This window comes from Arthrobacter sp. APC 3897 (assembly GCF_030407495.1).
Taxonomy (GTDB): domain Bacteria; phylum Actinomycetota; class Actinomycetes; order Actinomycetales; family Micrococcaceae; genus Arthrobacter_B.
Genome location: NZ_JASDDG010000029.1, coordinates 1 through 57,671, shown reverse-complemented (window position 1 = coordinate 57,671; position 57,671 = coordinate 1). Strand labels below are relative to the sequence as shown.

Genomic DNA, 57,671 nt, shown 5'->3' with positions numbered 1-57,671 from the left:
ATCAAGGCCAGCAAGCGGCCGGACCGGGGCCGGGAGTATGTTTCGTCGATCATGACCCTGAGCCTGCTCGGGCTGGGCGCCCTGGCCCTACTTGCAACGCTTGCCGCACCATGGATCCTGCCCCTGGTGACGCAGCTGGATGAAACCCAGCTTCCGCTGGCGACAACCTTTGCCTACTGGCTCTTTCCGCAAATCTTTTTCTACGGCGCGTATGCGGTCATCGGTCAGACACTCAACGCCAACGGCCGCTTCGGGGCCTATATGTGGGCTCCGGTCGTCAACAACGTGGTGGCCATCGCCGGCATCGTGCTGTTCATTGCGCTGATCGGACGGGAAGAAACCAACGCCTTCTCACCGGAGAACTGGACCACGCCAGCCACCGTCCTGCTGGCCGGCAGCACCACCCTCGGCATTATTGTCCAGGCCCTCGTCCTCCTGATTCCGCTGCGCAAACTAGGCCTTGGCCTGCGCCCCAACTTCCGGATGCGCGGCATCGGCCTGCGGCAGACCGGGAAAGTGGCCAAGTGGACCATCATCACAATGCTGGTGGGCAACGGCGCGTACCTCGTTTACACCAACATCGCCACCATCGCCACGGCCGCACGCCCGGCCTACGCAGCGATGAACCCGCCGGAGGTTATTGCCGGACACCTGAACCTTGAGACGGCGTCCATGTTTTACATGATCCCGCACTCCGTCATCACCCTCTCGCTGGCCACCGTGCTGTTCAACCAGATGTCCCACGCCTTCACCGAGAGGAACCTGCAAGCCGTTCGGGACACCGTGTCCTCCGGCCTGCGCGCCATCGGCGTGGCAACCGTCTTCTGTTCCGCCGTGCTGGTGGTGCTGGCCGGTCCCCTGAGCATGTGGTTCAGCGGCGGCTCCAATGCCTCCGCCGTGGTCCAGGCGCAGGTACTGGTGCTGCTGGCCATCAGTGCGCCTTTCCTCAGCGCAACGTTCCTCATGAACCGTGCCTTCTACGCCGACGAGGACGGCAAGACACCGATGATCATGCAGATCATCCTGTCCGTTTTCGGCATCGCGCTGGCGCTGGGTGCCGCGGCTCTTCCACCCAACCGGATTGTCTTCGGCCTGGCCATTGCGTATTCACTCGGCAACATTGCCGGCGTGGTGATCAGCCACATCTTCCTCACCCGGAAACTGGGCTATTACGGGGCCGGGAAGATCTTTGATGTCCACGTGCGGCTGACAGTCGCGGCCCTGGGAAGCGCGGTCCTGGGCTCAGCGGCGCTGGGGCTGCTGGGCGGCTATTCCGCGGACGGTTTTGTCTGGTCCTCCCTCACCGGTTCGCTGGTGGCACTGCTGGTCTGCGGGACACTGATGGCCGCGTCCTACTTCTTCATGCTGCGCATCCTGAAGGTGAAAGAGCTCGATGCCTTCCTTGCACCCCTGCTGGCCAAGGTGCGCCGCTAGGCCGGTATCCCGTGCCCGGGAACCGGCGTTGCCTTCCAAAGGATTTCCCGCCGCCCGCGGGTAGCATGGGTACAAAGTATGCGATGCAGTCTCGTCACGATTAACTCAGCAGGTCAGTCCGCAGCAAGAACGAACGCAGTAATCTGCCGTTTCCATGGGAGGAACACGTGCCACAGCCGGTAGACGTTGGCTCGACGCTGGGGGGCCGCTACAAAGTGACCGCCTGGGTCCTGGCCTCAGCAGAGAATGACCTGGTCCTCGACGGCGTGGACCAGGTGCTGAACCGTGCGGTAAGCATCCTCCTGGCTGCTCCCGAAAACACTTCCCAGGTCAGTGCCAGTGCCCGCGAAATAGCCACCGGTGAACGTGCCAGCAACGTGCAGGTCCTGGATCTGGGCGTGAGCGACGGCCGCACCTACCTGGTGACCAACAACGCAAACGCGGCCGACCTGCTGGATCTGGTCATAGAGCGGGACGCACCCTATGTGGAGCCCTTCTTCACCGATACCCTCGGGTCCGAAATTTTCGGCATGCCCCGTTCGCGGGAACCGGAGAACGAAGAAGATGAGAGGTACGCGGAGGAACCGGCGGAACGGGCGCCGCGCAAGCCGCTGATGTCCGGCCGCCCGCTGCCCAGGCTTCCCAAGTTTGGGCGCGGCGGGGGTGCGGCGGCGGGAACCGGGGCCATGGTCTCCGGCGCTGAAGAGGCCGCCGCACGCGACCTGGAGTTCGGCGAACCCGAGGACGCTCCCGCGGAGGCAGCCACCGGCGCAGCTACCCTGCCGCCGCCGCCTTCCGCCCGGCCCAGGCGCCCCCTCGTCGAGGAGCGCGGTGCGGCGCCGGCCACCGGCCAGACTCCCAAGGTTTCACGCTGGACGGAAACTGATTATTCGCAGGACACCGATAACGACGCCGACAACGATGACATCGTCGCGGCCCGTGTCTCGGAGAGTGACAGGCCGGCGCAGGATTCCGTCCGCCCGCCCTCCAGCTTCCCCAAGTCCGCTGTGGCGGCCTCAACCGCAGGAGCCGGCAGCGGTTTCGGTGAGGACTACCCGGAGGACGGCGGATATGACGAGGATGAGGAACCCTCGCCGCGCAGCAACCGCACCATGGGCCGGGTTCTGGTGGGCTCCATCCTGACCCTGGTGCTCCTTGTCGCCGTCATCCTATCCGTGACAACCCTCGGCGACCTCGGGAACGACGATCGGTCTGAAGCCGGCACCGGCACTGCGCCCTCATCCACCGCCGAGGCAGCGGCACCCGCACCGGAAGCGCCCGCCGAGGAGGAACCCGCGGCCCCGGCTCCGGTCCCTGCAGGGGTCAGCCGGCTGGTACCTGCAAATCCCGCTCTGGATGCTGAGAATGACGGCGCGCTGCCGCAGATCCTGGACGGCAATGCGGCCACCTACTGGTCCAGCTACGAATACGCCAATGACACCTTTGGCGGTTACGCACCGAACCTGGCTCTCGTCGTCGAGCTGGAAGAGGAATCATCGATCAGCAAGATCGACATCACCCAGCTCAACGGCACCGGCGGAAGCTTCTCCGTGCTGCTCAACGATTCCCCGACACTGGACGGCGCCGTCACAGTGGCAGAGACCGGTTTCACCGGCCCCACCACCAGCATCCAGGTGCCCAAGACAAACGGTGAAACGGCCACTGCCCAGTACGTGATCGTCAACTTCACGCAGCTGCCGCGGCTGAGCGGGCAGGCTGCCTATCCGTGGGGCCTGCGGATCGCCGAAATTGACGTGTCCTAACCCGCCGGGTCACTGATCGGGCCGGGAGGAACCACCGCCGGCCTCCCGAAGTGTGCGCAGTGCGCTCCCCGGAATAAGCTGGAGCCTGTAACAGTTGTGCCCAGTGATCCCGAAGTACGCACACGGAAATGTTTCATCAGCACTACTGCAGGATCGCTTGAGTTTTCAACAGGAAGAGGAACACCTAGCCGTGAGCATCGAAACCCCCGCAGCCGCCGACGGCGTGCGCGACGTCATCATTGTCGGTTCCGGTCCGTCCGGTTACACCGCCGCCGTTTACACGGCCCGCGCCAACCTCAAGCCGCTGCTGATCGCCAGCTCGGTCACTGCCGGCGGTGAGCTGATGAACACCACCGACGTGGAGAATTTCCCCGGCTTCCCCGAAGGCGTCATGGGCCCTGATCTGATGGCCCAGTTCGAAAAGCAGGCCGCGCGCTTTGGCACCGAGATCCTCTTCGAGGATGTCACCGCACTGGAGCTCGACGGAGACATCAAGAAGGTGACCATCGGTACCGGTGAAACCTTCCTGGCACGCGCTGTCATCATCTCCACCGGTTCCGCCTACCGCGAGCTGGGACTCGAAGACGAGAAGCGCCTGTCCGGCCGCGGCGTCAGCTGGTGTGCCACCTGTGACGGTTTCTTCTTCAAGGGCCAGGACATTGCCGTTATCGGCGGTGGCGATTCCGCCCTGGAAGAGGCTCTCTTCCTGACGAAGTTTGCCTCCAGCGTGACAGTGGTCCACCGCCGCTCCACCCTGCGAGCGTCCAAGATCATGCAGGACCGCGCCCTGTCCCACGAGAAGATCCGCTTTGTCTGGGATTCGGAAGTGGCGGGCATTTACGGTGAAGACAAGGTCACCGGGCTCCGTCTGCGCAGTACGGTAGACGGTTCGGAGTCCGACCTGGCCGTGACCGGCGTCTTCGTCGCGATCGGCAACGATCCGCGCACAGACCTGGTGAAGGACCAGCTGGAGCTGACCAGCGAAGGCACGATCGCCGTCGCCGGCCGCACCTCTAAGACCTCCCTCCCCGGCGTGTTCGCCGCCGGCGACGTTATCGATCCCACGTACCGCCAGGCGATCACCGCCTCGGGTTCGGGCTGCGTTGCCGCCATCGACGTCGAACACTACCTGGCCGATCTGGGAGATGCCGCGCAGACCGCCGCCGAGGTTCCCACCCCGCCGGCCGAAGCCGTCTCCGAACACGCCGCCCTCTAAGTTCAGAAAACTGTTAGGAGCAACACCATGAGCAACGCAAAAGATGTCACCGACGCTTCATTCGGAGCCGATGTCCTCACCGCAGACAAGCCTGTCATCGTTGATTTCTGGGCAGAGTGGTGCGGCCCGTGCCGCATGCTGTCCCCCATCCTCGACGACATTGCCGCGCAGTACGCGGACAAGGTGGACGTCGTGAAGGTGAACGTGGATGACAACCCCGCCATCGCCGCCAAGTACGGCATCACCTCCATTCCTGCTGTCTACGTCTTCCAGGGCGGTGAAGTGGCTGCCACGTCCATCGGCGCCAAGCCCAAGCAGGTCCTGGAGCAGGAATTCGCGGCCTTCCTGAAGTAAGTTCAGCCACCATGCACCCGGCAGGAGAACCCCTGCGGAGGATGGACGCCAGCCGGCGTGTCAGGGCGCTTCGAGAAGCGCTGCTGCACGCCGGCATCTCCATGTCTTACCTGGCTCCGGATTCCGTCAATAACCCCGACCTTTTCGACGATCATGTGGACGCCGCCGTCCGTTCCTTCCAGCAAAGCCGCGGGCTCATCGTGGACGGCGTGGCCGGCCCCGATACTCTGCGTGCCCTGACTGAGGCACAATTCCGTTTCGGGGACCGTGTTTTGGCGCTGGTCGAAGGCCAGCAGCCCATACGGGGCGATGACGTTGCAGAACTCCAGCGGCATCTCTCGCATTTGGGTTTCTACTACGGCCACATCGACGGCGAATTCAACGTCCGTACCCGTTACGCTGTCGCCGAGCTGCAGAACAACCTCGGCATTCCCGGCACCGGAGTCTGCGACCAGGACACTATTCGGTCCATGGCCCGGGTTAACCGCGCCATTACCCCTAGCCAGGCTTTTGCCCTGCGTGACTACGAGCGGTTGGACCATTCCACCGCCGCACTGCGCGGACGGCTGATCGCCCTCAGCACCGGAAGCTCGGAGCTGGCCTCGCCCCACGCCGTCGACCGGCTGACGTCCCGGCCGCTGACCGAGGCCATGGTGGCCGCCGACATCGGACAGCGTGTGGAGCGCATTCTGCGTGAGTTCGGCGCAGGCGTTGTTTCCCGCGCATCAGCCTTCGCCGGTGTGGACGGCGACGGTGAAAGTGTCCCCAGCCTCAGCATTGATCTCCACTGCGACTGGCTGGACCAGCAGGCGGCTTCCGGAATTGCCGCCTTTTACTGGGGCCTGCCCGGAACCGGTGAAGCACGCTCACCCATCGGGCACCGGGCCGCCATCCTGCTGATGAAGGAACTCACGGCGCGGACAGGGATGGACAGCCTCGGCGTCCACGGCCGCACATGGGACACCCTCAAGCTCTCCGGCATCCCCTCCGTGGGCCTGGACCTTGGGTACCTCAGTAACCGCGGTGACGCGGAGCGGCTGGCGGATCCGGTGTTCCGGCAAACGGTGGCTGACTCCATCGTGATCGGCATCCAGCGCCTCTACCTGCTTGAAGAAGAGGACCAGCCCACAGGCACCCTGGCCCTGGACGACGTGTTCCGTTTCAATCCGGTGGAAGTACCTGAGGATCGGCGCGTAGCCGGACTCTGACAGGCATCCAGCACCGTACGACGGCGGCATCCTCTACCGGGGATGCCGCCGTCGGTATTTAGGCGTCTTGACGGCGGACGTTAGGGACATGAGTTACGGTCTTCATCGCAGAAGGACGTCGCAGCCAAGCATCTGCTGATGGGTACACGTGGAGTCTCGCGGTTGAAGCCGCAGAAACAATCCATTCCGGGTGATTACGCACCTTCGGCTCAGCCCATGCCTTCGCCTCATCTGCGTCCCAGGTTATGAGGACAGTCGGTGTGCGTGCCAAACAACCACTTCGCGCGAATCACAGGGATTCAAACCCGCCGCTCCGGAAACATCACCGGTCCTGTAACTTTTACCGCTCTCTCATGCTGTCCCGGGCTGCTTTCCTGGGTTGCTGCTTTTGTGAATTCGGCTGAAGCGGCCGGCTTTCAGCGGCTGAGGTCCGGCTGTCATGTTCGGCGGCCGTTCCACCAAAGATTGAAAAGCAAGACGGCCAGGCCGCAGAATAGTGCCGCCACAATGACGGTGGATAACGACGGTCCGGTGCTGCATTGACCCGCTGCGCCCACAAAGTCAGTGCAGGTTCCCGCCCTACGAAAAATTGCCGCGGCGCCCGCAATACCCGCCGCGAAGGCAGCAAGCAGCCAGGTGGAACGCCGTTTCCGCCGCTTGATCACGCTTCCTCCTGACAGCCGTGCTGACTTGATGATTCGGGGTACGTTGCGCTTATCCGGAGATTTCCGTGGCTCCCAAAGAGCCAGTGCTGGTGTTTGAGATGCCTTTTTTGGGATTCTACTTCCTCAATGCCGCTGCTCTCTTGGGGGCTGGCCCCTTGCCAGATCTTTTTCTGGCAAGCTCCTTTTGCCTTCTATTGTTCACCGGGCGGCGCGTGGCGGGCTCACGCACCTCTTCATTCACATGGCAGGTTGGGGTGCTGGCAGGTTGGGGTGCTGGGTCATGCCGTGGCGATGCAGATTCGGGGGCGGTCCTGCCCCCGGCTGGCCTCGCTGGTCCTTCTGTGGCACGTGTCTGGGCCGAGCCGCATGTGCTGGTGGAGGAGAGATTGTGGGCGTAACGCCGCGGGGCGGCGCGGTTCCACGCTCTGGCGGACCGGCCTGGAGGCAGCCCCTGCACTCTACTGGTGGCTCTGCTCCTGGGTATTCAGTGCAGGTGTGCATGTCGGCGCGGGTGTCTGTCCCTCTTAGCGCTCGTTCGGTGAGGTCTCGAGCGGGGGGATGCACGCGGTGTCACTGGGAAAAGCGGGACCACGCCGGGAGGTCCGGATCTGTGTACTCCTCTCCTCAACAGGCAATGATGGGGGTTGCTGAGCCGTATCGTGAGAGCGTCACCAACCGATCCACTGCTCCAACGGCCAACCAGGTCCGCTGTCAACCTATTTTTATGCGCACATCAGCTCGGCTTCCACTCTTCCTCCCGGCCCGAACAACACCATTGCAGATAGGCAATGACAGCGGCCCGAAGCAAGAACTGGAAGCTGCCAAAGCCGAAGTTCGAGCCACGGCCGCGAAACATGCCGCTTCGGCAGCAATGACTGCCCCTTCGCATGCTCCGTCTGATGGCTGCCAATCGTTCCCGGTCGCACGTGAGCGGGCTTGACGTTCGGCTATGGGGTCCAGCACTAAAGGGCCCATGAGTCCCGCGCCGACTAAGAGGACCGGGTGTGGTCGAAAATCCGTTGCGACGGGTACTGACTGGCTATGACACTATGACAGCACCGCTGCAGTGCCGACCACAGTAACGGGTCCGGAGGGAGGCCGGACGCGGAGGCCACTGCATGAACTCATGAAAACCGGGAATGCGAAACTCTGGCGTGCCCATGAGCTGAGCGGATGCTGTCCCAGCGGCCCACCCTGGCTCCGTAAGCCGCCGAAACCTTTCTGCGCTGCCGACTCATCCCGGCTCAGTATCCGTCTCCGGGACAAACGCACTGAGTTACGGCCGGGAGGGAGGCCTGCTCTTTGAGCCAGCTGTGGCCATATCCCTAGTGCGGATCCCTAGTCCGGGTCACCTCACTACAGTTGTTACTGAATGAAGAGGTGCTGAGCTGCCATCGTTTTTGTCGTGCTGTCCAAACCTCAGCTGATACATCCCTTGCGTCCTGGGAGTCTGCGGTATCCCCTTGGGACCCCAAGGGGCTCACCGACGAATCACCCAAAAGGCAGCATGACCCCTCACCCCGTTCCTCCTGTAAACATCCTGATAACCCAGATTTCATGTTTGAACACGGCACAAGTCTCATGCGATTAACGAGGACTAAGGACATTTCGCGGGAGGGGCTGCGGCGTATACCCGCAGTGGAACTACAGGTTCCGCAGCTACATGAGGACCGATGGGTCACCATCACCAGGGGCGTCCCCGCGAATGCTACGGGCGGATGAGGTGATCAGGACCGATGTTCGACGGCGGATGTTCATGGTGTCGGTTGCCGTTAGGGAGCCCCATGACGAGAAATGTTGCCCCGTCACCCACGACTCTTGAACCCGGTCATTACTCTATGGATGGAGCATCGTGTCATGATCATCGGTGCACTGATCTGCCGACGATGAGAACTGTGTAACGGGGACTGGGCGTTTCACGTGAAACAAGGACACGTCCTGCGCGCCACCGAGTGAGTTGACCGCTCCAGCCAAACTTGTTTCCGACTCGAATCACCGCTGGGTCTAACCATCCATACTGGCGTTAGGTAGGTGGCGACGCTGCCTCGGGCAATCCCGTAGCCAACCAATGAGTGCTTGGGGATGGAGCTATGAGTTGCGGCTCATGCCTGTTTCACGTGAAACTAGCATCCGTACGCGGGCCTACCGGTCGCAGTGGTGAGCTTGGTTTAGCTGATGGCACGCACCATCCTCGTACCGGTCAGCGCAGCACTCGCCATCTTTAGTGCTGCACCAGCAGTCGGGGTCCAGTCATATCGCGCGCGGAGATAGAACCCCGGGGTCATGCTGATTTGAGTTGATTTAAGGCTGGAACAGGCAGATGGAACGGGTGAGCCAATGGTCGCCCAGTGCCTGGAAAGGAATACTTACGATCGAAGAGTAGGTAGCACGTGACCCGACAGACAGCATGGCTCGCGACGCTTGGGCGCCGGCCTGACTTGCATGTCCGGGCTCAGGCTCCAAAGGCGCAGGTCGTCCCCTCAAGAATCCGCCGTGGATAGAAATCGGCCGTACACAGGATTGCCGAAACACACTCAGGGGAATCGTCGCGATGTTGCCTCATGCCCGTCACCTCAGTTGTGGCCGGCCAGGAGCCCGGCCACAATCTACGGCCAAGCACGAAGCCGCGACAGTGTAGTTTCACGTGAAACAAGCAGGGCTAGTAGGACCCTTGGCCCGCCCGCTTAGAGTCCTGCCGGGAGTAGCCATCCAGCCTGGGAAGTATCCATCCAGCCTGGAGGGCGGCCGCCCAGCCAGAACTCTCCGAGCGCTCCCTGCATTCGATGACATCCCCGCAGCTGCACGGTAGTGGGCTACTGCATGAACCTGTAGTTAGCTCGTCGCTAGGTGCAGTCTTCACGGGACCCAATCAGCTCATCGCCGACCAAGGTACGATCTGGCCCACGATCGTACGACCGACCCACAACAGACAGATACTCTCCGTGCGTTTCCCGAAGCCCGCTCGCCTAGTGAGGGTTCCCAAGACGCCTTACGGTAACGGCCTCGCGGGCGTTTCACGTGAAACGCGCCCACAGTACCCCTGCTCCCGGCCGTCTTGACCTCATGCCCGACCGTCTTGCCCCGAGTTTTTCACACGAGGTGCCCATTTCCACCGCCGTCTGAGGCATGGTACGAGGGATACGACATACGCCGGGTCCCTGCTTCCAGACAGCCTAACTGTGGGGTTTCCGTCGTAGTTCAGCACTCTTCTCCGTTGAGAATGCTACCGCAAATCCGAAGCGCAACAGTTGTACCCGTGCGCTATAGGCGAAGTATGTGGCTCAGCGCCTAGCATGCACTCGCGGTTGACCAGGACATACGGCCCGGCCCTGCCAGCGCACTGTTCCACGTGAAACAGCACCGCCACCACGGAGTTCGCTAGCGCCTAACATATGTGCGGTGTGGCCAGGTATGCACGGCAACAGATCTCTAAGGGCAGCAAAAGACACGCGACCTGAAGACCAATCCATATACGAACATTCCTCATGGATTAGCGCTGGTGCTGGGGATCCACCCAAACGAGGCTATTTCCGCCGCAACTCGTGGTACCGATGAATGAAGGCCCCGGTCATCAAGACAGCCAAAGTCACCCAAACTCCGGCGGGGAACGGACCGTCGCGCACCAGCTGGCACCCGCCCGGAGCCGCAATTGATTCCAGACGATGGCAAAGCATCACGACATACATCTGCATTGGCAGGGGTGTTTCACGTGAAACACCCCTGCACCGACCCTAACTCGCCGGCGGGGCCAGGACTCCCATGATGCGGTTCAGGTCATCAACACTGGCGAATTCGATACTGACCTTACCTTTTCGTGCACCCAGGGTGATTTTGACATTGGTGTCCAGGCGGTCGGAAAGGGAAGTGGCAAGGTAGTCGAGGCGCTCATGCCGTGCACCGGTCTTCGGTTTCGCTGCTTTGGCGGGCCGGCGAAGCCCGTCACTCAGGGCAACAATCTCCTCAGTCGCCCGAACAGATAGGCCTTCTGCGACAATTCGCTGAGCCACCTTTTCCATCTCCGCAGCGTCGGCCAGTCCCAGCAATGCCCGTGAATGCCCTGCGGACAAAATGCCGGCAGCAAGACGACGCTGAACCAGCGGGGGAAGCTTCATCAACCGCAGCGTGTTGGTGACCTGTGGCCGTGATCGGCCAATCCTGTCGGCAAGTTCCTCGTGCGAGCACTCAAAGTCATCCAAAAGCTGCTGGTACGCAGCGGCTTCTTCCAGTGGGTTGAGCTGACTGCGGTGAAGGTTCTCGAGCAGAGCGTCACGAAGCAGGTCGGTATCCTGCGTTGAGCGAATAATAGCCGGGACAGCTTCCAGGCCGGCCTCACGGCTGGCCCGCCACCTGCGTTCACCCATAACGAGTTCATAGGGGTGGTCAGGATCGTTCTCGGCGGAGGGCCGAACCACGATGGGCTGAAGCACTCCGATCTCGCGGATTGAGTGAACCAGCTCCGCCATGTCCTCTTCATCGAAGACGGAACGGGGCTGTTTTCTGTTCGGGTGGATTGATTCAATTGGAAGCTCTGCGAAGGTCGCGCCGGGCACCTCTACCAATGTTTCACGTGAAACGCGGCTAGCCTCAGCGGCCCCTGCAGTGCCCTGAGCTGCTTCATGACCCTGCGGACCACCTGTGCTTCCGGAGCTGCCCGAAGGTGTCTCCACGGCGCTTACAGCGGCGCTGCCGGGTAATGAGCTGGAGCTGGTATCTCCGGAGTCCCCTTCAGTGCCCTCCAGACCCTTGGCAGTACGGCTGTGATGGCGGGCCGGGGAGGACGCTGCTGCCTTGGAAGCGGGGCCGCGGAGAGCATCCTTATTGATTCCGCTGCCCTTCCTGGCGCCTTGAGCCGCAGGCCGCGAGGGCGTTACGGGGTCACCGGCGGCAGGGAAGAACAAATCCACGGGACGCCCGCCACGCGTGGGCACCGAAGTTGAGGACGCAGGTTCCTCGGGTTCTGCACTGCTGGGGATTAGTGCCCCCAGGCCTCTTCCCAAGCCACGACGCTTTTCGGTCATGGTATGTCCTTCCCTTATGCACACAAGCGGCATGGTTTGTTTGTGACTGTATTTTACGAGTCCATACGTCCGGAACGGCGCAAGGACCAGGGGGTGTCTAACCGCGCTGGGCGATCTCTGCCGCAGCCTCCAGGTAAGACAGAGCGCCGCTGGAGGACGGATCATATGTCATAACCGTCTGCTGATAACTCGGAGCTTCGGAGATACGCACGGAGCGCGGGACCACTGCGCCCAGCACCTGATCCGGGAAATGTTCCCGTACCTCAGCTGCCACCTGCGCTGCCAGATTCGTGCGCCCGTCATACATAGTTAGCAGAATGGTGGAGACAACCAGATCAGCATTCAGGTGCTTCTGAATCATTTCAATGTTCTTCAACAGCTGGCTGAGGCCTTCCAATGCGTAGTACTCGCACTGAATGGGAATCAGGACTTCCCGCGCCGCGACGAAAGCATTGACCGTCAACAGTCCCAGGCTCGGCGGGCAATCAATAAAAATGTAGTCCAGACGCTCCTGGCCATTCCGCTCACGCTCTGCGGCATAAACGTCGATGGCCCGGCGGAGCCGCTGTTCACGGGCTACCAGCGAGACCAGCTCGATCTCAGCACCAGCCAGATGGATTGTGGCCGGCGCGCAGATCAGGTTGGAGATATCGGGGCATTCCGCGACAACATTCGCCAGCGGCAGGTCATCGATGAGCACGTCATAGATGCTCTCGACTTCGGCGCGGTGATCGATGCCGAGGGCTGTCGAAGCATTTCCCTGCGGGTCTATGTCTATCACCAGGACATTCAAGCCCGCTGTAGCAAGTGCCGCAGCCAGATTCACGGTGGTGGTGGTTTTACCGACACCGCCCTTTTGATTGCTGACCGTCATGATGCGCGTTTCCGTGGGGCGGGGAAGGTCGCGGCCGCGCAGTTTCTCACGTCGTCGATTTTCGTGAGCCAGTTCCCTGGCAAGCGGGGTGCTTTCGTCCATCAAATCCATAACGTCCACCGACGTCGACGGTATGACCGCCGCGTCAGATACACCACCTTCGATAGCCTCGGGGCCCACGGACGGCTCGACCGCGGTTTGCAGGGGAACAGCACTTTGTGTCGTTTCACGTGAAACAAGTTCGATACCGGCTGCGGGCGACGTGCTGGCCGGTTCGGAAGCACCGGGTTCCGCCGGCGGCGCCACTGAGGTCTGTTTCTCTTCCCCATGCGCTGCCGGTTCACCAATCTCAGCTACACCCGGCGAACTCTGTGCGGGATTTTGGCCAGCTTCAAACGTTTGGGGTTGAATCCGGGAAAACTGTGCGGAAAGGGCAGAACCCAAAGCAGCAAAAGGGGGAATTCGTTTTGCTCCGGAATCGCGGCGCGCACTCACCTGGACATGCTCTCTTTCCAAACATAGGCATTAGTCCATCCAGCCTATCCGCTGCCCGGCAAATATCCCGGATCGAGGCCGGTGTGTGCACAAGATAGTGCTGCGAACCACTATCCCACTAGGATGCGAACAACCGTTGTATGGTCTTCGAGAAGATCCTCGCCAACCGTCACGACGGACGTTTCACGGCCCCCCAGCTTACGGATTGCCTTGGCAGCCTTGGCAATTTCTTCCTCGGCGCTGCGTCCCTTGATCGCCAGGACTTCTCCCTTTCCCTTCAGGAGGGGAATGGTCAGGCCGGCCAACGTGGACAGTGCCGACACTGCCCGGGCTGTCACGACGTCGGCCTCTACCTCCTCGACGACCTGTTCTGCCCGACCCCGCAGGACTGTCACGTTCTCAAGACCGAGATCCTGAACCACTTCGTTCAGCCAGGTGACCCGGCGTTCCAGGGGTTCGATGAGAGTGAGGTGGAGATCAGGGCGGGCTATCGCCAGGCACAGTCCCGGAAGCCCGGCGCCGCTTCCGACATCCGCAACGCGCAGATTTTCATCGATGAGATCGGCGACGACCGCACAGTTCAGCACATGCCGGCTCCACAGCCGCGGCACCTCCCGGGGGCCCAGGAGTCCCCGTTCCATTCCCGACGTAGCCAGGTGTTCGACATAGCGTTCAGCCAGATCCAGTCGGGAACCGAAGATTTTTTCCGCCGCCGTGCGTTCAGCGGGCGATGTTTCAACCACGAGGTGTGTGTCCTTTGTCTGCTGTGCAGGTTTCCAGTAGTGAATGGCCCGGCCTAGGCTTCGGAGTGCGACACCACAATGTGGCGCGCGGCCCCTTCGCCTTCGGACTCGCTGAAGAGGCCAAGATCGGCCACGGCGTCGTGCACGATCTTTCGCTCGTAGGCACTCATCGGGCCAAGTGCAATTTCCTGGCCGCTCTCCCGAACCTGGGCAACGGCCTTCTCGGCAATGACCTGCAACTCCGCGCTGCGCCCCTGGCGGTAGCCGGTGATGTCCAGTACAAGCCGGGAGCGGCTGTCGGTGGCAGTGAGCACTGAGAGCCGAGCCAACTCCTGCAGGGCTTCCAGGACTTCTCCATCCTTGCCGACAAGGTGCTGGAGGCCGCCGGCGTCGCCTTCCTCAGCCACGATCGAGATGTAAGTCCTGCCGTTGCGGACCTCAATGTCGATGTCGCCGTCGATGTCGGCGATGTCCAGCAGTTCCTCGAGGTAGTCCGCAGCGACGTCGCCCTCTTCTTCGAGGCGGCCGGGGCGGGCAACGCCTGCCTGCGGGTCAGCGGCAGGGTCAATCCCTGCAGTCTCTGAACCGGATTCCGGCGTCTCCGCTGCGGGCTCTGTGGTCATCGCTTTTTCCTGTTCTTCCGCTGGGGCTGGACACGCTGGGTCTTCACGGCCACCGGAGCCGGCTCGTCGGCGTCGGCTTTCTTCTCACCGAGCAGCGGGACCATGGGGAGTCCCTTCTTCGCCCGGCGCTCGGCCATTGCCTTGGCTGCAGGGGAGCCCGGAGTGGGCATCCGGCGGATAACAAAGAACTGCTGGCCCATGGTCCACAGGTTGGTGGTGGTCCAGTAGATGAGCACACCGATGGGGAAGTTGATACCACCGATACCGAATACGAGCGGCAGGATGTAGAGCATCATCTTCTGCTGCTTCATGAAGGGGCTGGCCAGCGCCTCTTCGGACATGTTCTTGGACATGATCTGCTTCTGGGTGATGAACTGCGAAGCGGTCATGGCAAGGATCATCACGATGGAGAGGATGACGACGGCAACCTGGCCGTCGCCGCCGCCGCCGTGCAGCAGCGAGGAAGAGAGCGGAGCGCCGAGAATGGTGGCCGCATCAAACTGCTGGATGGCTTCTGACGACAGGGCGCCGATGTGCTCGCCGTTGTCACTGGCCTTGGACACACCGTTCAGCACCTGGAACAGGGCAAAGAAGAACGGCATCTGGATCAGCATGGGCAGGCACGCGGCGAACGGGTTGGTGCCGTGCTTCTTGTACAGCGCCATCTGCTCCTGCGTCATAGCCTGACGGGAGAGCTGATCGGTCTTGCCCTTGTACTTCTGCTGGAGTTTCTTCAAGTCCGGCTGCAGCGACTGCATGCCGCGCTGGGCCTTGATCTGTTTCACGAAGACCGGGATCAGGGCGGCCCGAATCACGATCACCAGGCCAATGATGGACAGCGTCCATGTCCAGCCGGATGCGGCATCCATCCCAAGGAAAACGAAACCCTCGTGGAAGATCCACATGATCCAGGACACTACCCACTTAAAGGGGAACAGTATCGTCTCGAAGAAACCCATTTATACTCCTCAGGCCGCTTCGCGGCTGTCTTCGTCGGCTGGAATCACGGGGTGATTCAGCACAATAATTCTCGGAACCCTGTTCGGATCCCAATTCCTGTCTCCGTGCGGGACATGGTCCACCCCGCCGTCATTCCAGGGATGGCAGCGGACCAGCCGCCGGGCAGCCAGCCACGTACCGCGTACTGCACCGTGAACAGTCACGGCTTCAAGAGCATAAGCGGAGCAGGAGGGAAAGAACCTGCAGACCGGCCCGTACAGGGGCGAAATGGTTTTTCGATAGGCAACCAGCAGGCCGATCAGCATGTAGCGCGGCAGATTCCACACAAAAGAGGCAACCCTCTGAACAGCCCTTCCCGGATTGGTACCGGAGCGGCTCATCAGCAGATCACCTCTTCTGGTCTAACGATGGAACACGGTCGAGTTTGCCTGCACAGGTGCGAAGCGCTCCCATGAAGTCCGTACGGAGTTCCTGCCACGACGCCGTTGCCGCCGGCGGCAACGCACGGACCACCACGTCGTATCCGGTGGGATACTCACGCAGACTTTCCGCAGCTGCTTCCCTCAGTCTTCTCTTAACGAGGTTGCGTGTCACTGCGTTCCCGACGCTTTTGGCGACGATGAAGCCTACGCGGGTTGGGCCCGGCCCGGTTCTCACCGCATATAAGACTACGTTCCGGCGCCCACTTCGGGCACCGGAACGTACAGTATGAGAAAAATCCGTCGACGTCCGCACCCGGTTTCCTAGGGCCAGCATTCAGGCCGTCCGGAATCGGTTGCGGGGCTGCAGGTAAGCAGCATCGACAAACTTAAAGCTGTTTATGCCGACAGTTCGGTACGGCCCTTGGCACGGCGTGCGGAAAGGATTCCACGGCCGGCACGGGTACGCATGCGAAGGCGGAAGCCGTGCTTCTTGGCACGACGGCGGTTATTCGGCTGAAAAGTCCGCTTGCTCACGGTAGTTACTCCAAGACAATCTGAGTTGCGCTGGCTTGCTACGACAAGGGGGAAGAACAAGCGGCGCTTATTTCATGTGACTGACTGCTCTCAACCCGGACCTGGACCCTGATTCCCAGAACCCTGATGGGCATGTATGAGTGCAGATAGCAGACACAAAGGACTACTCCACGTTAGGGGCAGGACCGCCCCCAGTCAAACCGGGAATGGGGTGCCCGGACCGACAGCCTGTTCATACAGTTTGATCCACACCTGTGGACAACTCTCCCCAGCATACCCGCCCGCGGGGCAGTGTGAGCCCTGTCCCAGAGCCTGTCCACAGCCGGAATCCAGCTACCACAGGGGGAAATCATCCCTTAGGCTAGGCGTCGGGCGGTTTATCCACTAACTGTGTATAACTCTGTGGATGAAACGCCGGAAACCCGCACGGGCTTCCATGTTTTCTGAGACCGCTGAGGGCGATCACGAGAGGTTTTTGTGGGCACGGACGAAATCAACGACGTCGGCAGTTCCTGGCGCAAGGTCATTCGAACGCTGGAAACGGACGACCGGGTCTCGCCCCGGCAGCGGGGTTTCGTGGTTCTGGCCCAGGCACAGGGGCTCATCGGAACCACTCTGCTGGTTGCGGTGCCCAACGAGCTCACCCGTGAGGTTCTCCAGACCCAGCTCAAACACATTCTGGATGAGGTCCTGCGGGGAGTCTTCCAAGCGGATATCCAGTGTGCTTTCGTGATCGACGCGGACATGCTGCCTGCGGTGAAAGCTGATCCGAAGCCGGAGCCCGAACAGCCCGCTCCCAACCCGGTCCCCAGCGGAGAAAGCGCTCCTTCTCCCACACCGCCGAGCACATCCCAGGAATTTGGCCGGCTCAACCCCAAGTACGTCTTCGAGACTTTCGTGATCGGTTCATCTAACCGGTTTGCCCACGCGGCGGCAGTGGCGGTGGCGGAAGCTCCGGCCAAGGCCTATAACCCCCTGTTCATCTACGGGGATTCGGGGCTCGGCAAAACCCACCTGCTGCACGCCATCGGACACTACGCCCGGCACCTCTATACCGGCATCCGCGTGCGGTACGTAAATTCCGAAGAGTTCACCAATGACTTCATCAACTCCATCCGCTATGACGAGGGTGCCAGCTTCAAGCAGCTCTACCGCAACGTGGACATCCTGCTCATTGACGACATTCAGTTCCTCGCCAACAAGGACGCTACGCAGGAAGAGTTCTTCCATACGTTCAACGCTCTGCACAACCACAACAAACAGGTAGTCATCACCTCCGACCTGCCGCCCAAGCAGCTGTCTGGCTTTGAAGAGCGGATGAGGTCCCGCTTTGAGTGGGGCCTTCTCACCGACGTACAGCCGCCGGAGCTGGAAACCCGTATTGCGATCCTGCGCAAGAAAGCCATCGGCGACAGCCTGAGTGCCCCTGACGATGTCCTTGAATACATCGCCTCCAAAATCTCCACCAATATCCGTGAGCTGGAGGGGGCCCTGATCCGGGTGACTGCCTTCGCCAGCCTGAACCGGCAGCAGGTTGACGTGGGGTTGGCCGAGATAGTGCTGAAGGACCTGATTACCGACGACGGCGCCCAGGAAATCACCGCGGCGTCAATTCTCGGGCAGACGGCGGCCTACTTCCAGATCTCGCTGGAAGAACTGTGCTCCAAGTCCCGGACCCGGACACTGGTCACGGCCCGCCAGATCGCCATGTACCTGTGCCGCGAACTTACCGATATGTCGCTGCCCAAGATCGGCCAGGAACTCGGTGGACGGGATCACACCACCGTGATCCACGCGGACCGCAAGATCAGGGAACTCATGGCTGAGCGGCGGGCTATCTACAACCAGGTGACCGAGCTGACCAACCGGATCAAGCAGCAGCAGCGGGAGGCATAATCCCCGGAATTCCGGGGATGCAGAGCCCCGCAGGGGCTCGAAATTAACATTTGTGGACAAGGGTGTGGATAACCCGGTGGATAACTCCCAACCAGCTGCACTTCCCTGTGGATACGCGGAATTACAAAAAAGTTCCCCACAGCCCGGATCGGACGCTGCATGCAGTACCCACAAGTTATCCACAGGCAACAAAAGCCCTGACGCCCCGATCGGCTAGGTTATCCACAGTATCCACAGGAGTTATTAACACTACGAACCTTAAGAAATTCGGTTCCACCAAATAACATCTGACCTTTCCGGACTCCCTGCGCACCCTGACCGAAACGAACATCGGATGTCTTCACAAATCACATGGATGGGTCCCCAGGGTGCCTCAGGGGCCGTGCACAGGCGGCAGGTCTGCCGCTAAGCTGGCACAGAGTATTGTTGTCATTCGCAGCCCATCCTGAGATGGTGTCTCGAACGCGGTGCAACTGCGGCGCCGCAGCGCGCGGCGATGCTCCCTCACTTGTCATGAAGATCCAGTTGTACTGAGAAGTACGTTGTGAAAGGCGGCACCCTGCAGTGAAGTTCAGAGTTGAGCGGGATGTCCTGGCCGAGGCGGTTACATGGACAGCGCGTTCCCTCTCGCCGCGTCCGCCGGTTCCGGTTCTGTCGGGCCTGCTGATCAAAGCGGAGAGCGGATCACTGAGCATCGCAAGCTTCGATTACGAGATTTCGGCCAGGCTTCAGATCGCCGCCGAGATAGCAGAAGAAGGTACCATCCTTGTCTCGGGCCGGCTGCTTGCCGAGATCTGCCGCAGCCTGCCGTCAGCACCCGTCGAGGTCGAAACTGACGGGTCGAAGGTGACTCTCACCTGCCGCAACAGCCGATTCAACCTTGCCACTATGCCCGTGGCAGAATATCCCGAACTTCCGGCCCTTCCCGAGGTCAGCGGTGTTGTTGACGGCGATGCCTTCGCACAGGCTGTCTCCCAGGTCATCATTGCCGCCAGCCGGGATGACACTCTTCCCATCCTTACCGGCGTACGGATGGAAATCGAAGACGATCTCATCACGTTCCTCGCGACGGACCGCTACCGGCTGGCCCTGCGCGAACTGTCCTGGAAGCCGTCCACACCGGGCATCTCCACCAGCGCACTGGTCAAAGCCAAGACCCTCAACGAAGTGGCAAAAACGCTCGGCGGTGCCGGTGACCTGAACATTGCCTTCTCGGATGACAGCGAACTGATCGGCTTCGAAAGCGGGGGCCGCCGCACCACGTCGCTGCTCGTTGACGGTGACTACCCCAAGATCCGGTCCCTCTTCCCGGACAACACCCCCATCCATGCCACGGTGGAAACCAGTGCCCTGGTCGAAGCAGTGCGCCGTGTCTCCCTGGTGGCAGAGCGGAACACCCCGGTCAGGCTTGCCTTCACGGACGGCCAGGTAACCCTGGACGCCGGAACCGGCGAGGATGCCCAGGCTTCCGAGGCACTGGAAGCATCCCTGATCGGCGACGACATCACGGTCGCTTTCAATCCGCACTATCTCAGCGAGGGCCTCGGCGCCTTCCCGAGCAAGTACGTTCGTTTCTCCTTCACCACGCCGCCGAAGCCTGCCGTTATTTCGGCCCAGGAAGAGCTCACGGGCGACGACAGGGAAGACTACCGGTACCTGTTGATGCCGGTGCGGCTGCCCAACCAGTAAGCCAGCACCGCGGAAGCCGTCCGCGGCCGCAAAGAAGAGGAACCTGCCATGCACATAGGCCTCATCGGACTCGGCAAAATGGGTTTCAACATGCGCGAACGGCTGCGCCGCAACGGCATCGACGTCTCGGGGTTTGACCGGGATCCCGTGGTCAGCGACGTGATGTCAGTGACCGAACTGGTCGCAGTGCTCCCGTCACCGCGGGTGGTATGGCTGATGGTCCCGGCAGGTGAGGTGACCGATGCCGTTATCCGCGACCTGGCGGAATTGCTCTCAACGGGTGATCTGGTGATCGACGGGGGCAACTCCCGGTACGACGCCGATATCCGCAACGCGGAGAAACTCGCCGCGGAGGGCATCCGCTTTATGGACTGCGGCGTTTCGGGAGGGGTCTGGGGCAGGGAGAACGGCTACGGCCTGATGGCCGGCGGAGCCGCGGAGGACATTGCTCTGGCCATGCCCGTGATGGACGCTCTGCGGCCGGAGGGGGAGCGCGCACGCAGCTTTGTGCACGCCGGTGCCGTTGGCGCCGGCCATTACGCGAAGATGATCCATAACGGCATTGAGTACGGCCTGATGCAGGCCTACGCCGAGGGTTACGAATTACTCGAAGGCAAAGACATCATTACGGATGTTCCCGGGGTTATGCGGGCCTGGCAGGAAGGCACTGTCATTCGGTCCTGGCTGCTGGATCTGATGGTCAACGCCCTGGATGAGGATCCGTTGCTCAGCCGCGTGGCCGGTTATGCGGAGGACTCCGGCGAAGGCCGGTGGACGGTCCAGGAAGCCGTGGCCAGCGGCATTCCGGCGCCGGTCATTACGGCGGCCCTGTATGCCAGGTTTGTGTCCCGGCAGGAAGATTCACCGGCCATGAAAATGGTGGCTGCGCTGCGGAACCAGTTCGGGGGTCACAGCGTTAGGTCAGCGAAGGACGGTGCGCCGCCCGAAACGCCTCCGGAAGCGGCCGCCCGGCAGGAACCCGGCGACGTGCCGCGGGCCGCAGTCGATGAGACTGGAAGTCCGGAGTAATCTGCGGCAGTAGGGTGGGATGTACAGGACTAGTTGCAGGCGGAAGGCAGGAAAAGGTGAACGGGTTTGTACATTGATTACCTCTCCCTGACCGGTTTTCGCAGCTACGCACAGCTTGATCTGGAGCTCAAGCCCGGGGTCACCGTTTTTGTCGGCCCCAACGGCACCGGCAAAACCAACATCGTCGAAGCGATCGGTTATCTCGCGTCGCTCTCCTCCCACCGCGTCAGCAGCGACGCCCCGCTGGTGTCTTTTGACGCCGCCCAGGCTCTCGTCCGCGCCCGGCTCGTGCGGGGCAGCCAGCGCACCAGCGTTGAGCTGGAACTGAATCCGGGACGTTCCAACCGGGCCAGGATCAACCGCGCCAACCCCGTGCGTGCCCGAGACATCCTGGGCATGTGCCGGACGGTACTGTTTGCTCCCGATGATCTGGCTCTGGTCAAGGGCGACCCGTCCATCCGGCGCCGGTTCATCGACGAGCTGATAGTGTCCCTGGTGCCCCGCCATGCAGCCACCCGAAGCGACTATGAGCGTGTCCTGAAACAACGCAACGCGCTGCTCAAATCCGCCCGTGCCGCCGGACGGTTCACCTCGTCCCACGAAGCAACCCTGGAAGTCTGGGACCAGCACATGGCGGTGGCCGGAGCCGCCCTGCTGGCAGCCCGGCTCTCTGCCCTGGAACGGCTGCAGCCCCATCTGCAAAGTGCCTACCGTGATCTGACCGACGGCAGTAAAGCTGCCCGCGCCGTGTACCGCTCCACGCTTCAGGGAACAGTGAACGACGACGGCGCCGTCGTCGGCGATGCAAACCCGGAGGAGCTCTTCGGGCTCAGCGAGCAGGAACTGGCGGAGCGGTTCCTGACCGCGTTTGCCGCCAACCGGCGCCGGGAACTGGAACGCGGCATCTCCCTGGTGGGACCCCACCGCGACGACCTGGAGCTGGTCCTAGGCCAGGCACCGGCCAAGGGGTATGCCTCGCACGGGGAGACGTGGTCTTTTGCCCTGGCACTGCGGCTGGGAACGTACTATTTGCTCCTCAGCGATGACGAGACGCCGGGAGCGGGCCCGATCCTGATCCTTGATGATGTGTTTGCGGAACTCGATGTCCAGCGCCGCCGCCGTCTGGCCGGGATCGTTGCCGGTGCGGAACAGGTCCTGGTCACCGCTGCGGTGGCCGGAGACATTCCCGAGGCACTGGCCGGGGAACAGATCACCGTAGTTCCCGGGGGTATCAGTGTTCCCGCCCTCTGAAACCGGAGAGAACCGCGAAGGCGGAGAGCCTGAAGTCCGCCAGGATGCCGCGCAGGCACAGCTGAACCGGATGCGACAGGCCGCCCAGTCCCGCGGCAACCAGCGGATTTCTCCAAGCCGGCGCAAAGCAGGCCAGAAGCGGTCCCCCCTGCCGTTCGTGCCCGGTGAGTACACCGGCCGGGACCCGCAGGGCGTGGGCAAGGTCTTCAACCGTTTTGTCAGCGAACGGGGCTGGAATTCGCCCGTCGCGGTGGGGTCGGTGATTTCCCGCTGGGAGGAACTCGTGGGTCCCGAAGTCAGTGCACACTGCACACCGGAGTCCTTCTCCGACACCACGGTGCAGGTCCGGTGTGACTCCACCGCCTGGGCCACCCAGCTGCGCCTGCTGCGCAGCTCGCTGATCAGCCGGTTCGACGCCGAACTCGGCACCGGCGTGGTGACAAAAATCGAAGTCATCGGCCCGGCCGCCCCGAACTGGCGCAAAGGCCTGCGCAGCGTCAAGGGCCGCGGCCCGCGCGACACCTACGGGTAACCGGAGCCCTGCGCCCCCGGTAAGGCGGCCGGTCTCCCCGACGTGGCCTGACGCCGTTCAGCGGCTCGGGAACCCCTGCAGTCATATCCGGACTTGGAGATGGGGCTGGAATCGTCTCAAAACATGCTTTGGTGGCCGCTTAGGCGGTGTTTTGGCCGGTATTGACCCCCGCGGCACGGTAGAATTGGTAGTTGAGACGCCTGCCCCGGGGGAGGCGTTCTAATTTGACCAACACACTGAGGAGTCGACAGCACCTGTGGCTAACGACAATGAGATGGACAACGCTGACGTAACGCCAGAGCACCACAGCGAGGCTGACAAACCTGCTCCGCACGAGTACGGCGCCAACGAAATCACCGTGCTGGAAGGCCTGGAAGCCGTCCGGAAGCGTCCGGGCATGTATATCGGTTCCACCGGCCCCCGCGGGCTGCACCACCTGGTCTATGAAGTGGTGGATAACTCCGTTGACGAGGCCCTGGCCGGGTACTGCGACCGCATTGACGTAACGCTCCAGGCCGACGGCGGTGTCCGGGTCAGTGACAACGGCCGCGGCATTCCGGTGGATATGCACCCCACGGAAAACATGCCTACCGTACAGGTGGTCATGACCATCCTGCACGCCGGCGGAAAGTTCGGCGGCGGCGGATACGCGGTCTCCGGCGGTCTGCACGGCGTCGGCATCTCCGTGGTCAACGCCCTCTCAGCCCGTGTGGAAACCGAAATCCGGCGCCAGGGATTTGTCTGGAAGCAGAGCTTCGCCGACGGCGGACATCCGGTGGGCGGGCTCCGCCAGGGCGAGGCCACCGATGAGACCGGAACCACCCAGACGTTCTACGCGGACCCGGCCATCTTCGAAACCACAGAGTTCGACTTCGAGACCCTGCGGGCACGGTTCCAGCAGATGGCGTTCCTGAACAAGGGCCTGCGGATTGTCCTCACGGATGAACGCACCGTGGAAGAAGACACCGAGGAAATCGCCGGGGCACACGCCGAAGACGGCGCCGAAGCCGGTCCTAAGCACCGCGTGGTGGATTACCTCTACGAGGACGGTCTGCTGGACTACGTCAAGTACCTGAACTCGTCCAAGAAGTACGAAGCCATCCACGATGACGTCATCGCCTTTGAAACCGAAGACAATGACAAGAAGATGGCCGTGGAAATGGCCCTGCAGTGGACCACCGCATACTCGGAAAGCGTCCATACCTACGCCAACACCATCAACACGCATGAAGGCGGAACCCATGAAGAGGGTTTCCGTGCCGCCATGACGTCCCTGATCAACCGGTACGCCCGCGAGAAGAACATCATCAAGGACAAGGATGACAACCTCACCGGTGATGACATCCGCGAAGGCCTAACCGCGGTCATCTCCGTGAAGCTGGCCGAGCCGCAGTTCGAAGGCCAGACCAAAACCAAGCTGGGCAACTCCGAGGTCAAGGGATTTGTGCAGCGTGTGGTCACCGACCAGCTCGGCGATTGGCTGGAGCGCAACCCCGGACCCGCCCGCGATGTCATCCGCAAGTCCATCCAGGCCTCCCAGGCACGCCTCGCCGCCCGCAAGGCCCGCGAGTCCACCCGCCGCAAGGGCCTGCTGGAATCGGGCGGAATGCCCGGCAAGCTCAAGGACTGCTCATCCAAGGATCCGTCCAAGTCGGAAATCTACATCGTGGAGGGTGACTCCGCAGGCGGCTCGGCCGTCCGCGGCCGCAACCCTGAAACCCAGGCCATCCTGCCGCTGCGCGGCAAGATCCTGAACGTGGAGCGTGCCCGTCTGGACCGTGCCCTGGGTAACGCTGAAGTCCAGTCCATGATCACCGCGTTCGGAGCGGGCATCGGCGAGGACTTTGATGTGGAGAAGGCCCGGTACCACAAGATCGTGCTGATGGCCGATGCCGACGTTGATGGCCAGCACATCACCACGCTGCTGCTGACGCTGCTCTTCCGCTACATGCGCCCGCTGATCGAGAACGGTTACGTGTACCTGGCGCAGCCGCCGCTTTACCGGATCAAGTGGTCCAACCATGCCCACGACTACGTCTACAGCGACCGGGAACGCGACGAAGTTGTGGCACGCGGCCTGGCCAACAACCAGCGCCTGCCCAAGGACAACGGCATCCAGCGCTACAAGGGTCTGGGCGAGATGGACTACACCGAGCTCTGGGACACCACCATGGACCCCGACCACCGCACGCTGCTGCAGGTCACCATGGACGATGCCGCCGCCGTGGACCAGATTTTCTCCGTGCTGATGGGCGAGGACGTTGAGTCCCGCCGCAACTTCATCCAGCAGAACGCCAAGGATGTGCGCTTCCTGGACATCTAGGAACGAGTTTCCCCTGCGCCCGCGGATTTACAGAGTTTTTGAAGAACGGAACAACCAATGAGTGAAGAGACCCTCTCAGACCGGGTTGAACAGATCGATCTGCAGACGGAAATGCAGCGGTCCTACCTGGACTACGCCATGGCGGTTATCGTCGGGCGTGCCCTCCCGGATGTGCGCGACGGCCTGAAGCCCGTGCACCGCCGCGTGCTGTACGCGATGTTCGACGGCGGTTACCGCCCCGAGCGGTCGTTTAACAAGTGCGCCCGTGTGGTCGGCGAAGTCATGGGCCAGTACCACCCGCACGGCGACTCGGCCATCTACGATGCCCTGGTCCGCCTGATCCAGGACTGGACCATGCGCTACCCGCTGGCTCTGGGACAGGGCAACTTCGGGTCCCCCGGCAACGACGGCGCCGCCGCCCCGCGGTACACCGAAACCAAGATGGCACCCCTGGCCATGGAAATGGTCCGCGACATCGACGAGGAAACCGTCGATTTCATGGACAACTACGACGGCCGCAACCAGGAGCCCACCATCCTGCCGGCACGGTTCCCGAACCTTCTGGTCAACGGGTCCTCCGGTATCGCAGTGGGTATGGCCACCAACATTCCCCCGCATAACCTGCGAGAAGTGGCCGACGGCGTCCAGTGGTACCTGGAAAACCCGGACGCACCCAACGAGGTCCTGCTTGAGGAACTGATCCGCCGGATCAAGGGCCCGGATTTCCCCACCGGCGCTCAAATCCTGGGCCACAAGGGCATTGAAGACGCCTACCGGACCGGCCGCGGATCCATCACCATGCGCGCCGTTGTCAACGTCGAGGAACTCCAGGGCCGCACCTGCCTGGTGGTCACCGAGCTCCCCTACCAGGCCAACCCGGACAACCTGGCGATCAAGATCGCGGAGCTGGTCAAGGACGGCAAGGTTTCCGGCATCGCCGACATGCGCGATGAAACCTCCGGCCGCACCGGCCAGCGACTGGTGATCGTGCTCAAGCGCGACGCCGTCGCCAAGGTGGTCCTCAACAACCTGTACAAGCACACGCAGCTGCAGGAAAACTTCGGCGCGAACATGCTGGCAATTGTGGACGGGGTGCCCCGCACCCTGAGCCTGGACGCGTTCATCCGCCACTGGGTGACCCACCAGCTGGAAGTTATCGTCCGCCGCACCCGCTACCGGCTGCGCAAGGCCGAAGAAGTGGCCCACATCCTCATCGGCCTGCTCAAGGCCCTGGATGCCCTGGATGATGTCATTGCCCTGATCCGCCGTTCCACCACGGTTGAGGAGGCCCGGAACGGCCTGATGGGACTGCTGGACATCGATGAACTCCAGGCGCAGGCGATCCTGGACATGCAGCTGCGCCGTCTGGCCGCCCTGGAACGCCAGAAAATCCAGGACCAGCACGCCAAACTGCAGCTCGAGATCGCCGAATACAACGCCATCCTGGCGTCGGAAGCACGGCAGCGGCAGATTGTCAGCGAAGAACTGCATGAGATCGCGGAGAAGTACGGCGATGACCGCCGCACCCACATCGCGATGGGTTATGACGGTGACATGAGCATGGAAGACCTGATCCCCGAAGAGGAAATGGTCGTCACGATTACCCGCGGCGGGTACGTCAAGCGCACCCGCAGCGACAACTACCGCCAGCAGGCCCGCGGCGGCAAGGGCATTAAGGGGGCGCAGCTGCGCGGCGACGACGTCGTCGAGCACTTCTTCGTCACCACCACCCACCACTGGCTGCTGTTCTTCACCAACCTGGGCCGGGTTTACCGGGCCAAGGCCTATGAACTGGCTGAAGCCGGCCGTGACGCCAAGGGCCAGCACGTGGCGAACCTGCTGGCTTTCCAGCCGGACGAGCACATTGCCCAGGTCCTGGACCTGCCCGGCTATGACGCGGCTCCGTACCTGGTCCTCGCCACCAAGCGCGGACTGGTGAAGAAGACCCGGCTGGAGGATTACGACACGAACCGTTCCGCCGGCGTCATCGCCATCAATCTGCGCGACGGCGACGAACTGGTCTCCGCCCAGCTGGTCTCCGAAACCGATGACCTGATGCTGGTGTCCCGCAAGGGCCAGTCGCTGCGCTTCACGGCCACCGATGACGCCCTGCGTCCCATGGGCCGGGCCACGTCAGGCGTCACGGGTATGAAGTTCCGCGAAGATGACGAATTGCTGGCAGCCGACGTCGTGACCGAGGACTCCTATGTGTTCGTCGTGACTGAGGGCGGATACGCCAAGCGCACCGCGGTGGAGGAGTACCGGGTACAGGGCCGCGGCGGGCTGGGCATCAAGGTGGCCAAATACGCTGAGGACCGCGGGCATCTGGTGGGCGCCATGATCGTGCAGGAGGAAGACGAAGTCCTGGTGGTCATGCAGGGCGGCAAGGTTGTCCGTTCCTCCGTTGCCGGGGTTCCGGCGAAGGGCCGCGACACCATGGGCGTCATTTTCGCCAAGCCGGACAAGAATGACCGCATCATCGCCGTGGCCCGCAACTCCGAGCGTGAGCTGGGAATTGAAGAGCTGGACGACGACGCCGCGGACAGCGCTCCTGATGCTGCAGACGGCACCCCCGGGGCTGCCGCAGAGTCTGTAGGCACCGCTGCGGATGAAGTACCGTTGGCTACAGAGAAAACGGCTGAGCAGGATGCACAGTCAGCAGAAGATGGAGGTAACGAGTGAGCTCGACCAACTCAAATCCCAGGTCGCCCTCGGGCACAGGACCCCGGGTCAAGACACCCGCGCGTCCCGCCCAGCGCCCGGGAGGTGGTGGTCAGAGCGCACCGTCGAACCGGCAGCCGCTGGTAAAGCCGGCTCCCAAGGCCAAAGCCCGCAAGGCCCGTCTGCTCGTCAGCAAGATTGACCCGTGGTCGGTTCTAAAGATGGCCTTCCTGCTGTCAGTGGCTCTCGGCGTTGTCACCGTGGTGGCGGCGATCGTGATCTGGACCGTCCTGGACCTGACCGGCATCTTTGACCGGGTCAACTCGCTGCTCGGGGAGATCGCCGGAAGCGAATCCGGCGGTTTCGACCTGCGTGAGTTTGCCTCCCTGGGACAGGTGGTCTCCTTTGCGACCATCATCGCCGTCGTCAACGTCCTGCTGCTGACTGCGCTGTCCATGCTCGCTTCAGTGCTGTACAACATTGCCTCCACCCTGGTGGGCGGCATCGGCGTCACCCTGACCGACGACTAAAAATCCGCAGTATTTCCTGTTTTCCTGCCGCCTCAAGAGCGAAAATAACTCCGGGGCGGCAGGAACCCGGACCCGGATTTGGGTTCCGGGCAGAGGTGGGGTAAAGTTTTATCTCGGCCCGAGAAGGTATCGGGGCGCATAGCTCAGGCGGTTAGAGCGCTTCGCTGATAACGAAGAGGTCCCAGGTTCAAGTCCTGGTGCGCCCACGGAATATCGCCGCAAGGTGGTGTACCACAAGGCAAGGAGGCACTGTGAAAAAGTTGCTGGCAGTAGTTGCAGCAGCGGCCGCAGGAATCTTTGCCGCAAAAAAATGGCAGGAATCTGCTGCGGAGAAATCCGTTTGGAAGGCATCAACCGATAAGGTTGACTGAAATTCCGCAAAAGAATGATTCCGGTTCCGCTGCAGGCCAGGGTGGGATATACTAGATGAGTTCACATTCGGGGGCATGGCGCAATTGGTAGCGCACCTGCTTTGCAAGCAGGGGGTTCGGGGTTCGAGTCCCCGTGCCTCCACCGAAAGAAAGTCCCGGCCGACTGGCCGGGACTTTCTGCTTTAACGCTCCGCTTCTTTGAAACCAGCTTCTCTAAAACCCCGCTTCATCACGCAGCGCCTGCGTCCTCTATTGTTGCTCTGGTGATCATTTTCCTCGCCGTGATCGGCGTCCTGGGAGTATCAGCCTCCGGCCCCATCATGGCGGCAACAGCTGCGCCGGCACTGGCTATTGCCTTCTGGCGGAACGCCCTGGGGGCGGTGATCATGGGAGTTCCCACGGCAGTGCGCAATCCCGGCGGATTTACCCGGCTCTCCCGGGCCGAAACCAAATGGACCCTCATCGCCTCGCTGGCCCTCGCCCTGCACTTCGCCTGCTTCATTACCTCCCTCAAACTGACCTCTGTTGCAGCAGCAACAGCGCTGGTCTGCCTTCAGGCAGGGTGGATCGCCATCTTCAGCCTGTTTCGGGGCATCCACGTTGCTCCCCGGGTCCTCGCCGGGCTGGGCGCTGCGCTGGCCGGCGTCGTCGTCATCACCGGATTCGACCTGACGCTCTCCCGGGAAGCCGCACTGGGAGATCTCCTCGCCGTCGCCGGAGGAGCCCTGGCGGGCCTGTACACCATAGCCGGAGGCAAGGCCCGGGCCACCATGAGCACCGGAACCTACACCTCCCTCTGCTACGGCCTGTGCTCGGTGATTCTGCTGCTCCTGTGTGTCATTTTTGGCCAGCCCCTGGTTTCTTTCCCGCCGGAAGCCTGGCTGGGAATCCTGGCGGTGACCGTGGTAGCGCAGATTCTGGGGCACAGCGTCTTCAACCACCTGCTGGCCGTCATTTCGCCGCTGGTGGTTTCCATGATCATTCTGCTGGAAATCCCCGGGGCGGCCATTCTTGCCGCCGTGTTCCTCGGAGAACAGCTTCCGGCCGGGACCTACGGGGGCCTCGCACTGATCCTTGCGGGCCTGGCGGTGGTGGTCACCGGGCAGGGGCGCAGAGCCGCACGTACGGGAGCCCTGCCGCCGGCGCCGCCTGCCCTGGGCGGAGAGATCGAGAAGTAAGTCCGCGGGATCCCCTAACCGGGGTGTATGCACAGGAGGGCCCCCGCTGTGCGGGGGCCCTCCTGTGCATCTTGGTACTGCGGTGCATCTTGGTACTGCGGTGCATCCTGGTACTGCGGTAAAACTTGGTGCTGCGGTATAACCGCCTGCTTACTCGGCGGTCTTTTCAGCCGGCTTGTCAGAGTGGGCACCGGAGGTCTTCACAGCGTCGGATGCCTTGGCTGCCGCTTCCTTGCTGTGCTTGCCTGCTTCGGCAACCTTCTCGCCGCTGCGGGCAGCAGCGCGTTCGGCCGCTTCCTTGATGCTTGCAACGGTTTCCTTGGTTTCCTTTACGGATTCCTTGGCGTTGTCCGCAGCCTTGGAAGCAGTTTCCTGCGTCTTGGCGGCAGCCGGTGCAGGCGCCGTGGCGGCTGCAGCAGGCTTCGGCGCTGCAGGCTCGGAGGAAGCCTGCTTGGCCTCGGGCACCTTGATGGTTTCCGGCTTTGCGGGGGCCGGTGTCTTCCAGGGGTCCTCCACCGGACGGGATGCGCGCCATGCTGCAACACCGGCAACAACGGCTGCCGCAATGATGCCGAAAATCAGCCAGCCCTTGCCGCCGCCCTTCTGGTTCTTTCGGGCTTCCTTGGCAGCCTGGGCCGCAGCCTTCTGGGCCTTCTTCAGTGCCTTCTTGTTACCGGTGGCCTTCGCGACGGCGGTCTGCACCGGTACGGAGGCGGTGGTGAGGGAACGCGTTACGGTTGCCGAGGCATCCCCAATGCGGGTGGAGAGGGTGGGGATGTAATCATCCACCACCTTGTCGCGGGCGCCGGTGATGACCGGAGTGGCACGGTCCAGGGTGTGCTGAATGCGGGGAGTGGCTTCATCCACTGCGTGGCTGATCCTCGGCCCCACCTTCTGCAGACCGTCCTGGATACGCGGCGTGACCGTTGCTACCCCGGCGGCAACGCCGTCGCCGGCGCGCTTGATGCCTTCCTGGATTTTGGGCGAAGCGGTCTCGATACCCTTTTCGATGCGCGGCATTGCCCAGTCACGAGCGGCCTCAACCTTGGGGGCGGCCCAATCACGTGCTGTTTCTACGCCTGCAGTGACATTGGCTTCAAGGTCACGGGCCATGCGGTCCTTCTTCTTCAAAACTACCTCCCGGGATAGTGACGGTTCATTCCTTACCCTACGTTGCCTTGGCAACTGTGAGCTATTGACGGGCTGGGCGAGGCGGACTTTTCACTGTGCGCTGAACCGGCGGATTTCTGCCCGTCTGGTGCCCGGCCATGGAAGAATGTTGCCTATGACTGCTATTCCTACCGCAATTGCGACCATCCACACGTCCATGGGCGACATCAAGGTGAACCTCTTCGGCAACCACGCGCCCAAGACGGTCAAGAACTTTGTTGGCCTGGCCACCGGCGAAATCGAGTGGACCGACCCGGCAACGGGAGAGAAGACCAGCCGCCCGCTGTATGACGGCACCATCTTCCACCGCATCATCAAGGACTTCATGATTCAGGGCGGCGATCCCCTGGGCCGCGGAACCGGCGGACCGGGCTACCAGTTCGACGACGAAATCAACCCGGACCTGGACTTCTCCACCCCGTACAAGCTGGCCATGGCCAACGCCGGCATCCAGATGGGCCGCGGAACGAACGGTTCCCAGTTCTTCATCACCTCGGTTCCCACCACCTGGCTGCAGGGCAAGCACACCATCTTCGGCGAAGTTGCCGATGAAGAGTCGCGCGCCCTGGTCGACCAGCTCAACGCCGTCGCCACCGATATGCGCGACAAGCCGGCCGAAGACGTTGTCATCAACAGCATCACTGTGGAACAGCTCTAGCCAGTTCACGGATGCCCCGGTCGGAACCTCCGGCCGGGGCCTTTCGTCCATCTGGCCTCATTTTTCTCTCTGGGAGTAACGCAATGTCGTATGGAGTTCCCGCTGAAACACCTGCCTCACAGGTGCCGGTCTGTCCGCGTCATCCGGACCGGGTCAGCTACATCCGCTGCCAGCGCTGCGGCCGTCCGGCCTGTCCGGAGTGCCAGCACACCGCGCCGGTGGGAATCCAGTGTGCGGACTGCTTTGCGGAAAGCCGCCGCCAGTCGCCTGCCTACCGCACTCCCTACGGCGGAAAAGTGTCCAACGGGAAGCCGGTGGTCACGATCACCCTGATGGTGATTTGCGGGATCTTCTTTGCCGTTCAGTTCTTCTACCCTCCGTTTACCTACGAGCTCTGGTATGCACCGCTGTATACCGGGATCGAGCCCTGGCGGATGCTGTCCTCAGCGTTCCTGCATTCCCCGTCAGGAATACTTCACATTGCGTTCAACCTCTATGCCCTCTGGTTCCTGGGGCAGGGGCTGGAGCCGCAGCTGGGCAGATTACGCTTCGCTCTGCTTTATCTGGTGTCCGCACTGGGCGGATCAGTGGGCGTACTGCTGCTCAGCCCCATCAACCAGCCCGTTGTAGGGGCATCGGGAGCGATCTTTGGCCTCTTCGGTGCCCTGCTGGTGGTTCTGCTCCAGCGCCGGGCCAGCGTTCGGTCAGTGCTGATCCTGCTGGCCGTCAATTTTGCACTGGGGTTCTTCGTGCCGAACATCGCGTGGCAGGCCCACCTGGGCGGATTGCTGACCGGAGTGGCCTGTGCTGCGGTGCTGGTCTACGCGCCCCGGGGGAAAAGCCGGAACCTCGTGCAGTTTGGCGGGTTGGCCGCAGTTGTAGTGTTCCTGTGCATCATTTCAGCAGTACTGGCCGCAGCTAAGGGACTGGTCTGACACACCCGGGCGGCCGTTCCGGCCATCCACAGCCTGCCCGGTGTTATCCACAGGGATACCCACAGTGTTAATAACTCAGCGGAATCCGGAGGCGGTGGAAGCTCCGTCCCGGGACTGCACCACGGGAAACCTGCGTCGTTTAAGGCCACCGAGGCACTGAATCCCGGCGGAGCTGCGGTGCTTCCACTCCGGAGCAGTCCGTCCTGCCCGGCGAGCTATCCACGGCGGCCCCTAAGTTATCCACAGCCTGAATGGCGGGCTATGAACAGGTTATCCAGAGGCTAAAACAAGTTACACACATGTAATTCCACAGTTGTGGATAAGTCTCAGCCCCGGTACTGCCCGGATTTTCCTGCCAGCCAGGCAAAAGTTACACACACCTGTGGATAACTCTGTGCACAGAGTGTGTACAAGGTTTCTCCACAGGCAGCCAAAGAAAACGCCCCCGCTGCAGAAGGCAGCGGAGGCGGAAGGGGACGGGAGCAGCTGGTCAGCGCCAGCGTGTGGTCATCAGGAAGCCGACAATGGCAATGCCGAATCCCACCAGGATGTTGCCGCCGCCGAGCGCCGGCACCGGAAACGCGCCCTGGGAAATGTAGAAGACGATAATCCACAGGAGGCCAATAATCATCAGGCCAAACATGACCGGCTTGTACCAGACCGGATTCGGCTTCGGAGTTGACGACGCCTTGGGTGCGGGCGGCGCAGCTGCGGGCTTCTTGCGGGACTTGGACTCGGGCACGGATCCTCCTAGCGGAACCGGCTCACTGGATGCCGGTCGGTACGGTCATGGCGGGGCCGTGGGTGCAGTGCTGCCGCACCGGGCTGTTGCCCGGCTGTATCCTGACTGGGGGCCGCGGCCGCACCTGGCTGTTTCCCGTGTAATCATCGTAGCGAATGGCGCGGCGTCTGCGCGCCGTCTGCGCAGGTCGGTATCTATTTCCGGAAAGGGGAACCGTGGCCATGTCTCGCAGGGAAGCTCACGCTCCCGTGGGGTCGCACGGCGCCCGCAACCGCCGGCAGGGGCGCAGCCCGGGCCAATGGATAATCCAGATTTTCGGGGAGCTGCTCATCACCCTGGGGCTGCTCCTGGTCCTGTACGTAGCGTGGGAGCTCTGGTGGACCAACATCGATGCCAACCGCAAGCAGGACCAAGCGGTGGGCAACCTGTTCGCAGAATTCGACGGCCCGGTGGCACCCGCGCCGGAACCGGCGGCCGACGGACCTGACTACGGGGACCCGGCAGTCCTGCCCGCCATAGAAGAAGAAGGCCGCACCTTCGCCGTGGTCTATATTCCACGTTTCGGAGACACCTACTCACGGCCGGTGACAAGCGGAGTGGGCACAGCAGTGCTGGACTCGCTCGGGCTGGGTCACTATCCCTCCACGGCAATGCCGGGGGAAGTCGGCAACTTTGCGGTGGCTGGCCACCGGCAAACCCATGGGCAGGTGCTTGATGCCATCCATACCCTGGTTCCCGGCGATAAAATCTATGTTCAGACCAAGGACGGCTACTACACCTATGTCTACCGCAACAACCAAATAGTCCTGCCGGACCGGGTGGACGTGATCGCTCCGGTGCCAACGCAGCCGGCGGCGGTGCCTACCGAACGGTTCCTCACCATGACCAGCTGCAATCCCCGGTTCGGTGCCGAGGAACGTATCATCGCGTACGCCGTCATGGACTCCTGGCAGCCGCTGTCTGCCGGTCCGCCTGCGGAGATAGCACCCCAGGTTGCCAACAATGCCGAAGGAGCAGGCTAAATGTACGGTTGGATATTTCGGAGCCTGCCGGGTCCCCTCTGGGTCCGGATCCTCACCGCCCTCGTGCTGATTGCCGGTGTGGTGCTCCTGCTCATGACCTGGGTATTCCCGTGGTTCTCCGAATTCAGCTTCCTCAGCCCCCTCACTGATTCCACGATTGAAGGTTCCTAACCATATGAGCACCATCCGTATTCTGGTCGTCGACAACTATGACAGCTTCGTCTACACGCTGGTGGGATATCTGCAGCAGCTTGGAGCCGAAACCACAGTGGTGCGAAACGACGACGTAAGTCTGGCGGAGGCGATCGAACTGGCCTCCGTCCGTGACGGAGTCCTGGTATCACCGGGACCCGGCGCGCCTGCCGAAGCAGGGGTGTGCATCGATTTGATCCGCTGGTGCGGAGAAAACAGCAAGCCGATGCTGGGCATCTGCCTGGGACATCAGGCTCTTGCCGAGGCCTATGGCGGAACGGTTACCCATGCTCCGGAACTGATGCACGGCAAAACGTCCTCGGTCCGGCACGGGGGCACTGACGTGTTCCGCGGACTGACCAGCCCGGTGACGGCTACGCGCTACCACTCACTGGCCGCAGTCTCTGACACCATTCCCGCGGAACTTGAGGTCACGGCACGGACGGAAAGCGGCATCATCATGGGCCTGAAGCATGTGTCGGCTCCGCTGTCCGGCGTGCAGTTCCATCCCGAATCCGTCCTGACCGAGGGCGGATACCAGATGCTGGGCAACTGGCTGGAAGGCCTGGGCCTGGTCGGAGCCGCAGAACACGCAGCCGCCCTCAGCCCTTTGATGTCCACCAGTCGGGCAGAGACTGCGCACTGAGGCTGCGCCTAATCGTCCTTCTTCTTTTTAGCCGGTTCGGTCGGTGAAGGATCCTCGGGATCCTCGGGATCAGCGGGATCTGCGGGAGCCGTGGTGCTCGGCGAGGGCTCCTCAGCGGGTTCAACGGGCGCCTTGGCCACAGTCAGGGAAATGGTGGCGCCCTGCTCAACATCCATGCCGGCGGGAACGCTTTGCCCCGTCACGATGCCCGGTTCCACTGAAGCGTTTTCGACTTCGTTGACGGTGAAGGTCAGCTGCACTGTTGGATCCGCCAGCATTATCTGTGCATTCTCCAGCGGGGCGCCCACCAGATCGGGAACGGTCACGTTGCCGGTGGACAGCACCAGGTCCACTGTGGTTCCCGGGGGTACTGAGGCCCCGATGGCGGGAGTGGTGGACAGGACCCTGCCGGCAGGCACAGAGGCACTGTTGGCTACGTTGGTGGTTCCGCCCTGAAGGCCGAGTTGGCGGAGGGTATCCCGGGCTTCCGGTTCCGTCTTCCCGGAAAGCTCCGGAATCACGACAGTTGACGGCCCCTGCGAGATGAGCAGAGTGACCTTGCGGTCCAACGGAACAGTGGTGCCGCCCTCAGGTTCCGTTCCGATGGCCAGGCCCGATTTGACCGTGTCGCTGTACCGCTGCTCGATGGTGGGCGGCTCAAAGCCGGCACCCATGATGATGTTCAGGGCATCTGTCTGCGTCTTGGACTGAACGCTGGGCATGAGAGCAGTGACCGGTGCGGTTTCCTTGGGATTAAGCATGTTGTACGCCAGGACGGAGCCGGCACCGAGCAGGAGCAGGAGAACGACGATGAGCGTGGTAATCCACGCCCGCCGCCGGGCTTTTTGCTCCGGATCCCGGTCGCCGGTGTTGCCGATGGCCAGTGCCGCCGGAACATCGCCGTCGTGGTGGTCATCCTCCGTCGGATCAGTGGTGAACGCTCCGCGGGACTGAACCCGGGCCATAGCCCGGGTCCGGGGTTCATCCTCGATCGGACTGACATCCACAGCGGGACGTTTGACGGGGGACACCGTCAGCGCCTCGGTCGGAAGGGTCTCAGGGAAAGGATCAGCGGCAGCTCCGCTCCGGGCCCGGAGGAGTGCCTCGCGGAACTCGTGGGCATCCTGGTAGCGCTCCGCCCGGTCCTTGGCCAGGCCTCGCTTTAGCACGGCATCAAGGGCAGGCGGGATTTCCGGGTTGAAGCTGCTGGCCGCCGGCGGTACCTCCCGGACATGCTGGTACGCCACGGACACCGGGCTGTCCCCGATGAAGGGCGGCCGGCCCGCGAGCATCTCAAAGAGCAGGCAGGCTGCGGAGTACAGGTCGCTGCGGGCATCCACGGTTTCGCCGCGGGCCTGTTCCGGCGACAGGTACTGGGCCGTGCCGATAACCGCCTGTGTCTGTGTCATGGTGGCAGCGGAGTCCGCCATGGCCCGGGCGATGCCGAAGTCCATGACCTTGACGCTGCCCTCTGCGGTCACCATGACATTGGCGGGCTTGATGTCCCGGTGCACGATGCCTGAACGGTGGCTGTATTCCAGTGCGGATAGGACGCCCAGGGCGTAATCGACTGCTGTGTCGATGGTGATTTCGCCGCTCTTGACCAGCTCCCTGAGGGTGCGCCCCGGGACATACTCCATCACGATGAAGGGCAGGCGAACATCCTCGGGGGACGCCCCGGGGGACTCCTGGTCACCCGTGTCATAAACACTGACGACGGCGGGGTGGTTCAGTCCGGCGACGGCCTGTGCCTCCCGCCGGAACCTGGACTGGAACAGCGGATCACGGGCAAGATCGGGGCGCAGAACCTTAATGGCAACGGAACGGCCCAACCTGATGTCACGGCCCAGGTAGACGTCCGCCATGCCGCCGCGCCCAATGAGCTCGCCGATCTCGTAGCGGCCGTTAAGTACCCGTTCCGTGTTCAGGGTGGGGTGTCCCTTAAGGAATTCTGCGCTCATGTCCGCTTACCCGGCCGAAGGCGCTGTGTTGGGCTGCGCCGGCACGGACTCCGCGGAGGTCGCTGTGGGCTCAGGCGCACTCGTGGACGGTGCCGCAGGGCCTTCGGACACGAAGTACGTAACAGTCGAACCCTGCGGCAGGGGTGCCCCCTCGGAAGGATTGACTTGGACTACGGTTCCGGCAGGCTGGCTCGAGGCTTGGGTTCCGCCGTTCACCGGAACCAGGCCGGCATTGCGTATCTGCTGTTCGGCTGCGCCTGCCGAGAGCCCGGTCAGGCCGCTGGGAACAGTGGAGGTTTCCGGGGTGGGAGCCCCGGCGGAGTAGGTGACGGTGACGTTGTCGCCGCGGGACAGCACACCAGAGGGGTCCACGCTGATGACAATACCTGCCGGGTAGTCGGAGGACTCTACTTCATTCCCGCTGACCGCAAGGCCCAGGGCGGTCAGTGCAGCCCTGACATCGTCAAAGGAACGGCCTTCATAATCGGCGGCGTCGATCGTGATCTCATCGGTATCCTCGGACGGTGTCTCTGACGGTGTCTCGACCGGCTCTGATGACTGGGTCCTCGTGGGAACCGGAGAAGCAGACCGGGTGACGCTGGGGCTCGGAGCCTGTGAACTGGTGGCCGGGGCCGGTTTTGGTTCGTCCCCGTCATTGCCGGAGATCAGGAAAGCAGCAATGCCTCCGCCGATCAGCAGCACCAGGAGAGCGATCAGGGGGATGGTCCACGGACTGCGGCGCTTCGCCGGTGCATCATCTCCTGTTCCGCCGTCATCGCCGGCGCCGTCGGCGTCGTCGACTTCCTCATCAGTCCAGTCACGTGAGGCCGCCACTTCACCGGAAGGGTCCTCTGCGCCCGCTGCTGCCCCTGCAACGGTGGGAAGGGCTGATGTGGAAGGCGTGGTGTTCACCACGCGGGTAGCGGAAGTGCCGGCTGTCGGGACCGGGGCGGTCACGGCGTCGTCAACTGCGCTCGCTCCGCCGCCGAAGAGCAACATTCCGGGCACCGCAGCTTCAGCAGCAGTGATGTCTCCGCGGCGGATGGCGGCGACGGCGCGGGCCAGGGCCTCGGCGTCGGACGGCCGGTCCGCCGGATCCTTGGCGAGCATGGACATGATCAGCGCTCGGACCGGCAGCGGGATGCTCTCGGGCAGCGGAGGCGGCGTGTCGTTGACCTGGGCGAGTGCAATGGCGATCTGGGATTCGCCGGAGAAGGGACGGGTTCCGGCCAGCAGCTCATATCCGATGACACCAAGCGCGTAGATGTCACTGGAACCGGTGGCCTGCTGTCCGGTGGCCTGCTCGGGTGCCAGGTACTGGGCCGTGCCCATGACCTGGCCAGTGGCGGTCAGCGGAACCTGGTCGGCAAGGCGGGCAATACCGAAGTCGGTGATCTTGACCCGGCCGTCGGGCAGGATCAGCAGGTTGCCGGGCTTGACGTCGCGGTGGACCAGTCCCTGTTTGTGGGCTGCAGCCAGCGCGGTGGCAGTCTGCCCAATGATGGAGAGCGTACGGTCCGGAGGGAGGCTCTTGTCGCGTTCGATGATGGAGGAAAGCGGCAGGCCGGGCACCAGTTCCATGACCAGGTATGCCGAACCCTCCTCTTCACCGTAGTCAAAGACATTGGCGATGCCCTCATGGTTCAGGAGTGCAGTGTGGCGTGCCTCGGCCCGGAACCGGTTGAGGAAACCGGGGTCGCCCGTGTACTCCTCCTTGAGGATCTTTATGGCAACAATGCGGCCCAGGACCAGGTCCCGTGCCTTCCAGACTTCACCCATACCGCCAATGGCAATACGGTCGGTGAGCTGGAATCTGCCGCCTAACGTGATTCCCGATGTAGGCCTCACTTATTCAACACCGCCTCTAGGAGTTTCTGCGCGCTTGGAGTGGTCAATTGGGCCCCGGTGGTCAGATCAACGTCTTCCATGACGATGGAAATGACCACTTCGGGGTTGTCAGCGGGTGCGAATCCGGTGAACCAGGCATTGTCGCCACGGCCCTCCACTTCCGCCGTGCCGGTTTTGCCGGCCACCTTCACGCCGGGAATCTGTGCTGCGGAAGCGGTGCCGTTGTCCACGACGCCTACCATCCAGTCGGTGAGCTGACGCGCCGTTTCCGGGCTTACCGAAGTGTTCAGGACCTCGGGTTCCGGCTCGTCGATGATCGACAGATCGGCGGCCCGGACGTTGCGGATGAGGTTGGGGGTCATCTGCACGCCGTTGTTGGCAATGGCGGCGGACATCATCGCGATCTGAAGCGGAGTGGCCGTGACGCTGTACTGCCCGATCGAGGCCTGCGCCAACTGTGCCTGGTCCAGTTCCGTGGGGAAGCCGCTGGCAACCACCCGGTCAATACCGCGTTCGGGGAGATGCAGGGCGGTGTTCCAACCGAACTTCTCTGCCTGGGAAACGATTTCCTCTTCGCCGAGGTCCCATGCGATCTGGGCAAAAACGGTGTTGCAGGACTGTTCCAGGGCAAAGCCGATGGTGGCCTCGGAGCGGGTTCCGCAGTTTCCGTTGGTGTAGTTCGGCAGGGAGATGTTTGTGCCCGGAAGGGGTAGGGCAGAGGGGTTGTCGATCTGCGATTCCGCGTTGAAGTCACCGGACTCCAGTGCTGCGGCCGCATCCACCAGCTTGAAAACGGACCCGGGGGCCAGCAGCGATTCGGTGGCGGCATTGGTGTAGGGGGACAGCCCCTCCACTGTGAGCAGCTCCTGCATGTTCTGCTCCACGACCTTGGTGTCATGGCCGGCCAGGAGGTTGGTGTCATAGCTCGGTTTGGAAACCATGGCCAGGATGTTCCCGGTCTTCGGATCCATCATGACGATGGAGCCCTTCTGCCCTTCAGGAATGAGGTCATAGGCCAGGCGCTGCAGCTCGGAATCGATGGTCAGCTCAACGGAGGCACCCTGCGGCTGGTTACCGGAAACGAGCTGCACGAGGCGGTCGTAGAACTGCTGGTCACTGGTGCCTGTGAGTTCTTTGTCCATCACCCGTTCCAGCTGGGTGACGCCGCTGACCAGAGAGAAATACCCGGTGAGCTGCGAATACAGCTCCGGCTGGTAGTACACGCGCTGGAAATTGAACTGGTCGCCCGACGGCACTGATTCAGCGATCGGAGCCCCGTCCACCAGGATGGAGCCGCGGTTCTGACCGAAGTTCTTGTAGATAGTGCGGTTGTTGTTCGGGTTCGCATTGAGTTCTTCGGCTGCAAAGAACTGGACATAGGTCAGTGAACCGAGAATGAGGACAAACATGGACAGGGCTACGATCCAGCTGTTTCGGATGGCTTGATTCATGAGCCGCTTGCCTCCTTTTTCCTCAGTGAGCGTTTGCGCGCGGCCGGCTTTGCTCCGGCATCCTGCATGGCAGGCACCATGGGGCCGCCCATGGGACCAACCGCCGCGGGGCGCCGGGCGGCTTCCGAGATCAGCAGCAGCAGGGCAACAATGATCCAGTTGGCCAGCAGGGAAGAGCCGCCGGCGGACATGAACGGAGTGGTCAGGCCGGTCAGCGGAATCAGGCGGGTCACACCGCCGATCACCACGAAGCACTGCAGCGCGATCGTGAAGGACAAGCCGCAGGCGAGCAGCTTGCCGAAACCGTCACGGGTACCCAGTGCTGCACGGAATCCGCGGGATACCAGAAGCACGTACATCAGCACGATGGCAAAGATCCCGATGAGGCCGAGCTCCTCGCCCAGGGCGGCGATGATCATGTCCGAGTTGGCGTAGATGACCAGATCCGGGCGGCCCTGTCCGAGGCCGGTGCCGGCGAGTCCGCCGCTGGCCAGCCCAAACAGGCCCTGGACCACCTGCCAGCTGCCGCCGGGCCGGTTGATGACTTCTGGATCGAAGGCGTTGATCCAGCCGTCGATCCGCAGGGAGACGTGGCTGAACAGCTGCATGGCTGCCAGGCCGCCGGCGGTCAGCAGGGCAACCCCGATCAAAACCCAGCTGACCCGGCTTGTGGCCACATAGATCATGGCCATGAAGAGGCCAAAGAACAAGATAGAGGATCCCAGATCACGCTGCAGTACCAGCACGCCGATGCTGACGAGCCAGGCCGCCACCATGGGGCCGAGATCCTTGAACCGGGGCAGCTGCAGCGGACCGACCTTGCGGCCTGCCAGCAGGATGAGATCACGGTTGGTAGATAGATACCCCGCAAAGAATATAGCGAGGGTGATCTTGGCGATCTCACCGGGCTGGAAAGTGCCGGAGCCAACCTGGATCCAAATGCGGGCGCCGTTGAGTTCCAGCCCGATGGGCGTCAGGGGCAGGAGTAGAAGGATGGCACTGACGATCAGCGAAATGTAGGTGTACCGGCGAAGAATCCGGTGGTCCTTGATCACAAAGAGCACGGCAATGGCCGCGGCGACGGCCACGGCGCTCCAGAGCAGCTGCCGATCCGCGGCGGTGTCGTTGTTCGCTATGTCCAGGCGGTGGATCATGGCGAGGCCGATTCCGTTAAGTGCAGTGACAATCGGAAGTATTACCGGATCGGCATATTTTGCGCGGATGCGGAGGACTATGTGGAAGATAAGAACCAGTCCCACGAGAGTGGCTCCCTGGGTCCAGAAATCCGCGTCGAAGGCCCGGTCCTGGTCAAGACCGATCACCATGTTGGCGCCGACGCCAACCAGCAGGGCAAGCAGCAGCAGCACGGCCTCCATGTTGCGCCGTGATTTGGGAACTGTCAGTACATCCGACATCAGTTCTGTCCTCCGCACTCGTCCGGAGCAGCACCGGGCCGGGCGGACGCAGCGGATCCTGCGGACGCCGTGGGGGAGGGAGCCGGAGTGGCGGTGGGCGCAGGAGTGGCGCTGGCCTTCACCGGCGCAGCCGGAGCGGACGGACCGCAGCCGGTGATCCGCGCCGCGCCTCGAAGGTCTTCAACAATCTGTTCGGCATGCAGCAGGTCCTTGGCAGGAATGGTGCCCTCCACCCGGTTGCGCTGATATTCCGGCAAGCTGTCCAGCGGTATGTCGGTCAGTTCCGTGACGGAGGAGAGTGTGATGGGGCCCAGGGACTGCGAAACACCGTTGTAGATAGCAACGTTGCTGTCACTGGAACCGACGTAGTACCGGGTTTGGGTCCAGGTATAGCCAACCCAGAGAACTGCCGCCAGCAGGACCGCCAGCAGGGCCAGGAACGCCGGGACAACCCAGCGCCGCCGCGGCGGCGTACCGGAGAGTTCGGAGCCTGCGGACGCTGCTTCAGGAGGCGCTTTGTGCGTCAGCAGGCGGGCAGCACGGCGCTCGGCGGAGCGCTTGGTAACTATGGGGATTTGCCCGGTCTCGGTGGCCAGGGACGCCGCACCCACCAGGATGTGGGGACGTGAGGAAAGGTCCTGGCGGATCAGCTCGGCCCGGGCGGGTTCGTCGTCGTCTGCTTCCGGGTTCCCCGGATCCTGTCCCGTCAACGGGGCAGCGGCCGGATCGTCGCCTGTAGCGTCAGCCGGCGGAGAGACAGGTATACCCGCTGTCGGGGAATCGTCCGGAACTTCTTCGATTTCCAGGACGGCAACCGTCACGTTGTCCGGTGATCCTCCGGAGAGGGTAAGTTCAACCAGCGTGTCGACGCAGCGCTGGAGGTCGCTGGTGCCGCGCAGGATGTTCTCTATGTCCGAGTCCCTGAGGACGGCGGTGAGGCCGTCGGAGCACAGGAGCCATTTTTCGCCGGGTTCCACTTCAAAGCTGGCCAGATCAAGTTCGGGGCTGGCATCCACATCGCCCAGAACGCGCATCAGGACATTCTTGTGAGGGTGGATTTCGGCTTCTTCGGGCCGGAGCCGGCCCTCGTCGATCAGCCGCTGCACAAAGGTGTGATCGATGCTGATCTGCTCAAAAACACCGTTCTTGAGGCGGTAGGCACGTGAATCGCCGATGTGCGCGAAGGCGAGCCGGTTCCCGTGCAGCAGGAGCGCCGTCACCGTTGTTCCCATGCCGGACAGCTGCGGGCTGGTGGTCACGAGTTCCGAGAGAAGAGAGTTCGCCGCTTGGATCTCATCCGCGAGCACCGTCAGTGGCTCGTCGTCCTGCGCTCCGCGGTCCAGATGCACCAGATCCAGGACGGTGGAGGCCGAAGCGACGTTGCCGCCGGCATGTCCGCCCATGCCGTCGGCAACGACGGCAAGATAGCGGCCAACATAGGCAGAGTCGTCATTCTTCAGACGAACCATGCCCACGTCGGACCGTGCTGCATATTTGAGGACCAGAGCCACGGTTAGGGCCTCAACTCAAGGACCGTCTTACCGATGCGGATAGGAACCCCGGGTTCCACCGGCAGGGCACGCGTGAGCTGGCTGCCGCCGAGGAAGGTGCCGTTGGTGGAGCCCAGGTCTTCGATAAACCAGCGGCTTCCCTGGGGGAACAGGCGCGCATGCCGGCCTGAGGCATAGTCATCCTCGAGTACGAGCGTTGCTTCCTGGGCCCGGCCGAGAAGGATGGGGCTGGAAGCCAGCTCCAGGGTGGTGCCGCGCAGGGGACCTTCCGTCACGCAAACCTGGCGTGCCGGCAGTTTCGCCGGTGCGGGGGCCTGCTTCTCCAATTCGGGGTTCTTGCGGATCTGCCGGGCGGTGGGTGTTCCGGTGCGGTTCCGGCTTCCCACCACAAGATCGCGCCGGATGGCACCGACAACACTGATGACCATGAGCCACAGAAGAAGCAGGAACCCGTACCGGAGCAGGGTCAAAACCAAACTACCGTCCACTAACGTCCTCCGGTCCGAACAGGAAGGAGGCGGAAGGTGATGCGGGTACGGCCCATCGCGATCGTCGAACCATCCGTGAGATCTGCTTCCCCTTGTACTCTTTGGCCGTTGACGAAGCTTCCGTTGGTGGAGCCAAGATCGATGGCGCGGCTGACACCGTTTTCGGTGCTGATTTCAAGATGCCGGCGGGATACGCCGGTGTCATCAACGAGGATATCGGCTTCGGAGGAACGCCCCAGCACTACGGACGGGGCATTGAGTGAATACCTTTGTCCGTCGATATCCAGGACCGGCTGCATGCGGGTGGGCGTCTGGCGCGGGGCGGGCGGAGCCGGCTGGCGCTGGGCAGGAGTGCCCGCTTTTTCTGTAGCGGAGTCAACCTCCAGCACTCCCGCCTTCAGCGATGAATCGCGGGTGAAGGACACCCGTACCGGGCCCTGGAGAGTATACGACTGGCTCCGTGCGTGCTTAATGACGACGTCGCACAGCTCCTCGGCCAGCGGGGCTCCCCATTCCTGGGCGCGCTGGAAATCTGCGTCGGACAGCCGGGCAGTGAAGACGTTGGGGGCCAGGGTGCGTCCCTGTCCCACGGTGAAGGAGCGCTCGTCGAGTTCGCGCCGCATGGCGATGGCCAGCTCGAGAGGTTCCACCCGGCCGGAAGACTTTGTGGAGAAGGCACCTCGTACAACTTTTTCAATGCCGCGTTCAACGTTATCGAGTAAGCCCATGTTCGCCTCCTTCCCTCTATCTTCGGTCCGGACTGTCCGGTTGAATCCGGAGTGTCTCCAGGGCAGGCCCTGGATACAAAGCTCCTCTTCGATACTACTCACCTCTCCCAACAAACAACGTAACGGCTGGGCGACGGTTCCCCTGCGGCGAAACGGCGGCGATCTTTGTATGGGTGAGCTTCTGCACGCCCGGATCTGTAGCTGCAAAAGCAGCAAAATCCGCGTCAGAACGCGGATCTTGCCCGGCCCAAAGAGCCGTTTAGGTGTTTGGGGAAAATGTGGGTATGCTTGATTCTGCTGTTCCCGAGGAATCGAGACGCAGAAGGTCGTGAGACTGAATGCACATCGGCCAAGGGAAACCATTTTGCGCGAGTGGCGGAACGGCAGACGCGCTGGCTTCAGGTGCCAGTGTCCGAAAGGGCGTGGGGGTTCAAATCCCCCCTCGCGCACAAACAGAATCACCCCGGCTGAACCAGCCGGGGTGATTTTTTTATGTCCCGATCAGTGTGCCGGTCCCCGTAAGGGGGAGCAGCACACCGACGGGACTGTCAGTTAGGCCTGTTTGCCGGCCTGCTGCGCGGCCTGCTCTGCCTTCCTGGCCTTTTTGGCTTCTGCTTCCTTCACGCGCTTGGCTTCTTCGCGGACTGCGGCGAAGCTGGCCCGTTCCTGAACCAGCCATGCCGGCGGTGCGGCCAGCAGTGCGGTGATCTCGGCTGTGGTCAGGGCCTCGGTGATGCCTGACCGGGTGAGGCCGCTGATGGAGATGTTGAGTTTCTGGGCCACCACGGGGCGGGGGTGGGGGCCGTTGCGGCGAAGATCAACGAGCCACTGCGGCGGATTGGCCTGGAGCTCGTCGAACTGGGCGCGGGAGATGGGCCCGTCCTGGAACTCCTGCGGCGCTGCGGGCAGATAGATGCCCAGTTTCTTGGCTGCCGTGGCAGGTTTCATGGATTGGGATTTCTCGGAAGTCATCTTCCAAGGATATCCGCCGCAGGGCGGGCCCCGGGTTCACGGGGAGGATACGGGAGAGCGTGCAGCCTCGAAGCGGAAAGAATACGGAGCGCGCTGGGTTAACCTGAAAAGGTGCCTGTAGACCCTTCCCCCCGCCAGACCCGCCCGGCTCCGCCACTGACCGTGGCCTACGTGCCCGGTGTAACACCGGGAAAATGGATTGGCCGGTGGACCGAACGGCAGAATCGGGAACTTGCTGCCTACCAGTGCGGTGAAGAGACGGTTTTCGATGAACTGCGGGCAGGACGGGCGGACGTGGTGTTTGTGCGGGTGCCGGAGCAGGGGTTTGTGCGGCCCGCAGACCTGAGCGTGATTGCCCTCTACGAGGAGCGGCCCGTGGTGGCTGCGGCGAAGGATTCTGCCGTTGCGGCGTTCGACGAGCTGGAACTGGCTGACCTGGCCGGCGAGAATCTGCTGGACCTGCGGGAGATGGGAAGCGCCGACGTCGGAATGGAAGTGGTTGCCTCGGGTGCAGGCCTCCTGATCCTGCCGATGTCTGTGGCCAAGCTCTATTCGCGCCGTGACGTTGTGGCGCGGCCGCTCAGCGGTTCACCGGCTACCAGGATTGCTGTTGCCTGGCTTGAAGATGCCCGGGACCCGGGGATCGAGGAGTTTGTGGGGATTGTCCGCGGACGCACAGCGAACAGCTCACGCCAGCCCTCCGTTCAGGAAGAACAGAAAACCACCGCCCGCCAGCGCACCAAGGAGCGGCAGAGCCGCAGCGGTGAGAAGCCGGGGTCCGGCGGAAAACCGGCGGCAAAGTCCGGACGGGCAGGGGCCAGGGGCGGAGCAGGAACCAAGGGCGGCACTGCGAAGAAGGGTGCGGGCGGCAAAGGCGGCAAAACTCGCCGGAGCCGCTAGGGATCGGTACCTGATTCCGGATTCCGGTGTTGTCTGCAGTGTTCTGCCCGCAATGCCGGGAGTAATCTATCGCCCATGCGCATAAAGATGAGCAGCATCCATGTGATTGATCCGGCCGCCGCTTTTGACTTCTACACCGGCACCCTGGGCTTCGAGCCGCTGATGGTGCTGCCGGAGTACAACCTGTACATAGTTCAGGCGCCGAACGTTCCTGACGGACCCGGACTGCTGCTGGAACCCAGCGACAATCCCGTTGCGCAGGCCTACCGGACCGGCGTGTATGACCTGGGACTGCCCGCGGTGGTGCTGGGCGTGGATGATGTCCAGGCCGAAGTGGAGCGCCTCAGCGGATTGGGAGTCCGGTTCACCGGGCCTCCGTCCACGGATGCCATGGGAACCCAGGCCGTGTTTGACGACGGCTGCGGAAACTATGTTCAGCTGCATCAGGACTAATTCGGACCGGCGCAGGCGGTGCCGTGGCCGGCGTCCCGGCTCCACAGCCGTTAGTGCTCACCCAGCCGCGCTTTAAGCCGGGATTCCTCCAGATCCAGCAGCCGCTGGGCATCCGTGAGGGCACGCGAGGGGAAGTGTCCCTCCCGGCGGGCCTGCAGCAGGGCGTTCCGCTCCGCATCCACCACGGCACGGCGCAGTGCACGGTACTGGAGCTGCGGGGTGGCCGTCGTGCCGATGCCCAGCGCTTTGACGCGTTCCCACGCGAGTGCGCTGCGCAGGAACGTGTCCTGGCGCACCCGCTCCACCACGTCCGGGTCCACCTGAGTGTCCTGGTCCAGGCATTTGGCCGGGTCTTCCAGAACCTTGAGGCCCGCGTCGCTGATCTGGTCCAGCAGTGTGGCCAGCTTCCGCTGGTCCTCCGCAGCGTTGCGGCCGCGGACACCCAGCAGCCGGATGACCCAGGGCAGGGTTCCGCCCTGCAGCAGCAGGCTCACCACGGCCACCGTGAACGCGATGAGGACAAGCTGTTCCCGATAGGGGGTGGCTTCCGGCAGTGACTGCGCGGCAGCCAGGGTTACGACGCCGCGCATTCCTGACCAGCCGATAACGACGCCGCCGCGCCAACCAAGCCCTTCACCGCGGAGTTGGGCAATGTCCGCCTGACGCCTTCGGTACAGTTCTTCACCGCGCGTATGCCGGCGCCGGGTGCGGGCATCGGGCAGTCCTACGGCCAGCATGCTGTCCAGGATTGTTCGGAAGCGGTTGGTGCGGCGCTCCTGATATCCAACCTTGGCCCGCAGGAACAGGGTGAGGGGACCCATCCAGGCGAACCGGATCACGATGAGCAGTGCAGTGACGGCCAGGCCGATCAGCACGGCTTCGCGGACGGTCAGCAGGGCCGGATCAACATTTTCAACGAGGTAGCGGATCTCGAGCCCCATCAGCAGGAAGACGCCGTTTTCCAGCAGGAACTGGACGGTGTGCCAGTTGACGCTGTCATTGATCCGGGCCTGTGCGCTGAACGCTGCACCCGCTCGGTGGCCGGTGTACAGCCCCGCCACCACCACGGCAAGGACGCCGGAAGCCCCGAGCTCCTCCGCCGGAATGAAGGCCAGGAACGGAACCACAAAGGAAATGGCAGTGTCCAGCACGGGATCATGAAGCTTGGAACGGACAAACACCGTGAGAACTCCCACCAGCAGTCCCACGGCGACGGCGGCCACGACGGCAAAGCCGAAGTCCGCGACGCCGTCCCAGATGCTGGCCAAACCGCCGGCCCCGGCAGCGATGGCCGAGCGCAGCAGAACCAGCGCGGTGGCGTCATTGACCAGGCCTTCGCCCTCCAGCACCGTCACCAGCCGCGGCGGCAGGCCCAGTTTCTTGCCGATTGATGTTGCGGCTACGGCATCCGGCGGACTGACTACGGCGCCCAGTGCAACGGCGGCCGCAAAGTTGAGATCCGGCAGCAGGATGTACAGCAGCAGGCCGGTCGCGAAGGCGGAGAACAGGACCAGAAACACCGACAGGCTGGAAATGGCCCCAAAGTTGCGGCGAAAGTCCACCACCGGGACGTTGACCGCTGCGGCATAGAGCAGCGGCGGCAGCACACCCATAAGGATGACGTCATGGGGCACCGTAAACGTTGGCAGCCCGGGCAGATAGGACAGCCCCAGCCCAACCACCACCAGAATCAGCGGAGCGGCAATGCCGAGGCGCTTGGAGAATGCGGCGACGGTGACTATGAGAGCCACGCCGATGACAGCTAAGACGGCTAGTTCCACAACTGCCATTATCGTTCACAGAGGTGAACTATTCTAGCCGGACGCCGGGAGCCCGCTCCGGTGGTTCAGGCAGATGCCCACTGGGAGAGGGTAAAGAAGGCGGCATGGACTACTCCGTAGAGGGCATAAACCGTCACCGGAACCATCAGCGCCCATTCACGCCATGATCCGGCGGCACCGATCAGGGGCAGTGACAGGCAGCCGCTGCTTCGCCACAGCTTGTTCAGCACGGGCATGCCGGCCAGGGAGCGCGGGCGTTTGATCCGCAGCGGCCACAGAATCATGACGCCCTGGTGCGTTAGCAGGTCCCCGAGGATATGCACGGCTACCCCCAGGCCGACGGCGACGGGGAGCCAGTCATTGTTTTCCGGCGCATAGACGGCAATGAATGCTGACAGTGACAAGGCGAGCAGCCAGCTGCGGGCGGGCCCGCCCGCAATTTTCAGCGCTTTCAGGGCAAACCCCATCAACAGCACCGACAGCAGGCCCGCGCCTACAGCCACCGAGCCTAACAGGGGTACTTCGGTGGTGATCTTGCCGAGCGCGGAGGACAGGGCCACGAACACGGCCAGGCCCAGCAGGGAGTGTGTGCCCCGCCGGTGCCCGCCGCTGATCTGCTCGGTGATCCGGGCCAGGATCTTCGTAACCGGAGGCAGGGAATGGGCAATGGTGCCGCTGTGATGGTCCAGGTCCGGAAGCAGGGCAGCCCCGGCGGTAAGCAGGGCGCCGGTGACCACGCCCAGCGGCGTGACTGGATACCAGCCGAGGGCATGGGGTGCGGTTGAAGCGACGGCAATCCAGGCTGCGGCGCCTGATGCTGCGTGATGACCACCCATCATGGTGCGTGGGGTCCTTCCCTAGGGCGGTGGTGAGCACCGAAAAATTCGTAACTTCTCATGTTTTCACGTGCTACTGACACTGCGGACACGACGACGGCGGGGCACCCGCGAAGGTGCCCCGCCGTCGTCGTGCGGTGGTTTAGACCAGGGAAGCCAGACCGAAGGCCAGCGCTGCGAGGGCAAACCCCATGACGCCGATCAGTGTTTCCAGTACGGTCCAGGTTTTCAGCGTCGTTTTCACGTCCATGCCCATGAAGCGGCCCACCAGCCAGAAGCCGGAGTCATTGACGTGGCTGACCACCACTGAACCCGCGGCAACGGCCAGCACCATGGCGGCAATCTGGACGCTGTTGTAGCCGGCGTCGAGGACTCCGGGAGAGACCAGCGCGGCCGCGGTGGTCAGGGCCACAGTGGCTGAGCCCTGGGCGATGCGCAGGATGGCGGCGATCAGGAAGCCGGCCAGGATCAGCGGTACGCCCAGATCGCTAAGGGTCGATCCCAGGGCGTCGCCGATGCCCGAGGTGCGCAGGACACCGCCGAACATGCCGCCGGCGCCGGTGATCAGGATGACCGAGCAGACCGGGCCCAGGGAGGATTCCAGCACCTTTTCGATGGCACTCTTGGATTCGCCGCGGCGGGTGCCCAGGACCACGGAGGCAACGAGCAGTGAGATCAGCAGCGCCACCGGTGTTTCACCGAGGGTGCGCAGCAGGGCGTACCAGGGCTGCTCGGATGCCTGCTCGGACACAATGCCGGCGGAGGAGAGGGTGTTCAGCCCCGTGTTCAGGAAGATCAGGATCAGCGGGAGCAGCAGGACGGCAACCACGGTGCCGAACTTGGGCGGGTTCTTCACGTCATCTTCATTGATCTCGCCCAGGATGGCGGGAACCGGCAGCACAAACTTCTTTCCGGCCCAGAGGCCAAAGAGGTAGGACGTGAGGTACCAGGTGGGCAGCGCAATGATGAGGCCAAGGATAAGCACGACGCCGATGTTGGCTTCGAAGAAGCCGGAGGCGGTGACCGGACCCGGATGCGGCGGCACGAAGATGTGCATGACCGAGAAAGCGCCGGCGGCCGGCAGGCCGTAACGTAGCACGCCTCCGCCCAACCGGCGGGCCACGGAGAAGATCACCGGCAGCATGACCACCAGGCCGGCGTCGAAGAAGATGGGGAATCCGAAGATCAGGGAGGCGATGCCGAGCGCGAAAGGTGCGCGCTTTTCACCGAAGACCCGAATGAGTGTTTCGGCCAGGACCTTGGCGCCGCCGCTGGTTTCCACCACGCGGCCGAGCATGGCCCCCAGCCCCACCAGCAGGGCAACCGTTGCCAGCGTTGAACCGAAGCTGCCGGTCAGGACGGTGACTACGCTCCCGGTGGGAATGCCGGTGGCAAAAGCAGTCAGCAGGCTGACCAGGATCAGGGATACGAAAGCGTGCAGGCGCAGCTTCAGAATCAGGAACAGCAGCAGCGCAATGGCTCCGGCGGCGATCAGGAGGAGGGGGCCCGCACCGAGGGTTTGGGACCAGCCTTCAATTGTCATGGGTTTAGCTCCGTTACTAAATGAGTGACTGGTGGACGTGGCTGCGGCGCAAGGCGCCGAAGCGGGGATCAGTTCGCGGGCAGATCGAGGCGGTTGACGATGTCTGCGGCAATTTCTGCGGGGGAGCGGAGGATGTCGATGACGATCCCGGGTTCATCCTCAGCCAGCGGTTCCAGGGTGTTGATCTGGGAGGGCAGCAGCGACGCGGGCATGAAATGGCCGCTGCGCGTCTTCATGCGCTCACGCAGCACTTCGGCGTCACCGTTGAGATGGATAAAGTGCAGTTGTCCGGAAGCGGAGGCCAGGACATCCCGGTACACACGCTTCAGCGCGGAACAGGTGACGATGGTGGACCGTCCGTTGTCTGCCTGCGTATCCATCCAGCCCCGGATGGACTCCAGCCAGGGCCAGCGGTCCTCGTCGGTCAGCGGGACGCCGGACGCCATCTTGGCAATATTGGCCTCGGAATGGAACTCGTCCGCTTCAGCCGCAATCCAGCCCAAATGCTCTGAAAGAAGAGTGGAGATGGTGGTCTTGCCTGAACCGGACACACCCATAATGACCAGGTGCTGCGGGGCGGGGCTCATGTTTCTCCTTTGGACGTCTTTGTCGCCGGAGGCGGGCTGGCCCCTCCGAAGTGATCTGCAGGACAAAGGTATCACCATACAAGTGATTGATGACACCAATGCCGCGCTAGGCTGGTTCAGCGCTGATTTCGGTCACCGCCGTTGCCGGGCCTCGCTCTGGCTGAGTCGAGGCACCCGTTTCGAAATCCGAATCAACATTGCACGTTTTGATAGTCAGGGGAACAGCGTGGACACCAGGGAGGCTCCGCGGGCGGCGGCAGCGGTTCTGAACGGGGCAATTATCGACGCCATCGGAGCGGAGATCGTGGCCGGCGAGCTTCGACCCGGAGACCGGCTGACGCTGGAAGGGCTGCAGGAGCAGTTTGGTGTCTCGCGGACCGTGGTGCGGGATTGCATGCGGATCCTCGAATCCATGAACCTGGTGTATTCCAAACGCCGTATTGGCATTGTTGTCCAGGACCCCTCCCACTGGAATGTTTTCGATTCGCGCATTATCCGCTGGCGTCTGAGCGGCCCCGGCAGGGACGGCCAGTTCCGGACACTGACTGAACTGCGCGTGGCGGTGGAGCCCATGGCGGCTGCCGGTGCCGCCCGGCATGCCGGAAACACGCAGCGTTCAACGCTGGTGGAACTGGCGGCACGCATGCGGGTGCTCGGAGAAGCAGGCGAGCTGGAAGAGTTTCTCGCCGCAGACATTGCCTTCCACACCCTGCTGCTGCGCGCCAGCGGCAACGAAATGTTTGCTTCGCTTGATGAGGTGGTGGCGGAAGTCCTGACCGGGCGCACGCACCAGGGCCGCATGCCCGATCATCCGCGGGAGGTGGCTCTGCGGGGCCACGAGCTCGTAGCCGGGGCGGTGGCCGGCGGCGACGCGGATGAGGCGATGAGGCAGATGGCGGCGCTGCTGGAAGAAGTCCGGACGGCAGTGGCCTGAGCCTGCCGGCCCCGGCCTTCATGCGCAGGAGGGGCTCCGGAAAACAGCAGCGGCCGGCTCCTCCGCGAGGGAGGAACCGGCCGCGGGAGAGGCCTGGTTAGACGGTCGGCTCCGTATTTGCGTCTTCGGGGGTAACCACCGTGGCGGTGGGCAGGATATTTTCGGCATCAACCATCCAGGCGTACTGCTCAAGCTTGCCGATGAAGCCGTGCAGGATGTCAGCGGTGGTGGGATCTTCCTCATCCACCTGGTCATGCACTTCCCGCATGGTGCCCACGGCTGCGTTGAGCATGGCAACCGTCAGGGTGACCGTGTCCTTGGTGTCCACGAGGCCGGAGGGGAACGGAGCCAGCGAGGTGCCCTCGGCCACGGCAACACTTCGGCCGTCGGGGATGGCGCCCAGTGCGCGCATGCGCTCGGCGAGTTCGTCCGCGAAGAGGCGGGCATCCTCGATGATTTCATCGAGCTGCAGGTGGAGGTCGCGGAAGTTCTTGCCCACAACGTTCCAGTGTGCCTGCTTGCCCTGCAGGTGCAGCTCAATGAGGTCTACGAGGACGGCCTGCAGATTGGTGGTCAGTTCTTTGGATGCCTTCACGTTTCCTCCAATGTTGACGAAATCTGGTGACGAAGGACAGCTGCATGCGCCGGGTTTCCGGTGTGGGACCCTTGCCGCAGCCGCCAACCTAAGTAAGCTTACCTTCTCCTTGAAGTCGGTGGGTCCGTTCGGTAGCGTGAAGGGCCCGGAGTGGAATTATCGCTTCCAGCCGGAACAAACCGCCTATCGAAGGGACCCGCATGACCACCGTAGAAGAGTCCATTGACGTAGCAGTTCCGGTGTCCACGGCTTACAACCAGTGGACCCAGTTTGAATCATTTCCCCAGTTTATGGGTGGAGTTGAGTCCATTACGCAGACTTCGGAGACCGAGAACCATTGGGTTACGAAGATTGGCGGAGTGGAGCGGGTTTTCGATACTGAAATCACTGAGCAGCATCCGGACGAGCGGGTTGCCTGGAAGAGTACGGACGGAACCACCCACGCCGGGGTGGTGACCTTTCACCGGCTGGGTGATGCGGAAACCCGGGTTACCGTGCAGCTGGACTGGGATCCGGAAACCTTCATTGAAAAGGTGGGCTCCGTAGTCGGGGCAGATGACCGGCAGGTCAAATCCGATCTCAAGGCCTTCAAGGAGTTCATCGAGGCGCAGGGTGCTTCAACGGGTTCCTGGCGGGGAAACGTTGACGCCCCGCCCGCGGCTCCCGATGAGCCCGCAACGTCAACCTCCTCCCTGGCGGCGGCGCCGGAGGCGGATCCCGCCATGGATGATCCCGAATCAGGCGGCCCGCGGGCAGGGTTCTAGCTCCGTATCCGGGGGCTGAGGCATCAGCCGCGGTCCAGCCCCCGGACCGCCGGGCCCTCCAGCAGCATTCCGTCCGCTGTGAACCGTGAACCGTGCAGGGGGCAGTCCCAGGATGCCTCGGCGTCGTTCCAGGACAGGACGCCGCCCAGATGCGGACAAACCGCAGAGACTTTGGAAGTTTTGCCGTCCACGGTGCAGATGCCTACAGGTTTCAGGTTTTTGCGCACCACCTTTCCCTGGCCCTCGGGCGGGGCGGACTCGTCTGTTCCCGCCAGCGATGAGGCCCAGCCGGCCAGCATTTCAAGTCCCACTTCCGCGTTGTCCCGGACAGCGGTAAGAACGTCGCGGGAGGAAAGCTTCGGCTGGTACCAGTTTTGCGCGGCGTCGCTTTCTGCCGCCGGGGCAATTGCCTGGCTGATCGCCAGGGCGGCGGCAACCGCGTTGGTCATGCCCCATTTATTGAAGCCGGTGGCGGCAAAGATGCTGCCGTCGCCAAAGGGGACCTGCCCCACATAAGGCACCCCGGAGGCGGGCGCGTAGTCCTGGGCGGACCACGCATAGGTGGGGTCCGCCACCGCAAAATTGTCCGTGGTCCACCGGGACAGGTCATCCACCAGTGACTGCGGATGCTCGTGGCGTCCGACGGTGTGGCCGTTCCCGCCGGAGATGAGGTAATCCGTTCCGCCGGCCCGTGCGGTGCGCAGGGACCGTGAGGGGGAGTCAACGGATAGATACATCCCCTCCGGAACCGCGCCGCGGACGGGATGGGCCATTGCGTAGGAACGCAGCGGCAGAAGCCGGGCGAAGTAACCGCCGCGGTCCAGAATTGGTATGCCGGTGGCCAGAATAAGATGGCGTGCCGACACGGAACCGGAAGGAGTCAGGATGCGTACCCGGTTGTCCGCCGCCTTTCCTGCTCCCGTGACCCGGGTTCCCTGGATCAGGGTTCCGCCTGCCGTCCGCAGTTCCGCGGCCAGCGCTGCCAATGCCTGCAGGGGATGGATCTGCGCCTGGCCGGACAGCTCAAGGGCGCCGGAGACCTCAAACGGAAGTTCGGTTTCCCGTGTCATCTGCGGTGAGAGACCGGCCGCAGTGGCCGCCGAAAACTCAGAATCCAGGCTCTGCCTGCCCTTCTCGCTGAGAGCATAGGTGTAGGCAGTCCGGATGTCATGGTCCACTCCGTGATCACGGCAGAACCGGAGCAGCCAGTCCTGGCCTGCGCGGTTGGCGTTCACATAGTCGCGGACGGCGTCGGCTCCATGATGGGAGGCGATGCCGGAGAGCTGGAGACCTTGGAGCAGTGAGACTTTTGCCGTCGTGTTTCCCGAGGTCACTGCTCCAACCTGCCTGGCTTCCAGTACCGCAACCTTCTGGCCGCGGCGGGCCAGAAACAACGCGGACGCAAGCCCGGTCAGGCCGGCACCGGCCACCACAACGTCATATTCCTCCGACGGAATAAAAGAATCCGAGGGAATGGGCGGGGCGGTGGACAGCCACAGGCTTTCCATCCTCAGGCCTCCAGCCAGTCGGTGGACACAATGTGCGAGCCGCCCTGCGGCCCCATCTGCAGCATCCCGCCGTCAACGGGCCAGGAGGCGCCAGTGACGTAACTGGCGGCCGGAGACGCGAGGAAGGCGACGACGGCGGCAATCTCGCGGGCATCGCCGGGCCGGCCCAGAGGTATGCCGGGGCGCTCCGCCTGATGCGGATCATCATCATGCTGGTCCGTCATGGGGGTGGCGATCTCGCCCGGAGCCACCGAATTCACGGTGATCCCGTACCGGCCAAGTTCAAGGGCCATGACCTTCATGAGGCCTCCGAGCCCGTGCTTGGATGCCGTGTAGGCGGCCGACCCCACGCGCGGCTGGGTCTCGTGAACACTGGTGACTGCAATCAGGCGTCCTTCCCGTCCTGACGCCACCATTTTCCGGGCAGCATGCTGGAGGCAGACAAACGCTCCGTTGAGGTTGGTGTTGAGGGTGTCCATCCAGGTGGGAAAATCCAGGTCGAGGAACGGTTTGCCGTCCCCGGTGCCGGCATTGCTGACGAACACATCCAGTGATCCCAGCTCCGCGGCAAGCTGGTCGATGACCTGCCCGCAACCCGGGAGGTCTGTGGTGTCCAGACGGGCTGTGACTGACTTTCGGCCAAGGGAGCGCACTTCCTCCGACGTCTCCTTGGCCCCCTGCTCGTCGGTGTGCCAGGTGATGCCCACATCCATTCCTGCTGCCGCGAGGGCTACTGCGGTGGCCCTGCCGATTCCGGAGTCGGAGCCGGTGACGATTGCGGTGCGGGGAGCGAAAACCATAGCGGGAGAGCCCTTTCGATGACGTTCAGTTCCAGATGCTAAGTATGCTTCCCATAATTTGGTGATTGTGCAACAGTTGAGAATTATTCGCTCCGGGGGATTTGCGTTGAGCACCAGCCGGCCGGACCGGCAGTACACGTCGCCAAGGCATAAGGAGTTCACAATGTCCTATCCCGTCCGCGGCAGGTCACTCCGCCGCACCAATGCGCAGCGGGCCTCCTGGTATTTCGGTTTGGTCTTCATCCTGATCGGTGCACTGGGGTTCGTTCCCGGAATCACCTCGAACTACGAGGTCCTTTATCTTGCGGGGTCCGAGTCCGAGGCGCTGCTTCTGGGTATTTTCCAAGTGTCCGTCCTGCACAACGTCGTCCACCTGCTGTTTGGCTTTCTCGGACTGATCATGGCCAGAACCAACCCCCTCGCCCGGATCTACCTCATTGCCGGCGGCATCGTTTACCTCCTGCTGTTCCTCTACGGACTGATCGTGCCGCATCACTCCGCGGGGAACTTTGTTCCCGTAAACGCGGCCGACAACTGGCTTCACCTGATCCTGGGCATTGCCATGGTGGGACTGGGCCTGCTGTTCGGATCGCGCTCCGTTCCGGGCCGCACCTCCCCGGCCTAGCGGCGGGAACGTTCACCCGGGGCGAAGAAGAAGAATCCCCGCCCCGGAACTGGCAGACTGGGAGAAACTTCTACAACGCACCATGGACAGGCCGGAAACCGTTCCTGGAGTAAGGACACGGTGGAGACCTCAGCCATCCCCGCAGCCGGGCAGACCTTCAGCGCGCAGCAGGTACCGGGTTTTCAGGACCTCCTGCGGAAAGCGGGAGCAGTTCACGGAAGTGCCGCTGCAGCCCTGTCACTGGCAGGGGACTTCGCCGGCGCGGCGCCGCTTCCCGGTACAGGCCGGACCAAAACACTGTGGTCCCTTCTGGCCGCCGTTGCCGCTGCCGATCTCACCGCGGCCCGGGCCCTTGAACCGCACACGGACGCCCTTGCCATTCTGGCCCAGGCGGGAGTCCCGGCGGATCCCGGGTCCTGGGGGGTGTTTGCCGCTGAAGGCCCCGGAATGGCCGTTACGGCAACAGCGGTTGACAGCGGGTGGGAACTGACCGGGCGCAAGCCCTGGTGCTCGCTGGCGGCGCGTCTGGATTACGCGGTGGTCACTGCCCACACCGGCGACGGCCGCCGTCGGGCCTTCGCTGTTGACCTGGGCCAGCCTGCGGTGACACCTGTTCCGGGAACGTGGGTCAGCCGCGGACTGGCGGACGTGGACAGCGGTCCGGTGGATTTTGACCGCGCAGCCGCCCGGCCGGTGGGAGAAGACAACTGGTATCTCGAGCGGCCGGGCTTTGCCTGGGGCGGGATGGGGGTGGCTGCCTGCTGGTACGGCGGGGCTGCGGCGGTGGCCCGGCGCATGTTCAGTGCTGCCGCGGAACGCGAACCGGACCAGATTGCC

The 57,671-nt window shown here is 62.9% G+C and carries 49 protein-coding genes, 3 tRNA genes and 2 pseudogenes (1 of these 54 running past the window's edge); 29 read left to right on the top strand and 25 right to left on the bottom strand.

Translation table 11 applies throughout. The features are described 5' to 3' along the window. The 5 genes from murJ to QMA10_RS14090 all read left to right on the top strand — a co-directional run. Positions 1 to 1,434, top strand: the 3' portion of a protein-coding gene (gene murJ, locus QMA10_RS14110) for a murein biosynthesis integral membrane protein MurJ (RefSeq protein WP_290169310.1). It extends 228 nt beyond the left edge of the window; the window shows 1,434 of its 1,662 coding nt (coding positions 229-1,662); the start codon falls outside the window, past its left edge; its stop codon occupies positions 1,432 to 1,434. Positions 1,435 to 1,601: 167 nt separating this feature from the next. Next, positions 1,602 to 3,197, top strand: coding sequence for an ABC transporter substrate-binding protein (locus tag QMA10_RS14105; RefSeq protein ID WP_290169307.1), 1,596 nt, complete (start codon positions 1,602 to 1,604; stop codon positions 3,195 to 3,197). Between the two features lie 190 nt (positions 3,198 to 3,387). Beyond that, positions 3,388 to 4,413 carry a thioredoxin-disulfide reductase gene (trxB, locus tag QMA10_RS14100; RefSeq protein WP_290169306.1) on the top strand — a complete coding sequence of 342 codons (1,026 nt, stop codon included), beginning with the start codon at positions 3,388 to 3,390 and terminating at the stop codon, positions 4,411 to 4,413. A 27-nt stretch (positions 4,414 to 4,440) separates the two neighbouring features. Next, complete coding sequence (trxA, locus tag QMA10_RS14095) at positions 4,441 to 4,767, top strand: thioredoxin (RefSeq protein ID WP_104053463.1); 327 nt, start codon at positions 4,441 to 4,443, stop codon at positions 4,765 to 4,767. A 41-nt stretch (positions 4,768 to 4,808) separates the two neighbouring features. Next, positions 4,809 to 5,975, top strand: coding sequence for a peptidoglycan-binding protein (locus QMA10_RS14090; RefSeq protein WP_290169305.1), 1,167 nt, complete (start codon positions 4,809 to 4,811; stop codon positions 5,973 to 5,975). Between the two features lie 4,396 nt (positions 5,976 to 10,371). Here QMA10_RS14090 and QMA10_RS14085 read toward each other — a convergent pair. The 8 genes from QMA10_RS14085 to rpmH all read right to left on the bottom strand — a co-directional run bounded on the left by QMA10_RS14085 (position 10,372) and on the right by rpmH (position 16,309). Beyond that, on the bottom strand, positions 10,372 to 11,658 hold the full coding sequence (locus tag QMA10_RS14085) for a ParB/RepB/Spo0J family partition protein (RefSeq protein WP_290169304.1): 1,287 nt from the start codon (positions 11,656 to 11,658) through the stop codon (positions 10,372 to 10,374). Between the two features lie 97 nt (positions 11,659 to 11,755). Continuing rightward, positions 11,756 to 12,712 carry a ParA family protein gene (locus QMA10_RS14080; protein WP_356835153.1) on the bottom strand — a complete coding sequence of 319 codons (957 nt, stop codon included), beginning with the start codon at positions 12,710 to 12,712 and terminating at the stop codon, positions 11,756 to 11,758. A gap of 425 nt (positions 12,713 to 13,137) precedes the next feature. Next, the gene (rsmG, locus tag QMA10_RS14075; protein WP_290169302.1) at positions 13,138 to 13,770 is read right to left on the bottom strand and encodes a 16S rRNA (guanine(527)-N(7))-methyltransferase RsmG; all 633 of its coding nucleotides are present in this window, start codon (positions 13,768 to 13,770) and stop codon (positions 13,138 to 13,140) included. Positions 13,771 to 13,823: 53 nt separating this feature from the next. Next, positions 13,824 to 14,393 carry a R3H domain-containing nucleic acid-binding protein gene (locus tag QMA10_RS14070; protein WP_290169301.1) on the bottom strand — a complete coding sequence of 190 codons (570 nt, stop codon included), beginning with the start codon at positions 14,391 to 14,393 and terminating at the stop codon, positions 13,824 to 13,826. Next, positions 14,390 to 15,352 (bottom strand): membrane protein insertase YidC, encoded by a 963-nt coding sequence (gene yidC / locus QMA10_RS14065; RefSeq protein WP_290169299.1) that lies wholly within the window; start codon positions 15,350 to 15,352, stop codon positions 14,390 to 14,392. Before yidC ends, QMA10_RS14070 begins: the two co-directional genes overlap by 4 nt. Before the next feature lie 9 nt (positions 15,353 to 15,361). Continuing rightward, positions 15,362 to 15,733: a membrane protein insertion efficiency factor YidD gene (gene yidD, locus QMA10_RS14060; protein WP_290169296.1), complete on the bottom strand. Its 372-nt coding sequence runs from the start codon at positions 15,731 to 15,733 to the stop codon at positions 15,362 to 15,364. A gap of 7 nt (positions 15,734 to 15,740) precedes the next feature. Beyond that, positions 15,741 to 16,109: a ribonuclease P protein component gene (gene rnpA, locus QMA10_RS14055; RefSeq protein WP_290169295.1), complete on the bottom strand. Its 369-nt coding sequence runs from the start codon at positions 16,107 to 16,109 to the stop codon at positions 15,741 to 15,743. Positions 16,110 to 16,171: 62 nt separating this feature from the next. Then, positions 16,172 to 16,309: a 50S ribosomal protein L34 gene (gene rpmH, locus QMA10_RS14050; protein WP_056010217.1), complete on the bottom strand. Its 138-nt coding sequence runs from the start codon at positions 16,307 to 16,309 to the stop codon at positions 16,172 to 16,174. Between the two features lie 477 nt (positions 16,310 to 16,786). Here rpmH and dnaA point away from each other — a divergent pair, with 477 nt between their 5' ends. From dnaA to QMA10_RS13990, 12 genes are all read left to right on the top strand, one after another. Further along, entirely contained in the window at positions 16,787 to 18,205 is a 1,419-nt protein-coding gene (gene dnaA, locus QMA10_RS14045; RefSeq protein ID WP_290169285.1) for a chromosomal replication initiator protein DnaA, read from the top strand. Positions 18,206 to 18,769: 564 nt separating this feature from the next. After that, complete coding sequence (gene dnaN, locus QMA10_RS14040; protein ID WP_290169284.1) at positions 18,770 to 19,894, top strand: DNA polymerase III subunit beta; 1,125 nt, start codon at positions 18,770 to 18,772, stop codon at positions 19,892 to 19,894. Positions 19,895 to 19,942: 48 nt separating this feature from the next. After that, complete coding sequence (gene gnd / locus QMA10_RS14035; RefSeq protein ID WP_290169282.1) at positions 19,943 to 20,923, top strand: phosphogluconate dehydrogenase (NAD(+)-dependent, decarboxylating); 981 nt, start codon at positions 19,943 to 19,945, stop codon at positions 20,921 to 20,923. A 66-nt stretch (positions 20,924 to 20,989) separates the two neighbouring features. Next, entirely contained in the window at positions 20,990 to 22,174 is a 1,185-nt protein-coding gene (gene recF / locus QMA10_RS14030) for a DNA replication/repair protein RecF (RefSeq protein ID WP_290169281.1), read from the top strand. Between the two features lie 70 nt (positions 22,175 to 22,244). Further along, positions 22,245 to 22,706: a DciA family protein gene (locus tag QMA10_RS14025; protein ID WP_290169329.1), complete on the top strand. Its 462-nt coding sequence runs from the start codon at positions 22,245 to 22,247 to the stop codon at positions 22,704 to 22,706. A gap of 274 nt (positions 22,707 to 22,980) precedes the next feature. Further along, complete coding sequence (gene gyrB, locus QMA10_RS14020; RefSeq protein WP_290169328.1) at positions 22,981 to 25,029, top strand: DNA topoisomerase (ATP-hydrolyzing) subunit B; 2,049 nt, start codon at positions 22,981 to 22,983, stop codon at positions 25,027 to 25,029. A 57-nt stretch (positions 25,030 to 25,086) separates the two neighbouring features. Continuing rightward, a complete protein-coding gene (gene gyrA, locus QMA10_RS14015) occupies positions 25,087 to 27,711 on the top strand; it encodes a DNA gyrase subunit A (RefSeq protein WP_290169280.1) in 2,625 nt (874 codons plus the stop codon). Continuing rightward, entirely contained in the window at positions 27,708 to 28,220 is a 513-nt protein-coding gene (locus QMA10_RS14010) for a DUF3566 domain-containing protein (protein WP_290169277.1), read from the top strand. Before gyrA ends, QMA10_RS14010 begins: the two co-directional genes overlap by 4 nt. Before the next feature lie 132 nt (positions 28,221 to 28,352). Beyond that, positions 28,353 to 28,426, top strand: a tRNA-Ile gene (locus tag QMA10_RS14005). Between the two features lie 45 nt (positions 28,427 to 28,471). After that, positions 28,472 to 28,591: a DLW-39 family protein gene (locus tag QMA10_RS14000; protein ID WP_290169275.1), complete on the top strand. Its 120-nt coding sequence runs from the start codon at positions 28,472 to 28,474 to the stop codon at positions 28,589 to 28,591. Between the two features lie 69 nt (positions 28,592 to 28,660). Next, positions 28,661 to 28,733, top strand: a tRNA-Ala gene (locus QMA10_RS13995). A gap of 121 nt (positions 28,734 to 28,854) precedes the next feature. After that, positions 28,855 to 29,769 (top strand): DMT family transporter, encoded by a 915-nt coding sequence (locus QMA10_RS13990; protein WP_290169272.1) that lies wholly within the window; start codon positions 28,855 to 28,857, stop codon positions 29,767 to 29,769. A gap of 150 nt (positions 29,770 to 29,919) precedes the next feature. Here the strand turns inward: QMA10_RS13990 and QMA10_RS13985 are convergent, their stop codons facing one another. Then, on the bottom strand, positions 29,920 to 30,882 hold the full coding sequence (locus QMA10_RS13985; RefSeq protein WP_290169270.1) for a hypothetical protein: 963 nt from the start codon (positions 30,880 to 30,882) through the stop codon (positions 29,920 to 29,922). Between the two features lie 172 nt (positions 30,883 to 31,054). Between QMA10_RS13985 and QMA10_RS13980 the strand changes: the two genes are divergently transcribed. Further along, positions 31,055 to 31,597: a peptidylprolyl isomerase gene (locus tag QMA10_RS13980; protein ID WP_290169269.1), complete on the top strand. Its 543-nt coding sequence runs from the start codon at positions 31,055 to 31,057 to the stop codon at positions 31,595 to 31,597. 218 nt (positions 31,598 to 31,815) lie between these two features. Further along, positions 31,816 to 32,532, top strand: a complete 717-nt coding sequence (locus QMA10_RS13975; protein WP_356835126.1) for a rhomboid family intramembrane serine protease — start codon at positions 31,816 to 31,818, stop codon at positions 32,530 to 32,532. 490 nt (positions 32,533 to 33,022) lie between these two features. On the opposite strand, the gene QMA10_RS13970 is transcribed toward QMA10_RS13975, so the two are convergent. Further along, positions 33,023 to 33,274 (bottom strand): cell division protein CrgA, encoded by a 252-nt coding sequence (locus QMA10_RS13970; RefSeq protein WP_290169265.1) that lies wholly within the window; start codon positions 33,272 to 33,274, stop codon positions 33,023 to 33,025. 221 nt (positions 33,275 to 33,495) lie between these two features. Between QMA10_RS13970 and QMA10_RS13965 the strand changes: the two genes are divergently transcribed. Genes QMA10_RS13965 through QMA10_RS13955 form a run of 3 tightly spaced genes read left to right on the top strand, consistent with a single transcriptional unit; the run spans position 33,496 to position 35,134 of the window. After that, entirely contained in the window at positions 33,496 to 34,296 is an 801-nt protein-coding gene (locus QMA10_RS13965; protein WP_290169263.1) for a class E sortase, read from the top strand. Then, positions 34,297 to 34,467: a hypothetical protein gene (locus QMA10_RS13960; protein ID WP_290169261.1), complete on the top strand. Its 171-nt coding sequence runs from the start codon at positions 34,297 to 34,299 to the stop codon at positions 34,465 to 34,467. Positions 34,468 to 34,471: 4 nt separating this feature from the next. Beyond that, on the top strand, positions 34,472 to 35,134 hold the full coding sequence (locus QMA10_RS13955) for an aminodeoxychorismate/anthranilate synthase component II (protein WP_290169259.1): 663 nt from the start codon (positions 34,472 to 34,474) through the stop codon (positions 35,132 to 35,134). Between the two features lie 8 nt (positions 35,135 to 35,142). On the opposite strand, the gene pknB is transcribed toward QMA10_RS13955, so the two are convergent. Genes pknB through QMA10_RS13920 form a run of 7 tightly spaced genes read right to left on the bottom strand, consistent with a single transcriptional unit; the run spans position 35,143 to position 44,536 of the window. Beyond that, the gene (gene pknB, locus QMA10_RS13950) at positions 35,143 to 37,095 is read right to left on the bottom strand and encodes a Stk1 family PASTA domain-containing Ser/Thr kinase (RefSeq protein WP_290169257.1); all 1,953 of its coding nucleotides are present in this window, start codon (positions 37,093 to 37,095) and stop codon (positions 35,143 to 35,145) included. Positions 37,096 to 37,101: 6 nt separating this feature from the next. After that, a complete protein-coding gene (locus QMA10_RS13945; RefSeq protein WP_290169255.1) occupies positions 37,102 to 38,943 on the bottom strand; it encodes a protein kinase in 1,842 nt (613 codons plus the stop codon). Further along, positions 38,940 to 40,394: a penicillin-binding protein 2 gene (locus QMA10_RS13940; protein ID WP_290169253.1), complete on the bottom strand. Its 1,455-nt coding sequence runs from the start codon at positions 40,392 to 40,394 to the stop codon at positions 38,940 to 38,942. The genes QMA10_RS13945 and QMA10_RS13940 overlap by 4 nt, the downstream gene beginning before the upstream one ends. Then, complete coding sequence (locus QMA10_RS13935) at positions 40,391 to 41,809, bottom strand: FtsW/RodA/SpoVE family cell cycle protein (protein WP_290169252.1); 1,419 nt, start codon at positions 41,807 to 41,809, stop codon at positions 40,391 to 40,393. The genes QMA10_RS13940 and QMA10_RS13935 overlap by 4 nt, the downstream gene beginning before the upstream one ends. Then, complete coding sequence (locus QMA10_RS13930) at positions 41,809 to 43,278, bottom strand: protein phosphatase 2C domain-containing protein (protein WP_290169327.1); 1,470 nt, start codon at positions 43,276 to 43,278, stop codon at positions 41,809 to 41,811. The genes QMA10_RS13935 and QMA10_RS13930 overlap by 1 nt, the downstream gene beginning before the upstream one ends. A gap of 44 nt (positions 43,279 to 43,322) precedes the next feature. Further along, a complete protein-coding gene (locus QMA10_RS13925) occupies positions 43,323 to 43,748 on the bottom strand; it encodes an FHA domain-containing protein (protein ID WP_290169324.1) in 426 nt (141 codons plus the stop codon). Between the two features lie 59 nt (positions 43,749 to 43,807). Continuing rightward, positions 43,808 to 44,536, bottom strand: a complete 729-nt coding sequence (locus QMA10_RS13920) for a DUF3662 and FHA domain-containing protein (protein WP_290169250.1) — start codon at positions 44,534 to 44,536, stop codon at positions 43,808 to 43,810. 366 nt (positions 44,537 to 44,902) lie between these two features. Here QMA10_RS13920 and QMA10_RS13915 point away from each other — a divergent pair. After that, positions 44,903 to 44,985: transfer RNA gene (locus tag QMA10_RS13915), tRNA-Leu, on the top strand. A gap of 103 nt (positions 44,986 to 45,088) precedes the next feature. Here the strand turns inward: QMA10_RS13915 and QMA10_RS13910 are convergent. Further along, on the bottom strand, positions 45,089 to 45,508 hold the full coding sequence (locus QMA10_RS13910; RefSeq protein ID WP_290169249.1) for a DUF5997 family protein: 420 nt from the start codon (positions 45,506 to 45,508) through the stop codon (positions 45,089 to 45,091). Between the two features lie 111 nt (positions 45,509 to 45,619). On the opposite strand from QMA10_RS13910, the gene QMA10_RS13905 reads away from it, so the two are divergent. Further along, complete coding sequence (locus tag QMA10_RS13905) at positions 45,620 to 46,408, top strand: LysR substrate-binding domain-containing protein (RefSeq protein WP_290169248.1); 789 nt, start codon at positions 45,620 to 45,622, stop codon at positions 46,406 to 46,408. 75 nt (positions 46,409 to 46,483) lie between these two features. Further along, a complete protein-coding gene (locus QMA10_RS13900) occupies positions 46,484 to 46,861 on the top strand; it encodes a VOC family protein (protein WP_290169246.1) in 378 nt (125 codons plus the stop codon). Between the two features lie 50 nt (positions 46,862 to 46,911). Here QMA10_RS13900 and QMA10_RS13895 read toward each other — a convergent pair whose 3' ends face one another. The 4 genes from QMA10_RS13895 to QMA10_RS13880 form a co-directional block, all read right to left on the bottom strand. Next, positions 46,912 to 48,651: a sodium:proton antiporter gene (locus QMA10_RS13895; protein ID WP_356835115.1), complete on the bottom strand. Its 1,740-nt coding sequence runs from the start codon at positions 48,649 to 48,651 to the stop codon at positions 46,912 to 46,914. A 56-nt stretch (positions 48,652 to 48,707) separates the two neighbouring features. Further along, on the bottom strand, positions 48,708 to 49,481 hold the full coding sequence (locus tag QMA10_RS13890; protein ID WP_290169243.1) for a metal-dependent hydrolase: 774 nt from the start codon (positions 49,479 to 49,481) through the stop codon (positions 48,708 to 48,710). Between the two features lie 139 nt (positions 49,482 to 49,620). Then, on the bottom strand, positions 49,621 to 51,021 hold the full coding sequence (locus QMA10_RS13885; RefSeq protein ID WP_290169241.1) for a GntP family permease: 1,401 nt from the start codon (positions 51,019 to 51,021) through the stop codon (positions 49,621 to 49,623). Positions 51,022 to 51,089: 68 nt separating this feature from the next. Then, the gene (locus QMA10_RS13880) at positions 51,090 to 51,608 is read right to left on the bottom strand and encodes a gluconokinase (RefSeq protein WP_290169240.1); all 519 of its coding nucleotides are present in this window, start codon (positions 51,606 to 51,608) and stop codon (positions 51,090 to 51,092) included. A gap of 226 nt (positions 51,609 to 51,834) precedes the next feature. Here QMA10_RS13880 and QMA10_RS13875 point away from each other — a divergent pair, with 226 nt between their 5' ends. After that, entirely contained in the window at positions 51,835 to 52,542 is a 708-nt protein-coding gene (locus tag QMA10_RS13875) for an FCD domain-containing protein (RefSeq protein WP_290169239.1), read from the top strand. Positions 52,543 to 52,639: 97 nt separating this feature from the next. On the opposite strand, the gene QMA10_RS13870 is transcribed toward QMA10_RS13875, so the two are convergent. Continuing rightward, positions 52,640 to 53,137, bottom strand: coding sequence for a DNA starvation/stationary phase protection protein (locus QMA10_RS13870; RefSeq protein WP_290169238.1), 498 nt, complete (start codon positions 53,135 to 53,137; stop codon positions 52,640 to 52,642). 200 nt (positions 53,138 to 53,337) lie between these two features. On the opposite strand from QMA10_RS13870, the pseudogene QMA10_RS13865 reads away from it, so the two are divergent. Further along, positions 53,338 to 53,784 (top strand): annotated as a pseudogene (locus tag QMA10_RS13865) (SRPBCC family protein); the annotation flags it as partial. A 140-nt stretch (positions 53,785 to 53,924) separates the two neighbouring features. Here the strand turns inward: QMA10_RS13865 and QMA10_RS13860 are convergent. Beyond that, positions 53,925 to 55,409 carry an FAD-dependent oxidoreductase gene (locus QMA10_RS13860; RefSeq protein WP_290169236.1) on the bottom strand — a complete coding sequence of 495 codons (1,485 nt, stop codon included), beginning with the start codon at positions 55,407 to 55,409 and terminating at the stop codon, positions 53,925 to 53,927. Positions 55,410 to 55,411: 2 nt separating this feature from the next. Continuing rightward, positions 55,412 to 56,209 (bottom strand): SDR family oxidoreductase, encoded by a 798-nt coding sequence (locus QMA10_RS13855; protein ID WP_290169234.1) that lies wholly within the window; start codon positions 56,207 to 56,209, stop codon positions 55,412 to 55,414. A gap of 163 nt (positions 56,210 to 56,372) precedes the next feature. Between QMA10_RS13855 and QMA10_RS13850 the strand changes: the two genes are divergently transcribed. After that, complete coding sequence (locus QMA10_RS13850) at positions 56,373 to 56,834, top strand: DUF4383 domain-containing protein (protein WP_290169233.1); 462 nt, start codon at positions 56,373 to 56,375, stop codon at positions 56,832 to 56,834. Between the two features lie 120 nt (positions 56,835 to 56,954). Continuing rightward, positions 56,955 to 57,671 (top strand): annotated as a pseudogene (locus QMA10_RS13845) (acyl-CoA dehydrogenase); the annotation flags it as partial.

Excerpts from the sequence above, each read along its gene's own strand:
- trxA (WP_104053463.1), top strand. The coding sequence starts at position 4,441 with ATGAGCAACGCAAAAGATGTCACCGACGCTTCATTCGGAGCCGATGTC.
- gyrA (WP_290169280.1), top strand. The coding sequence starts at position 25,087 with ATGAGTGAAGAGACCCTCTCAGACCGGGTTGAACAGATCGATCTGCAG.
- QMA10_RS13880 (WP_290169240.1), bottom strand. The coding sequence starts at position 51,608 with ATGAGCCCCGCCCCGCAGCACCTGGTCATTATGGGTGTGTCCGGTTCA.
- QMA10_RS13910 (WP_290169249.1), bottom strand. The coding sequence starts at position 45,508 with ATGACTTCCGAGAAATCCCAATCCATGAAACCTGCCACGGCAGCCAAG.
- pknB (WP_290169257.1), bottom strand. The coding sequence starts at position 37,095 with ATGAGCGCAGAATTCCTTAAGGGACACCCCACCCTGAACACGGAACGG.
- rnpA (WP_290169295.1), bottom strand. The coding sequence starts at position 16,109 with ATGCTGGCCCTAGGAAACCGGGTGCGGACGTCGACGGATTTTTCTCAT.
- QMA10_RS14025 (WP_290169329.1), top strand. The coding sequence starts at position 22,245 with ATGCGACAGGCCGCCCAGTCCCGCGGCAACCAGCGGATTTCTCCAAGC.
- QMA10_RS13955 (WP_290169259.1), top strand. The coding sequence starts at position 34,472 with ATGAGCACCATCCGTATTCTGGTCGTCGACAACTATGACAGCTTCGTC.
- QMA10_RS13960 (WP_290169261.1), top strand. The coding sequence starts at position 34,297 with ATGTACGGTTGGATATTTCGGAGCCTGCCGGGTCCCCTCTGGGTCCGG.
- QMA10_RS13980 (WP_290169269.1), top strand. The coding sequence starts at position 31,055 with ATGACTGCTATTCCTACCGCAATTGCGACCATCCACACGTCCATGGGC.
- yidC (WP_290169299.1), bottom strand. The coding sequence starts at position 15,352 with ATGGGTTTCTTCGAGACGATACTGTTCCCCTTTAAGTGGGTAGTGTCC.
- QMA10_RS13885 (WP_290169241.1), bottom strand. The coding sequence starts at position 51,021 with ATGACAATTGAAGGCTGGTCCCAAACCCTCGGTGCGGGCCCCCTCCTC.
- QMA10_RS13935 (WP_290169252.1), bottom strand. The coding sequence starts at position 41,809 with ATGTCGGATGTACTGACAGTTCCCAAATCACGGCGCAACATGGAGGCC.
- QMA10_RS13855 (WP_290169234.1), bottom strand. The coding sequence starts at position 56,209 with ATGGTTTTCGCTCCCCGCACCGCAATCGTCACCGGCTCCGACTCCGGA.
- QMA10_RS13895 (WP_356835115.1), bottom strand. The coding sequence starts at position 48,651 with ATGGCAGTTGTGGAACTAGCCGTCTTAGCTGTCATCGGCGTGGCTCTC.
- yidD (WP_290169296.1), bottom strand. The coding sequence starts at position 15,733 with ATGAGCCGCTCCGGTACCAATCCGGGAAGGGCTGTTCAGAGGGTTGCC.
- QMA10_RS14070 (WP_290169301.1), bottom strand. The coding sequence starts at position 14,393 with ATGACCACAGAGCCCGCAGCGGAGACGCCGGAATCCGGTTCAGAGACT.
- QMA10_RS13920 (WP_290169250.1), bottom strand. The coding sequence starts at position 44,536 with ATGGGCTTACTCGATAACGTTGAACGCGGCATTGAAAAAGTTGTACGA.
- gyrB (WP_290169328.1), top strand. The coding sequence starts at position 22,981 with ATGGACAACGCTGACGTAACGCCAGAGCACCACAGCGAGGCTGACAAA.
- QMA10_RS13850 (WP_290169233.1), top strand. The coding sequence starts at position 56,373 with ATGTCCTATCCCGTCCGCGGCAGGTCACTCCGCCGCACCAATGCGCAG.
- gnd (WP_290169282.1), top strand. The coding sequence starts at position 19,943 with ATGCACATAGGCCTCATCGGACTCGGCAAAATGGGTTTCAACATGCGC.
- QMA10_RS13940 (WP_290169253.1), bottom strand. The coding sequence starts at position 40,394 with ATGAATCAAGCCATCCGAAACAGCTGGATCGTAGCCCTGTCCATGTTT.
- QMA10_RS13900 (WP_290169246.1), top strand. The coding sequence starts at position 46,484 with ATGCGCATAAAGATGAGCAGCATCCATGTGATTGATCCGGCCGCCGCT.
- QMA10_RS14090 (WP_290169305.1), top strand. The coding sequence starts at position 4,809 with ATGGACGCCAGCCGGCGTGTCAGGGCGCTTCGAGAAGCGCTGCTGCAC.
- QMA10_RS13890 (WP_290169243.1), bottom strand. The coding sequence starts at position 49,481 with ATGATGGGTGGTCATCACGCAGCATCAGGCGCCGCAGCCTGGATTGCC.
- QMA10_RS13930 (WP_290169327.1), bottom strand. The coding sequence starts at position 43,278 with ATGGTTCGTCTGAAGAATGACGACTCTGCCTATGTTGGCCGCTATCTT.
- QMA10_RS13985 (WP_290169270.1), bottom strand. The coding sequence starts at position 30,882 with ATGGCCCGTGACCTTGAAGCCAATGTCACTGCAGGCGTAGAAACAGCA.
- QMA10_RS13860 (WP_290169236.1), bottom strand. The coding sequence starts at position 55,409 with ATGGAAAGCCTGTGGCTGTCCACCGCCCCGCCCATTCCCTCGGATTCT.
- QMA10_RS13925 (WP_290169324.1), bottom strand. The coding sequence starts at position 43,748 with ATGGTCATCAGTGTTGTCGGTGCCATCCGGCGCGATCTTGTGGTGGGA.
- QMA10_RS13965 (WP_290169263.1), top strand. The coding sequence starts at position 33,496 with ATGTCTCGCAGGGAAGCTCACGCTCCCGTGGGGTCGCACGGCGCCCGC.
- QMA10_RS14085 (WP_290169304.1), bottom strand. The coding sequence starts at position 11,658 with ATGACCGAAAAGCGTCGTGGCTTGGGAAGAGGCCTGGGGGCACTAATC.